General features: G+C 48.1%; 44 protein-coding genes and 1 pseudogene (1 of these 45 cut by a window edge). 6 read left to right on the top strand and 39 right to left on the bottom strand.

Going from position 1 to position 52787, the window contains the following annotated elements; translation table 11 throughout:
* The 3 genes and pseudogenes from JOC37_RS03300 to JOC37_RS03290 form a co-directional block, all read left to right on the top strand.
* A pseudogene (locus tag JOC37_RS03300) lies at positions 1–488 on the top strand (hypothetical protein); the annotation flags it as partial.
* A gap of 60 nt (positions 489–548) precedes the next feature.
* A complete protein-coding gene (locus tag JOC37_RS03295; protein WP_204616029.1) occupies positions 549–2525 on the top strand; it encodes a TPR domain-containing glycosyltransferase in 1977 nt (658 codons plus the stop codon).
* A gap of 1 nt (position 2526) precedes the next feature.
* Positions 2527–3690, top strand: coding sequence for a glycosyltransferase (locus JOC37_RS03290; RefSeq protein ID WP_204616027.1), 1164 nt, complete (start codon positions 2527–2529; stop codon positions 3688–3690).
* 82 nt (positions 3691–3772) lie between these two features.
* Here the strand turns inward: JOC37_RS03290 and JOC37_RS13570 are convergent, their stop codons facing one another.
* Both JOC37_RS13570 and JOC37_RS03280 read right to left on the bottom strand, forming a co-directional pair.
* On the bottom strand, positions 3773–6157 hold the full coding sequence (locus JOC37_RS13570) for a glycosyltransferase (RefSeq protein WP_204616026.1): 2385 nt from the start codon (positions 6155–6157) through the stop codon (positions 3773–3775).
* Entirely contained in the window at positions 6154–8145 is a 1992-nt protein-coding gene (locus tag JOC37_RS03280; protein ID WP_204616024.1) for a glycosyltransferase family 2 protein, read from the bottom strand. Before JOC37_RS03280 ends, JOC37_RS13570 begins: the two co-directional genes overlap by 4 nt.
* A gap of 143 nt (positions 8146–8288) precedes the next feature.
* Here JOC37_RS03280 and JOC37_RS03275 point away from each other — a divergent pair, with 143 nt between their 5' ends.
* Positions 8289–8744, top strand: coding sequence for a hypothetical protein (locus JOC37_RS03275; protein ID WP_204616022.1), 456 nt, complete (start codon positions 8289–8291; stop codon positions 8742–8744).
* A 36-nt stretch (positions 8745–8780) separates the two neighbouring features.
* On the opposite strand, the gene JOC37_RS03270 is transcribed toward JOC37_RS03275, so the two are convergent.
* Positions 8781–10334 (bottom strand): glycosyltransferase, encoded by a 1554-nt coding sequence (locus tag JOC37_RS03270; RefSeq protein ID WP_204616020.1) that lies wholly within the window; start codon positions 10332–10334, stop codon positions 8781–8783.
* A gap of 154 nt (positions 10335–10488) precedes the next feature.
* Here JOC37_RS03270 and JOC37_RS03265 point away from each other — a divergent pair, with 154 nt between their 5' ends.
* On the top strand, positions 10489–11358 hold the full coding sequence (locus JOC37_RS03265) for a glycosyltransferase family protein (protein WP_338017331.1): 870 nt from the start codon (positions 10489–10491) through the stop codon (positions 11356–11358).
* A gap of 8 nt (positions 11359–11366) precedes the next feature.
* Here JOC37_RS03265 and JOC37_RS03260 read toward each other — a convergent pair whose 3' ends face one another.
* From JOC37_RS03260 to JOC37_RS03245, 4 genes are all read right to left on the bottom strand, one after another.
* Entirely contained in the window at positions 11367–12701 is a 1335-nt protein-coding gene (locus JOC37_RS03260) for a glycosyltransferase (RefSeq protein ID WP_204616018.1), read from the bottom strand.
* Between the two features lie 221 nt (positions 12702–12922).
* Complete coding sequence (locus JOC37_RS03255) at positions 12923–13309, bottom strand: glycosyltransferase family protein (RefSeq protein ID WP_204616017.1); 387 nt, start codon at positions 13307–13309, stop codon at positions 12923–12925.
* Between the two features lie 31 nt (positions 13310–13340).
* Positions 13341–15743, bottom strand: coding sequence for a glycosyltransferase (locus tag JOC37_RS03250; RefSeq protein ID WP_204616015.1), 2403 nt, complete (start codon positions 15741–15743; stop codon positions 13341–13343).
* Complete coding sequence (locus JOC37_RS03245; protein ID WP_204616013.1) at positions 15740–17746, bottom strand: TPR domain-containing glycosyltransferase; 2007 nt, start codon at positions 17744–17746, stop codon at positions 15740–15742. Before JOC37_RS03245 ends, JOC37_RS03250 begins: the two co-directional genes overlap by 4 nt.
* Before the next feature lie 173 nt (positions 17747–17919).
* On the opposite strand from JOC37_RS03245, the gene JOC37_RS03240 reads away from it, so the two are divergent.
* Positions 17920–18345, top strand: a complete 426-nt coding sequence (locus JOC37_RS03240; protein ID WP_204616012.1) for a hypothetical protein — start codon at positions 17920–17922, stop codon at positions 18343–18345.
* Positions 18346–18364: 19 nt separating this feature from the next.
* Here the strand turns inward: JOC37_RS03240 and JOC37_RS03235 are convergent, their stop codons facing one another.
* The 32 genes from JOC37_RS03235 to purF all read right to left on the bottom strand — a co-directional run.
* A complete protein-coding gene (locus JOC37_RS03235; protein WP_204616010.1) occupies positions 18365–19024 on the bottom strand; it encodes a DUF6385 domain-containing protein in 660 nt (219 codons plus the stop codon).
* Between the two features lie 155 nt (positions 19025–19179).
* On the bottom strand, positions 19180–20031 hold the full coding sequence (locus tag JOC37_RS03230) for a DNRLRE domain-containing protein (protein WP_204616008.1): 852 nt from the start codon (positions 20029–20031) through the stop codon (positions 19180–19182).
* A 162-nt stretch (positions 20032–20193) separates the two neighbouring features.
* Positions 20194–20913: a hypothetical protein gene (locus JOC37_RS03225; protein WP_204616001.1), complete on the bottom strand. Its 720-nt coding sequence runs from the start codon at positions 20911–20913 to the stop codon at positions 20194–20196.
* Between the two features lie 213 nt (positions 20914–21126).
* Positions 21127–22128, bottom strand: a complete 1002-nt coding sequence (locus tag JOC37_RS03220; RefSeq protein WP_204616043.1) for an isocitrate dehydrogenase (NAD(+)) — start codon at positions 22126–22128, stop codon at positions 21127–21129.
* A gap of 12 nt (positions 22129–22140) precedes the next feature.
* On the bottom strand, positions 22141–22644 hold the full coding sequence (locus JOC37_RS03215) for a 3-isopropylmalate dehydratase small subunit (RefSeq protein WP_204616041.1): 504 nt from the start codon (positions 22642–22644) through the stop codon (positions 22141–22143).
* Between the two features lie 39 nt (positions 22645–22683).
* Entirely contained in the window at positions 22684–23934 is a 1251-nt protein-coding gene (locus JOC37_RS03210) for a 3-isopropylmalate dehydratase large subunit (RefSeq protein WP_204615999.1), read from the bottom strand.
* A 1-nt stretch (position 23935) separates the two neighbouring features.
* A complete protein-coding gene (nifV, locus tag JOC37_RS03205; protein ID WP_204615997.1) occupies positions 23936–25102 on the bottom strand; it encodes a homocitrate synthase in 1167 nt (388 codons plus the stop codon).
* A 427-nt stretch (positions 25103–25529) separates the two neighbouring features.
* Positions 25530–25694 (bottom strand): hypothetical protein, encoded by a 165-nt coding sequence (locus tag JOC37_RS03200; RefSeq protein WP_204615995.1) that lies wholly within the window; start codon positions 25692–25694, stop codon positions 25530–25532.
* Between the two features lie 57 nt (positions 25695–25751).
* The gene (locus JOC37_RS03195) at positions 25752–27725 is read right to left on the bottom strand and encodes a sodium/solute symporter (protein ID WP_338017330.1); all 1974 of its coding nucleotides are present in this window, start codon (positions 27723–27725) and stop codon (positions 25752–25754) included.
* A 607-nt stretch (positions 27726–28332) separates the two neighbouring features.
* A complete protein-coding gene (locus JOC37_RS03185) occupies positions 28333–29190 on the bottom strand; it encodes a hypothetical protein (protein ID WP_204615993.1) in 858 nt (285 codons plus the stop codon).
* A gap of 70 nt (positions 29191–29260) precedes the next feature.
* Positions 29261–30700, bottom strand: a complete 1440-nt coding sequence (gatB, locus tag JOC37_RS03180) for an Asp-tRNA(Asn)/Glu-tRNA(Gln) amidotransferase subunit GatB (RefSeq protein WP_204615991.1) — start codon at positions 30698–30700, stop codon at positions 29261–29263.
* 14 nt (positions 30701–30714) lie between these two features.
* On the bottom strand, positions 30715–32172 hold the full coding sequence (gene gatA / locus JOC37_RS03175) for an Asp-tRNA(Asn)/Glu-tRNA(Gln) amidotransferase subunit GatA (protein WP_204615989.1): 1458 nt from the start codon (positions 32170–32172) through the stop codon (positions 30715–30717).
* Between the two features lie 71 nt (positions 32173–32243).
* The gene (gene gatC, locus JOC37_RS03170) at positions 32244–32525 is read right to left on the bottom strand and encodes an Asp-tRNA(Asn)/Glu-tRNA(Gln) amidotransferase subunit GatC (protein ID WP_204615987.1); all 282 of its coding nucleotides are present in this window, start codon (positions 32523–32525) and stop codon (positions 32244–32246) included.
* Positions 32526–32635: 110 nt separating this feature from the next.
* Positions 32636–32845, bottom strand: coding sequence for a hypothetical protein (locus tag JOC37_RS03165; protein WP_204615985.1), 210 nt, complete (start codon positions 32843–32845; stop codon positions 32636–32638).
* A gap of 177 nt (positions 32846–33022) precedes the next feature.
* A complete protein-coding gene (gene ligA / locus JOC37_RS03160) occupies positions 33023–35026 on the bottom strand; it encodes an NAD-dependent DNA ligase LigA (protein ID WP_204615983.1) in 2004 nt (667 codons plus the stop codon).
* 61 nt (positions 35027–35087) lie between these two features.
* Complete coding sequence (pcrA, locus tag JOC37_RS03155) at positions 35088–37247, bottom strand: DNA helicase PcrA (protein WP_204615981.1); 2160 nt, start codon at positions 37245–37247, stop codon at positions 35088–35090.
* 137 nt (positions 37248–37384) lie between these two features.
* The gene (locus tag JOC37_RS03150) at positions 37385–38800 is read right to left on the bottom strand and encodes a monomeric [FeFe] hydrogenase (protein ID WP_204615980.1); all 1416 of its coding nucleotides are present in this window, start codon (positions 38798–38800) and stop codon (positions 37385–37387) included.
* A 376-nt stretch (positions 38801–39176) separates the two neighbouring features.
* A complete protein-coding gene (gene hisIE, locus JOC37_RS03145; RefSeq protein WP_204615978.1) occupies positions 39177–39848 on the bottom strand; it encodes a bifunctional phosphoribosyl-AMP cyclohydrolase/phosphoribosyl-ATP diphosphatase HisIE in 672 nt (223 codons plus the stop codon).
* Positions 39849–39883: 35 nt separating this feature from the next.
* Complete coding sequence (gene hisF / locus JOC37_RS03140) at positions 39884–40642, bottom strand: imidazole glycerol phosphate synthase subunit HisF (protein ID WP_204615976.1); 759 nt, start codon at positions 40640–40642, stop codon at positions 39884–39886.
* A 3-nt stretch (positions 40643–40645) separates the two neighbouring features.
* Entirely contained in the window at positions 40646–41380 is a 735-nt protein-coding gene (hisA, locus tag JOC37_RS03135) for a 1-(5-phosphoribosyl)-5-[(5-phosphoribosylamino)methylideneamino]imidazole-4-carboxamide isomerase (protein ID WP_204615974.1), read from the bottom strand.
* Positions 41371–41985 (bottom strand): imidazole glycerol phosphate synthase subunit HisH, encoded by a 615-nt coding sequence (hisH, locus tag JOC37_RS03130; protein WP_204615972.1) that lies wholly within the window; start codon positions 41983–41985, stop codon positions 41371–41373. Before hisH ends, hisA begins: the two co-directional genes overlap by 10 nt.
* A 13-nt stretch (positions 41986–41998) precedes the next feature.
* The gene (hisB, locus tag JOC37_RS03125) at positions 41999–42586 is read right to left on the bottom strand and encodes an imidazoleglycerol-phosphate dehydratase HisB (protein ID WP_204615970.1); all 588 of its coding nucleotides are present in this window, start codon (positions 42584–42586) and stop codon (positions 41999–42001) included.
* Positions 42587–43663 carry a histidinol-phosphate transaminase gene (hisC, locus tag JOC37_RS03120; protein WP_204615969.1) on the bottom strand — a complete coding sequence of 359 codons (1077 nt, stop codon included), beginning with the start codon at positions 43661–43663 and terminating at the stop codon, positions 42587–42589.
* Positions 43660–44958 (bottom strand): histidinol dehydrogenase, encoded by a 1299-nt coding sequence (gene hisD / locus JOC37_RS03115; RefSeq protein WP_204615967.1) that lies wholly within the window; start codon positions 44956–44958, stop codon positions 43660–43662. The genes hisC and hisD overlap by 4 nt, the downstream gene beginning before the upstream one ends.
* Positions 44951–45616: an ATP phosphoribosyltransferase gene (hisG, locus tag JOC37_RS03110; RefSeq protein ID WP_204615965.1), complete on the bottom strand. Its 666-nt coding sequence runs from the start codon at positions 45614–45616 to the stop codon at positions 44951–44953. The genes hisD and hisG overlap by 8 nt, the downstream gene beginning before the upstream one ends.
* 80 nt (positions 45617–45696) lie before the next feature.
* Positions 45697–46884, bottom strand: a complete 1188-nt coding sequence (gene hisZ / locus JOC37_RS03105) for an ATP phosphoribosyltransferase regulatory subunit (RefSeq protein ID WP_204615957.1) — start codon at positions 46882–46884, stop codon at positions 45697–45699.
* A gap of 1 nt (position 46885) precedes the next feature.
* Positions 46886–47227, bottom strand: a complete 342-nt coding sequence (locus tag JOC37_RS03100; RefSeq protein ID WP_204615955.1) for a YerC/YecD family TrpR-related protein — start codon at positions 47225–47227, stop codon at positions 46886–46888.
* Between the two features lie 151 nt (positions 47228–47378).
* Positions 47379–48644, bottom strand: a complete 1266-nt coding sequence (gene purD, locus JOC37_RS03095) for a phosphoribosylamine--glycine ligase (RefSeq protein ID WP_204615954.1) — start codon at positions 48642–48644, stop codon at positions 47379–47381.
* A 71-nt stretch (positions 48645–48715) separates the two neighbouring features.
* Positions 48716–50248: a bifunctional phosphoribosylaminoimidazolecarboxamide formyltransferase/IMP cyclohydrolase gene (purH, locus tag JOC37_RS03090; protein ID WP_204615952.1), complete on the bottom strand. Its 1533-nt coding sequence runs from the start codon at positions 50246–50248 to the stop codon at positions 48716–48718.
* Positions 50241–50864, bottom strand: a complete 624-nt coding sequence (gene purN / locus JOC37_RS03085) for a phosphoribosylglycinamide formyltransferase (RefSeq protein ID WP_204615950.1) — start codon at positions 50862–50864, stop codon at positions 50241–50243. Before purN ends, purH begins: the two co-directional genes overlap by 8 nt.
* A 19-nt stretch (positions 50865–50883) precedes the next feature.
* Positions 50884–51930 (bottom strand): phosphoribosylformylglycinamidine cyclo-ligase, encoded by a 1047-nt coding sequence (gene purM, locus JOC37_RS03080; RefSeq protein WP_204615948.1) that lies wholly within the window; start codon positions 51928–51930, stop codon positions 50884–50886.
* A 14-nt stretch (positions 51931–51944) separates the two neighbouring features.
* Positions 51945–52787: the 3' portion of an amidophosphoribosyltransferase gene (gene purF, locus JOC37_RS03075; protein ID WP_204615946.1), read on the bottom strand. 585 nt of this gene lie beyond the right edge of the window; only the last 843 of its 1428 coding nucleotides appear in the window; its start codon lies off the right edge, out of view; its stop codon occupies positions 51945–51947.

Below are 52787 nucleotides of genomic sequence, written 5' to 3'. Positions count from 1 at the left end.
AAACCTTCGGCTTAGAAGAAATCAAATCTGAAGTTTCCGCCATCCAAGGCGCTGTCTTCAATCCTTCCTTCGGTCTGGAAGAAATTAAATCCGAAATTAACCAGCTGCTGGCTTTCCGCGGCCCAAGCGCCAATTTAACCACCGGACCGTTTTTCAAAGATAATAACGAGCAAAACATTACCTTTAAAGCTCTCAATGATACCTTATCACCCCAGAGCGTAACTTTTGCCATCTTTGATTTGGATTCCTGTCCAAAGGAGCTAATTACCGAAGCAGCATTACTTGATATTCCCTCCTGCTGCGCTTCTTCCATTCAGGTGGGAATTGGCTCTGAAGAGAAGGAAATAGAAATCAGAGCTCAATTGAGCACTGTCCTGGGAATTTTAGTTTACGCGGGAATTCAATCGGGTCAGGGATCAATTCAAAGGGAATTTAAATCCGGGGAGTGGCTGCCGGCATCAACATTCTGCGGCAGTACCAGCCCTTGATGCAGCAAGGGCCGGCGATACAGCTGCCGGCCCCAGATAACATTTTTCGGGAGGCCGAATATGATTTCATTGTGCATGATCGTTAAAAACGAAGAACACTGCTTGAAAAGATGCCTGAACAGCGTAAAAGACTGCGTGGATGAAATTATCATTGTGGATACCGGTTCCAATGACAATACCGTAAACATAGCAAAGCAGTTCGGCGCTAAAGTATTTCACTACCGGTGGAATGACGACTTTGCAGCGGCGCGTAATTTCAGCATTTCCAACGCCAGCGGTGACTGGATTTTTTATTTAGATGCCGACGAAGAGCTGGAACCCCACTGCAGCCAGCGTTTTCGGACGCTGGCCAACAATCCCGGTGTGGAAGGTTATTACTTTGTAATCAACAATCTAAATGACGGCAATACTTCATTAAGACATATCAACGTGCGCATGTTTAGAAACAAACCGGAATACCGCTTTGAAGGCAGACTGCACGAGCAAATATTAAATACCATTTTAGCCGCCAACGAAAAAAATGTAGTTACAAATTCGGGTATCAGTATTTTCCACTACGGTTACCTGGCCTCTGAATACGCTGCTAAAAACAAAGGTGAGAGAAATTACCGCATTATTAAAAAAATGCTGGCCGAACATCCCGATGACCCCTTTCATCTTTACAATATGGGCAACTGCTTAATTAACCTTAACGATTTGACAGGGGCCACCCTTCACTACGGTAAAGCCTTAAAAAATATTAATTTAAAAGCAACCTACGCCCCCAGTGTGTTTATAGCCTACATAAGCTGTCTCTTACAGCTGGGTAATTGGTTTGAAGCGGCAAGGCTTATTGAAATATGTAAAACATTATACCCAGATTATGTGGATATTCACTTTTTAGAGGGAGAATTTTATACCCGGTTAGGTCACCTGGAAAGGGGCAAACTTTGTTATCAGCAGTGCCTGCGCCTGGGAGAAAAGTACACCGGTAGGTATACTACCAGAACAGGAAGCGGCAGTTTCTCTCCCTTATTCCAGCTGGCGCAAATATATAAAAAGCAGGGAAAACTGGAAAAGGCAATTGAATATCAAATTCAGGGGCTGAAACTTAAAAATGATGATCTAAGAAATTACATTACGCTGGCTCAATTACTGAAAACACATCTTAAAGACAAAGAGCAGCTGCTCAATACTTTAAGTGAAACGGTAAAACAAGGGGATAAAACAGAGAAAAAACTGCTGTTAGCCCGGCTGCTAAATGCAGTTGAAGAGTACAATTTGTCTCTCAAATTGTTAAACCAGCTCTCCGATAAACTGGAGGATGTATGCTATCTTAAAGGTTTGGCTTTAATAAAATTAGGCCGCTGCAGCGAAGCTATCCAAGTATTAAAGCAAATCAATAATCGTGCCGGCACAAATCAAACTGCCCGGCAGGAATTAATTTTCGCCCACTGGTTTTCTACTCCTGCTGCAGACGCCTCTATGTACATTCAACCAAGCGAATTTCAAGACCGTGATTTATACCAAACCTTTAAATATATCAATAATATTTTATTCAATCGGCCTTCTTCCGGCGGTAAAGTTTCTCTTCACTCACACCATTTCAGGCAGATAATCGATAAAATCCTTTCCTATAAACAACCGGGACTAATCTTAAAGATCCTTAACCTGTGCGGAACAGCCGCACCAATGGATATGATTAAGTATTTAATCACCTGGCCGGTAACAGGTGAAAGAATAGAACTGCTGGCCAAACTGGCCCTGCAGGAAATAAAAAAGGGCTGTCATAAAGCAGATTATTACTATGTTTTAGCATGGTATTTTTCTTACCATCACGAACTAAATACTGCCCACCATATGCTTAACAAAGCCTTAACTGCCCACCCGGAATCAAAACCCTACCGCAAATTATTAAAGGATATTTACCTGCAGCAAACGTTAAAAATTGTTCTTGAGGCATTAAAACTCTACCCCGGCAGTGAAGAGTTAAATAAATATTTAATTGCCATCCAAAAAGAAAGGATCAACAGCATCAGTTTAAAGGGGGTACACTGATTTGCCCTGCTCTATCAGCCTGTGTATCATTGCTAAAGATGAAGAAAAGCAAATTGCCCGCTGTATCAACAGCGCTAAACCATTTGTAGATCAAATTGTGGTGGTGGATACCGGTTCCACCGATAAAACGGTGGACATTGCCAAAGAACTGGGAGCAGAAGTATATAAAATTACCTGGCAGGATGACTTCAGCCAGGCCAGAAATATATCACTGGAATATGCCACCGGTGACTGGATACTCTTTTTGGATTGTGACGAAGAACTGGACTCCGCAACAGCACCGACCCTTAAAAAACTGGTAAACGACGATAACTATGATGCCTACTGGCTGCAGTTTATTAACATTTTTAACAACCGGCCCAGCACCAGCTTTTTAGCCTTTAGATTATTTAGAAATAATCCCCTCTTCCGCTTTGAATGCAGAATTCATGAACAGATACTGCCCTCGGTACTGCGCCATATTTCCCCTGCCAGAATCGGGCTGGCCGATGTTACGGTATACCACTATGGTTATGAAAAAAACACGATTGAATCTAAAAACAAAATAGAACGCAACATAAGGCTTCTGGAAAAAGCACGGCAGGAATACGGTAATTCAGGGTTTATTGCCTTTTATTTAGGGGTTGAACAGCAAAGAATGGGCAATTATCAAAAAGCCCTGGAATATTACACAGAGTCCCTGGACAAAAGTTCATTGGATGCAAACTATGTACCGGCAATGCTCAGGGCCATGGCCTATTGTTTTATAAGCCTCGGCCGGTATCAAGAGGGGTTAAGTTTACTTAACCGCTACCTGCCGGTTTATCCCGACTATACAGATTTGATGTATTTAAAAGGTTTATTATACTTTGAGCTGGGAAAATACCACCGAGCTTTGGACTGTATGAATAAATGCATTGCCATGGGCCCACCACCCCAGCGGTATTTTTCTGTTTGCGGTATAGCAGATGAAAAACCGCAAAAATTTATCCATATTCTTACCCGGAACCTAATTTATTACAGTGCAATCTTAATTAAAAAAGGTTTAACCTCACAGGCCTTTCCGGTATTAGATACCGTCTTTACCCAACTTCAGAAAACACCGGATGAGGATTTATACATCAACCTGGTAGAAGTAATGCTTTTGCTGACTAAACAGGCAGCAGATGGTTTACCATGCCGCTAGAAGCAGCACACCGGGTAATGAAAAGCCCCGGCATTTGCCGGGGCTTTTCATTACCTGTTGGTGCCATTTATGGCATGAATATCTAGCCTTTAAAAAAGGGAGCAATAGCCTGCAGATGAGCATTGTTGGGGTTATGCTCCACTGCCTCAGCGTAAATACCGCCCAAAATTTGGAACATGGTAGAGCTGATCAGCGGGTACTGACTTAAATCATTTAATTTCTTCATTTTGTCAAGGGCTGCCTGCCACAGTTCCAGGCTTTCCATCAGGCAGCCGCTCTTGGCGGTCTCAACGGCGGCAGTGCACAAATGCCGGCAGCTGTCCAGCCCGTTGTCCCTTAAATACGGCAGTACCCTGCCCGGACCGAAATTCATTATTATACACCTGGTCAGAGAAGGAACGGCACGGCAAACTGCCTCTGGATAACCGGCAGCAATTTTATAATTATTTAAACAGCTGGTTATCTGACCCTGTTTTAAATATACCTCGGCCAAACCGCAGCGGGGCAGGTAAGTACCAACACCGGAATGAACGGTATACTTTTCCCAGGCCGCCTCTCCCATTTGAATACACCGGTTGTAACACTGCGCGGCCTGCTGTAAATATCCCAAATTTAAACTGCAGCAGCCCTGCAGGTAGATTATATCGGTATAATCAGGGTATAAATCCCGGGCTCTTTCACAAAGCACCAATGCTTCGTCAAATCTTTTCAGCTTCAGCAGGCAGTAAATGGCATAATACCAGCAATCGGCCGGAGCATCAAAACCGGTAATTTTTATCGCCCGGTTAAAGTGGCCAAAGGCAGCTTTATACCTTTCCACTTTCAAAAATTCATATCCCATGGTTTTATAAAACAGAGCATTTTTGCCAATTTTCGCAAAGTCGGCGGTAATTAACGCCGCATTTCTTTTAAAATCCACCTTTCTAAATTCTGATTTAAAACCGGTGCTGTAATGAAATACTGTCACGGGCAAACAGCCAATACCGGCAGCCCCGTATTTTTTTTGTACCGATTGTTCGATATCCTCCACCAGGGATGAACTGTAAAAAAAATCTTTTTCATTGCTGATAATTCTGCAGTTAGCCCGGTCCTGGTATACCAGTTGATTATTGGGGTTATAAAATGTTCGCAGTCTAACATAATGCGCCTTTGCCCTCGATTGATTCAATCCTCCCACCAGCCCAGGAATATCCTGCCGGTTTAGTTCTTCATTGCCATTAATAAACAGTACCCAGTCACCGGCAGCCTGCTGCAGGGCAAAGTTTCTTAATTTGGCCAGGCTGTTTTCCAATTTCAACCTGTATATTTTAGCCCCCATTTGGTAGGCTGTGGCCAGGGTATGGTCACTACACCCCGGGGTAACAAGAATAACGCTGTCCGCCAGCTCTCCCACACTTTGAATACAGCGGGCAATATTTTTTTCTTCACCCCGGGCCAGAATACAAACGGTAATCTGAAATCTTTTGCTTTTCCAAACCTGGAAAGGCTTTATCCAATCCAGTATTTCTTCCGGTGCCCGGCCAAAAATTTTCCCCTCCACCGGGTATTTAAAATTATCGGCGGAAACCTTTTTTGCTTTCTCTATCCCGCCGGCGGCTAAAGAGTAACGACCGCAGCGAATATGGCAGGCAGCCTCCAAAAGGTACAGGTCGCTGTAACGGGGAAACAGGCTTTGAAAGTAACGCAGTTGTTCCAGGGCATCCCGATATCTTCCCAGTTCAATTAAACAGACCACCGTTTTATTGGCCAGCACCGGTGCATAACCGCAGTTAATGGGGCTTTTCTTTAAAGAGGCCATGAATTTTTCCAGTGCCAACTGAAACTGTCCCTGCCGCACATACTCAATGCCCAGGTTATAAAAGAAAAAGCCGTCCTCCCGGCCGGTTTTGCTCTGTTCTTCCAGCAGCATGATATTTCTTTGTATTTTGGCATTAATGTTCACCTGTTCCGGATTATAACCGTGGTGTATTAAGGTAAAGTTAATACTGCCAATCCTGTTTCTGCCCGAGTGAGCAATAATAGAATATGAAATTTGTTCATGTATTTGGCCTTCAAAGCTAAACCGGGGCAAATTTCTAAACAGCCTGATAGAGTGAAAGGTTACTTCATGGCCCTGCCCGAGGATGTTTTTAACATTGATAAAATATGCATCGTAGTCCTCTGTCTGCACGGCTGCACGTAAAATCCCCCCGCTCCCTGGCTCCACTTCTTCGTCGCAATCCATGTATAAAATCCACTCTCCCGCGGCTTTTTCCAAGGAGTAATTACGGGCAGCGCTGAAATCATTGTTCCAGGCAAAATTCCATACCTCGGCCCCTAATTCCCGGGCAATTTCCGGGGTTTGATCGCTGGAGCCGGTATCTACCACCACCACTTGATCAACATAAGGAAGAGCACTGGTAATGCACCGGGCTATTGAACCGGCCTCATTTTTAGCTATAATGCATAAGCTGATAGTATTTTTCACAGCAGTTCCTCCCTTCCCGGCAGTTTGGCATTAAATGCAGCCATTGATAATAGGTGATGCTTAGCTTGGTGATACCGGGGGTATTTTCCGACCATTTTCCTTAGGCTCCGCTGAAAGTAACTGGTTACGCTTTTTAATAAGCCCAGATAATTGGCAGCATCATTTTTTTGTTTTATGCACCCCTGCCGAATAAAATAAATACCTTCTAAATATTTTTCCTGTTCAATACAGGTTTGGCCATACAAACGGTAACCTTTGGCAGATCGGCAGCCCTGTTTAAGAGCTAAAGCCAGCAGTTTTTCTGCCCATTGATAATTTTGGGCGGCAAGGAATTTTTTACTTAATTCATAACATATACCGGCAAACTGGCTGCTGTTTAAACAATTACTTAAAACGGCAATGGTTTTTTGGCTGTCAAAATGAATTAACCGGTAGATAAAGTCGATACCAGCCGGGCAAAATATATTTTTAACATTAGTTATTCCCCGGCCTGTAAAAATATCTATTACCGGTTTACAGCACTCTACAAAAGAGGGATATTTTTTTCCCGCTTCTCTCATATAGCCATTCAAACCATCCAGATCTTTACTTAAACAGCAGCATAAGCAGCCCAATACCTGGGCCCGGCCATACTCCGGGCTGGTGTTTGGTATGCCGGAAATAAATTCCTGCGCTTCGGCCCACCTTTTAAGATGCACAGCCGATTGGGCGGCTATCAGCAATATCTCCGGCTTGGTCTCCCCGGGTAACAGGTTAATTTTTTTTAAAACCAGTTCATACAGCCCGGCATTAAAAATAAGTTTGATTAATTCCGCTAAGCCCAAACCGGGCAGGTTAACCAGTAGATACCGGTATACTTCTTCCCCGTCATCAAATCGCTGTTTAGCCATATTGGCCAATCTCAATGCCGAGCAGCGGGACAATGCCCCGGCTTTAACGGCCTGTGCTTGATGAGCCAGCGCCTGATCCCATTTCCCCGTTTGATAAAAAATATCCGCCAGCTGTTCGTGGCTGAGAAAACTCTCCACCCCTTTGGTAGTAATATAATGCGGGTTAGTTCTGGTGAATTTTAAGCAGGTTTTAAAGTAATTTTCAGCCTGCTCATACAGCTTTAAAGAAGCATGTATCTGCCCCAGCAGGTAATAAAGGTCGGGGTAATCAGGAAAGAAAGACAAACCTTCATCAATTAACTTAACCGCATTTTCATATTCAGCCAGGTCGTAAAGACAAACGGCAAAATTGCGGTACAGGGCCGGCAAATAGCCGGCGGACCTTTGAACGTACTTTTTGGCTAACAAATAATGGGTTTTTGCTTTCTCCAGCCGGCCGGATACATAATAACTCACTGCCAGGTTGTAATGACTGAAGTGATCCTGCGGATTTTGGGCCAAAACTTTCTCCAGTATCTCAATATTGCGCCGGGTTTTCTGCTGCCGGCGGGGGTTATCGGTACAATACCCATGGTGCAGGATTGACAAACCGGAATGTACAATTTGGGCCGCCGGGTTCTCCCTTAAGATACTTGACTTTATCTGTTCATGCACGGCACCTTCAAACCTGTAGTTTGGTTTGTTCCTAAACATTCTCAAGTTAATGCCGATCTGCTGGGGTGAATTTTTATCACTGGCGGTGTAATTGATGATGCTGAAAGTATATCCTTCTACCCGCTTGTTTTCTGCCAACCGGCGTATTTTTTCACCGGTTTCCGGTGTTATCTCCTCGTCGGCATCCAGGTACAGAATCCATTCCCCCCGGGCATGTTTCTTGCTTTCATTTCTGGCTTTGCTGAAATCATTTTCCCAGCGTCCAAAATAAACTTTGGCTCCCATTTCCCGGGCCAATAGGGGAGTCCAATCAGTGGAACCGGTATCCAAAACCAGTATTTCATTTACATAATCTTTGACACTGCTTAAGCAGCGCACGATATTTTTTTCTTCATTTTTTACTATCATACACAGGCTGATCAGGGGACTGTGAACGGCACCCAAAACAACTCACCCCAAATATTGATTACTATTTATGCTATGCAAAACAAATTTTTTAGTTGCCGCCAAAAAAATAGTATAAAATGTAACACCTGTAATTATGTGGAGTATAATACAATAAGTTTTAATAAAGGAGGTTATTACTAATGGCTATAAGAAAAATCTGTGTGCAGGAAATTACAACCCTCAATCAAACCGATTCCTTTACAGTTACCTGCACCACCCCGGCCCATACGCCGGTAGATTCGGCCCATCCCCCGGAGTGCAACGTGGCACTGTTTAATGTGGCCTTTACGACAAACCCGTTTCCAACCATATCCTTTTCTTACTGTACCCAGTTAAAATACGCTTACATGGAACAGGGTACAACATTCGAATCTTTCTGCAACATTAACAACCAATCCCGGTCCATAACCTTCGATTCTGACGTCAACCTCTGCGGCTGCGACGAAGCCTTTACCATGACCTATTCCGCCACCTGTAACCCAAACGCCATTACCACCACTGCCACCAGTGTTTCCGGGCCGGTAACCTTTAGCTTTACACTAAATAACCTATGCGCCCAAACAATCATCTGTATCGACGATACCACCTGTCCGTAAACATAAGTACGGGCGCGATTTACATCGCGCCTTTAATTACTCTTCCCATTTAATCAACCGGGGGTTGGGATCCAAAATGGATTGGTACTGCTGGATAATACCATGTTTACCCCCGGGATCCAGCCGCATATATCTTTGATACTTATCAACCCGGTCTTTTACATCCGCCCAGCCAAAATGTTTAATCCTTAACCGGCTCAGCGCACCGGGTAATTCAATAATATTGGCCGGCAGGCGCCCGCAGTGCAGGGATGTTTCTTTCCACAGGTAGTTAAAATTGGGCTGGTATCTAATTAAAAAAGGGCGGTAAAACTTGTGAGCCTGCCAATAGGTATCTTCCCGGTAATGGTGGGCATCCCAAAAGTCATACAACCGAAAAGCAAAATAATCATAATAGGGCTGGTTAATCAGCAGCCTTATTTCGTTTTTAACCCTGTCTTCAAAGATTTCATCGGCATCCAAGCACAATATCCAATCGGGCCCGGTACTGACCGTCAGCTCCCACTGCTGTTTGCGCAGCTGTATTTCATTGTCAAAACCCGGTGTTTTATTTGATACCAGTGTCAGGGGAATATCTTTTAATATTTCCCTGCATACCGCCGCTGTATCGTCTTCACTGGCATCGTCTAAAATTACCGCTTCATCAATATATTCCGCCGCGTGTTTCAGTACCTGGGGCAGGTACCTACCGGCCTCATTTCTGACCAGCATGGAAAGAGTGAGCTTATTGTTTTCCGACTTTGTCCTGCTGCGCAGTGATGCGCCGCCGGTATTAAACAGCCTTTTCCGGCACCAGTTTTTATAACCGGCAACCCCTTCCAGTTCCGATTCCCTGTAAATGTGATAGGCAGGGTAGTGGGTATCAACGTATAATTTAAAACCCAGGGCGGATGCCCTGATGCAAAAATGCCTGTCTTCTCCCCAAAAACTGAGGTTTTTGATCTCTTTATAACTAACCCCCGCCTGTAAGGCCTTTTTGCTTATCAGAGTACAGGCCCCCAGGCCTCCCACTTCATACACGCCGGGAATTTTCAAGCAGTTTAAATAACCATTTATCCTGCTGTTTATCTCTTCCTGGGTCAGCTGCTGGTTTCTATGTTTATGGTACAGATTATATTGATCCGTTACCCACACCTGGGGCAGCGGAGGCAGTTCAGGGTTCCATTTGGTCCAAAAAATTTCGGAAATAATATCCCTGCCGGTAGAGATAAGGTGTACAAGGGTGCGGGGATGAAGTACCAGGTCCGAGTCAATTAAAAACAAAAAGTCATAATTTTTTTCCCGGGCATAACTAATAATTCTATCTTTGTAATCCGCCACTTTCCATATGAGGGTTTCTTTCCATTGATGCTTTTTTTCATCGCAGGTGTAGGTGTCTGTTTTATCCCCTTCAATAATGTGCACCCGGGAGCGGGGGGGATTAAAGTTTTTCAGCAGTTCCTCTGATTTTTCCAGTTCATTGTCATTAACAAACATAAAGTCTACGGTTATACCGGCAGTATCAAGCTCAAGCAGCGATTGAAGAAACTCAGACAGTATTCCCGGCTTTTGACGCACGGCACTGCCTGCTAATACCTTATAATCTGCCAAATTATTCCCTCCTTAAAATCCCCAGTTAGAAATTTATTCTTTGGCCTATGTTATGTGTAAAACAACCATATTGTTAATAACGAATTTATTCTGCCGTACATATAATGAGAAAATAAGGAGGCAGCAGGATAACATTTTTCAAAATAGATAGAAGGTGATCCCTATCAATAATGCGGCCCATACCCTACCCTTTTTAATTAGAAATGAAAGCGATATGACCATGGCCGATATGTGTTTTACAAGTTTAGCCAACAGCAGTCCCAAGGCTCTGGTTATTTTATTCAACCAGGGCTGTTTATCCAATGAAGAATTAAAAGGTTATTTAAAAAAATTTAACCTCAATGTGCACATCTTAGGCAGCGGAAATAATATCGGCATTGCACCGGCCAGAACGGCCTGTTTCCACTATATTTGGAACCGGCACCCAGATGTTCAATATATTTCTGAAATCCATGTAGATATGATTTTCCCCAACGGGTGGGTTGAAAAGTTAGTTGATTTTTTACATACCCACCGGGAGGAACCGATGGTCTGCCCGGCCATATTAACCTCCCGGGGAGAACTGCACCCGGAGGCCAGGCAAAAAACTTCGATTTCAAATGTACCGCTGAATGACATTGAAAAAATGAATAAATTGCTGCCCACCCTTACCTTTGATGCGGTAATGGAGGGGTTCGTACACCCGGTTCTGCACAGGTCGGAAATATTAAAGGCGGTGGGCGGGTACGATACGCGTTTTTTAAAAGCAAAGCAGGGATATGAAGACGACAGTCTGCTGCTGGGATACAGGTATTATGTGGGACTGAAACATAATTGGAAGCCCAAATGCTGTATGAAGGTCAGGGTATATCACGCCACGCTGGCCCAAAGGACAGCGCTGCCTGACAGGCATGAATCCTTTGATAAAAATTTACGGGGATTAATATACCAGTACGGTGTGAAAGGCTTAATGGAACTCAGTGCCATATATCAAGACAACATGCATTTCAAGCAGTTAACGGAACAACTGCTAAAACAGCTTTAGCAGGGGCGTTAATAACGCCCTTTATGTATATACACGTCATCGGCCAGTAAAAGTTTATAACCGGCCCGTTTAATACGCCGGCAGTAATCGCTGACCGCATCCTGGACGGCAGGTAAACCCGCATTTAAGACCCCAATAATTTCTTTCACTTTATTCTTCAATAGGATGCACCCTTCCCCCAGTGAATCTGTTTCACTGGCTTTCTGCCAATTACTAATGCGCCTGGTGTGGGCAAAACTCTCCAGTCCGGACAGGGTATTTATTCCCTCCACTTGTTCATCAGCCGGGCCCACCGCCAGTACATCCGGGTTGTTTTCCAAATGGTATATTAAATGGGTGAGCCAGCCCGGAAACACGGTGGCCTCCGGCCTCAGCAAACATATATACCTGCCCCTGGCCACAGAGATACCTAAATTACAAGCAGCGGCATAATTAAAATCACTGCTGTCAACGCGAAAAACCCGGGTGTTCTTTTTACCGGCCAAAGTTTTGATGGTATCATTTCCGGAACCGTTATCTATAATAATTATTTCATGGTCCTCCGGGGTACAGCGCTGGATACTTTCCAGGCAGCCGGCCGGCCCCGGTTGGCAGGACACAACAATAATGGAGGTCAGTTCTTTGGATGGAGAAAGGGGTATGCAGGGCATCGCTCTAATTACAAATCCTTTCGCCTGCAGTTCATTTATATCATCCGCAGTAAGGTTTTGAGGCAGTATTTTATTTTCCGGAACCGGTTCCGGTATGTGGGAGTCTTTTATATAATCTATGGTTTCCGGGGTCATATTAACCGAAACAAGCATCCTTTTAATATCACCGGCGCTGAAAAACCTTATTTGTTCCGGCCGGTAAAGCCAGCTGCCCTTTGTGACCAGTTGATTGATAATATTAATATTTCTTACGTTGCTGACATTTAAAACCAGGCATCCCCCGGAACGGATAAATTTTTTCATATGTAATAATGTATCCCGGGGGGTTAACAGTTTTTCCAGTACATTATTGAGGATGATACAATCAAAGTATCCGGTGGGAAATTTTAGTTCCATGTTTTCAATATTACCCACCAGCAGGTAATCAAATTTATTTAATGACCGTGCGGCAAACATGGGATCCAGCTCAATACCCACCACTTCTCTCCGCTTATCCTGCTCCTTTAATATCCCGGCCAAATCTCCCTGGCTGCAGCCGGCAGTTAATATTTTTTTTGCTTTTTCCGGTACTAGGCGCGTTATTTCTAAATAATGCCGCTGGGAACAGCTTACCGCTTTGGTAAAATAAAAATTCTTTTTTTCTCGCCGGCTGTCATTCCATTTAACCAGCTGAATACCATTTTCATTAAACAAGTCTTTGTGTACCGGTTCATTTAAATTTAATTTATACTTCTGCCTGCCGCCGGCATACAGGTAGCGGTAATTTTTTATACAAACATCTATTTTCCGCCCTTTGCCCCGCAGGTTAACCGGAAGATTATAAGCATAGATGCTTTTATCACCGGCAGCGGCCGGCAGATGCTCTCCCCTGGATGTAAGCAGCCGGGGAACCCATATGTCCCCGAGGGTTTTGTCTATCCGGTAGTATTCCGGGTCATTCCAAAAAATAGCACCCGCAGGTAAAAAAAAGAGTACACCGGGTCCCTGGGGTCCAGTTTGGACAGCCCCTCCCTAAGGGTTTCCGCCCCGCCTTCTTCCAGCACCTCATCACCATTTAAAAACAAAAACCAATCTGCTTTCTCTTCCGCCATCCAGTGCTCCGGTTCCTTATCATTTTCTCCCCCATATACACAGTAACGCGCTGTATTAAATTGCTTACAAATTTCTGCCGTATGGTGGTGGTACCTGGGGTCAATAACTAAAATCCGCCGGCATAGTTTAGATGTTTCTCTCAAACATTTGGCAATCCATCGCCGCTCAGAGTTTATTTTTATAAAACCCAGGATTTTCACTTCATCCATTAATTTTCATCCCTCCCATGCGCTGCCGAAATTATGCTGAAAAAATTTTTTGCTTTAATGCGGATAAAACCGGGGATAAACCGGCGGTTTCTATTCCCCGGCTGCAGTGCCTGCCGGCCAGCCCCAGCTGTAAACCGGCCAGCTGAAGAAACTGCTGCGGCTGCGGCCGCTGTTTTAAAAATTCCAGGCATTTAATTATAAAAACCTGCGCCGCATCATATTGTTCCAGCCTGACAAAGGCGTCGGCCAGCAAAAAACTTTCCCTGAAACAGGTGGGCATGTTTTTAGCTTTAATTTTTTCCAAGCACCCGGCGGCACCGTACTTATTAACTAAAACTCTGCAGTAAGGTAGAATTACCGAACCCAGTCCCTCTTTTTTATCAATATAGCCGGCCAGCAGTGTTTCTGCCTGCTCCGGTAAATTCATTTTTTCCAGGCAGCCGGCCAGGGCGGCGGCAGTGCGAAATGTCCCGATGCCGTGGGGAAAAGTATAACGATACCAGGGAGGATCCCCCATGGCCAGGGCGGTTTCCCATGTTTTCCGGGCCTGCTGCAGCAGGTTTTGCTGAAACTCCATCACGCCCTGCAGATACCAAAGACCGGTAAAATCGGGGAAAAGCCGCTGTCCCCTCTGCAGCACTTCCAATCCCTGCCGGTACTGTTTTAATTCCAAATGACACACCGCAGCTTTAAAGTACAGATCAGATAAAGCCTCACCATCCTTTAACCGGTCCAGCGCTTTATTATACTGCTCCAGGGCACCCCTGTAATCGCCCTGCTGGAAAAGCTCCGTTCCCAGGGCATAAAGGGTATAGGCACCGGGGTGTTCCTGCAGTTGGAAATTAAGTATCGTTATATTCCTGCGGTTTTTCCTGGCCACCACCGGCTTCTGCAAATATCCCCGGTGATCAATATGAATTTCTGCCGGTAAAATGCTGTCCGCTCCGCAGTGAGTGATTATTGATTGAGCAATTTCCTCGTGCAGGCGGCCCTGAAATTTAAATTCCGGTTTATTTCTAAATAACCGGCACACGGCATCAATAACATAGTCATCGTCATCAGCGGGGCTAAAATAATTTACCACTTTCAAATAAAACCCCTGGCAGTTTTGTGCCCCGGCAACGGTTTCACGCAGCAGAGAGTGCTCTTCAATCCTCAATTCTTCATCGGCATCCAGCACCAAAATCCAGCGGCCGGTGGCCAGGCTTAAAGAAAAGTTTCTGGCGGCAGAAAAATTACCATCCCAGGGAAAGTCATACACCAGAGCCCCGTATGACCGGGCCACCCGGGCGGTATTATCCACCGAACCGGTATCCACAATGATAATTTCATCAACCAGGTTATGTACACTGTTTAAGCACCGGGCCAAATTTTTCTCTTCGTTGCACACAATCATACACAGGCTGATACCGGAAGGGGCAGTCTTCTTTTTACTGTCAGCGGCAATTAAAGCCTTGATCTGCCTAATGGCATTTTGAGCCTTATAAGAACCGACACCATTCTCCGATACATAGCATGACGGCGGTTCTCCCAATTCCAAGCACTTCTGGTACAGCTGCAGCGCTTCCGGGTACATGGCTTTACGGTAATAAAGTACAGCCTTCAAAAACCACAAATCAGTATAATCGGGGTATAAATCCAGATATTTATCTATAGACTCCAATGCCGCCCGGTATTCATTTAACAAAATCAAGGTTTGAATTTTTTTCTTGCCCAGCAGGTGGTTGTAACTGATTTCAGGGGGAGTAAGGGATTCCGCCTGCCGGAAGTAATGAAGCGCTTTTTCCAATTCACCTATTCTAATGTACTCGCTGCCCAGGTTGTATAAGAGGAAACCGTCAATCTCTCCTTTATCATACTGCTTTTGTAAAATGGTGAGGTTCCTTTTAATTTTATCCTGCCGGTTAACAAGTTTACCCTGGTAGCCGTAATGTTTTATTTTTATGTCCAGATTAGCCATCCGGGCACCGGGATTGTTTGCAAATATCGATTGTATAATCTGCTCATGAATGGCCCCTTTAAACCGATGCCGGGGGTGATTTCTAAACAGCCGCAGAGCCGGCTGCCTGACAATGCTGCCATCGTCATTGACATTTATAATCTGCAGAAAGTAACCGTCAAACCGGCTGTCCCCGAGGTTTCTCAAATACTGCCGGTTACCCGGCAGCACTTCCTCGTCGGCATCCAAAAATAATATCCAATCGCCGCCGGCATGTTCCAAGCCGGTATTGCGGGCCCGGCTAAAATTATCCCGCCATGGTTCCTCAATTACCCTGGCTCCAAAGCCTTTAGCAATTTCCACCGTACTGTCGGTGGAACCGGTATCAACAATGACTATTTCATCAACGTAATCCCTGATACTGTTCAAACACCTGGCCAGGTTGTGCTGTTCATTTTTTACTATCATGCATAAACTTACTGCTCCTTTTTTCAATGCTCTCCCCTCGCACTGTCAAATTCCAATTGACATTCCTTTACTTTATTAAACGCCTCCTTTAATGCCCGGTTATCCGGGAAACAGGCCAGTGCCCGGAGCAGTGTTTCACAGCTCTGCTGCAGCGAAATTTGTACCAGCTTTTCATAATACTGCAGCCTGTGGGGCTCCAATTTAACAGCCTGGTGCAAAAATTGCTCCGCTTCCCACAAAACTTGACGCTCATAGCAGATACACCCCAGCATATAGTACATATCCGGATGGCTGATGCCCTTTTCCAGTGCCTGAAGCAGATATTCAAAGGCCTCCATGGGGTGACCACCGTTAAACAAAGCCCTGCCCAGGCGGCAGCATATTTCCCCCTCGCTTTGCTCACCCAGCAGAGCGGCCGCAGACCTGGCCAGGGATATATTGTTAGATTTTAATAATTTTACCAGCAGCATTTCCAATGCTGCGGCGTCCAGATCACCGGCCGGCCGCTCATCATCATCATAAACAACCTTTTGGTTAAAGGTCCTTAACACTTTATACAGCGGGTAATCCACATCTTTTATCCGCTCTATTAACCAGGCAGCATTCTTCGCCGGAGTTACGGCCCAACTGCAAACACAGCTTTCCAGTACCGCTTCCTTAAAAAGCGGGCTGCCAGGGGCAATTTCCAAAAACTGCGCTTTGGCCTCTTCCCACCGCCCCAGCTGTACCAGGCATTTGGCCTTTAAAACGGTAACCTGGTCAGTTTTTACTTCTCCCCGGGCAATAAATTCATTCAGATAAATCAAACACCCCTGGTAATCGGCCACCGAATACAACAAATCCGCCAATCGTATTAACTGCACCGAGCTGTTTACTTTAATGTGTTTCTGAATATAAGCTCTCACCTGCAGCGGGTCTTTAAGCACCTTCTTCAGCGCACTCCCCAATTCTATTAACGTATCCTGCTGCCCCGGGCAGGCCTGGTAGGCCTTTTGATAATAACTCACCGCCAGCCGGTACTGCCCGCATTTTTCCATTAACTGTCCCAATTTACGCAGCGGTAAGTAACTGCCAACTCCCGCGGTGGATACATATGCCGCCGGTGCTTCACCCAGTTCCAGGCACTTTAAATAAGCATCCTGGGCTCTGGTGAGCTGGGTTGTTTTTTCCAATGACTGGCCCTTCAGGTAGTAAAGGTCCGTATAGGCCGGGAAGTGCTGGATGCCCTCTTCCGCAATATCCAGCGCCTGCCGGGGCTGATTATTTCTTAACAGGCAAATGGCATAGTTCCGGTATACGGTGGGGGCGTAGCCGGCCTTTAAATCCAGGCTTTCCAGCACCTTTTGAAACTCAGCCAGTGATGCTTCCAGGTCATCTCTTTCAAATAGGGCAACAGCCAGGTTGTAGCGTAAAAAATTATCCTGCGGGTTTTCAGCCACCTGTTTTTGCAGAATATCCAAATTCCGGCCGGTTTTGTTCTTTTCTTTAATAGCGTTGGGCCTGTAACCATGGTGAAAAATTTGAATACCGGCGCTGAGCAGCTTGGCTGACGGTTTGCTGGCTAAAATGGAAGGAATTATTTGCTCGTGAACGGCTCCCTGAAAACGATAAGCGGGATTATTCCTGAACAGCCGCAGGTTAGAATGCCTCAGCAGCTGGCCGCCGGGCTGATCGGAAGTGGAATTGATAATATTGAAGTAATATCCCTCCACCCCCGATCGGCTTAATAAACTGTAAAAATGCTCCCTGTCATCTACCATCAATTCTTCATCCGCATCCAGGTATATAATCCAATCGCCGGTGGCCTGTTCAAGGGAATAGTTCCTGGCAGCACTGAAATCGTTAACCCACCGGAAATTAAATACCCGGGCCTTAAATCGCCTGGCTATTTCCGGGGTGCCGTCGGTTGAACCGGTATCCACCACAATAATTTCATCTACTAAATTCTCTACACTGCTTAAACAGCGGGCTAAATTTTCTGCCTCATTTTTTACAATCATACAAAGACTGACGGTATAATTTGCACTCATATTCATCCTCCCCGTAACATCCCTGCGGTTATCATATGCTGCAGCAAAATTACATGTTATTAATTAACCGGCGGGAAAAGCCAAAACAGGTTGTTGTTTTAGTAACAACACATTTATGGTGGGAATAAAATAAAGTCAAAATAATTACCGGGATCACCGGGGGATGATAAGCCTTGAAATATACCAAAATTGTTGCCGAGGTTGTATCAGAAATAAAAAGACAATTAAATATGCAGATAAGCTGCTATCCCTGCTGCCGGCCGGCTGCTGCCGGGGAAAAATGCCATGTAATACTGGATAACTTCAAGCTGGTACGGCACAGAAAGAGGGCCAAAATTTATTTCAATTACTATATATCTGTGGAATACCGGTTTAAAAAAGGCTATGACTACTGCCATACCTCCGGCTGCCAAGAAATAGAAGTGCCCCCTGACATCCGGTTGTGCCCCTGCAGCCACACATTAACCTACACCACAGCCTGTAAAGATTTGATGGTGATAAATCAAAGAAAAATTCAATTATCAATAACCATTAATTTTACAATTTTGACCTGCCGGCCCCAAATTATTACTGTCAGGCAGCAGATAACAAGGGAGTAAAGCATACTCCCTTGTTTAATTAGCTGGTTTGTGTTTGAAAAAATATATCCAAGGTGGTTTGCTGCCCGGCAGTGGTAGCCTTGTAAGCAAGGCGGGTATAACGCATAAAGGTTTTAGCCACAAAAGTATCGGTGGCCCCGGCACTAATGGTTCTGGCAGTTACATCTGTAAAGAAGGTGTTTTGATCAGCGCTGACGTCCAGCCTTACATCGGCAGAATTAGTACCCTTATTATAAACAAAGAAGGTATATACCTGCTGGGTAGCTGTATCTACATAACTGAGGGGGGTAAAAGAGTCACCGGTTTGTACATTGGTGAAATTAGCTTCGCTAAAATCCGGGGTGGTAATTGCGGTAATCGGTTCAGAAATACTGGCTATTTCCAGACGCCCGTCAGCATCGGTTTTAATTACCACGTTGTTGCTGCCGTCATTACCGTAAATGAGGATCGAGTCTGAAGCTTCGCTCAAGTCACGAATATCCAGGTCAGTGGCAGTAACGGTTACGGAGTCCGAAATGCTGCGGATTTCCAACCGTCCCTCATTATCCGCCCTCACTGCAACGTTGTCGGTTCCGTCATTGGCAAAAATTTGAATAGAATCAGAGACTTCGGTCAAACTGCGAATATCCAGATCGGTGGCCGTAACAGTTATAGAATCTGAAATGCTGCGAATTTCCAATCTGCCATCGGAGTCTGTAGCAACAGCCTTTTTTCAGAACCAAAAACCTTCGCCCTTAAACTATCGGGATCAAAATTAAAAACCGCGTTGTTGGGCATCTTAAAATCACTCCTTAATTTTTTAAATTAACATATGTTGCCAACTGAAAAAATGTGCTAAACTTTCCTCCCCTGCAGCCAAATCTTTATTTTTCCCATACCGGTTTCTCCCGCTGCCAGGTAAAATTTAACCCTGCTGAAACGGGTAAAATAGCGGTTTACAAAAATACCGGCCTGGTCGGGGGACAATTCATATTCCGGTTCTTCATCTATAAAAACACTGCCGTCCGGACTGTTCTGCAGCTTAATTAACACCTTTTCCGTGCCCACATTTTTTATCACCAAACTAAAAGCGGAGTAACACCACACCTCATGCACAGCACTGAATTTTTCATCCCTGCTCACTGTATATTCCTGAACAATGTTATTGGTTTGACAGGCTGAACAATGTGCTTTTCCGACTTTAACTGTTAAAACGGGGTGCAAAGAACTGTCTATACCGTCGGCACTGCAGAACACCGCTGCCCCCATTGTGCAGTGCCCCGGCAGCAGCGCCAGGCCGTTGTTCTTTATTTTCTCTGTATGCCAGTATTTCACTATTTTTGTAACATCTGCAGTAACAGGATGCCGGTATGAGCTGATTTTAACCCCCTGCCCCACTCCCGGTATAAGTTCCGGTTTATTGTTATAAGCTGTTTCACAATCATTAAAAGGCTCGGCCAGCATTTTAATTAACAATGACTTTAGCGGGGTACTTATAAAGGGCGGCTCATCAAAGTGAAGTTTAAGCCGGGCAGATACAACTTTCATCTCCCGGGGCAGGGGGGAAAGATCAAAGTAAATATAAGATATCAATTTACAATATCTACCTGTTCCCACAACCAGTTTGGGTGCGCGGCACAGTGCCAAGCGGGGGGCGGCACTGGCTACAAAGGTATCTTTTTGCGCTTTGATGATAAATTTTTTCATAAAACGTACCCCTCTGTATTTTTATTTAACGGTTTATCAATTAACCAGCTGATATATTTTATGCCCCGCTGCCCCACCGCGTACCATCTTTGGCAAAAAATGGCAAAAATAAATGAATCCTAAATATAAGAACCCCGCTTCTTTCTGCAGGGTTCTTTATCATTATCCAACATTACGATGATAAATCCTCGGCCTTAAAACGGGCCGCTGTAGAGGTCTTACCGGTTCCGGAACCGGCGGTTGGCTTCCCGGTGCCGGTGCCGTTTCCAGCGGCAGTGTTTTTACCGGCTTTGCTTCTGTCTCCGCTTCTTCCTGCCTGGCGGCCTTTTTAGCCCGGTGCTCCTTGACTAAACTGGCTACCCCCACCGAAGCCAAGCCAAGCATTAAAGCACCCCCGCCGGCCAGTAAAACAGCGGACAGAGTACCCATGGACTTTGTTTTCAATACCGTTTCCGGGCGCTGTTCCCATTTTTCATCTTCCAAGCCATCAAAAACTGTTTCCAATTCCTGTTCCCGTTCTTTTTCTTCGTTAAACTGATCAATAACTAAATCCCATTCCCTTTTACCATGGTTTATATACCAGTCCTTATGATCCTTCTGCACGGGCAGGTCTATATCTTCTACCATATGGTCCCCAGGGCAGTTATCTGCAGCTGCCAGGTCATCCAGTACCTTTGATATCTGCCCCAGCATTTTGTAATGGTCGCGGTCTTTTCCTGCCGTACTTCTCATTTCCATACAGCTTTTTTGCCCAGCGGCGGTACTCTTTTCATCGATAACAAGATCATCACCGGCACCGTCAAAATCTAATTCTTCAACATCCAGCTCGCTAAAATCCAGCTCTTCTAAGCCCTCTTGGGCAAATTTCTTGTATTCTTTCACTGCCATCTCCTCCAAACCATTAGCGATTATCACCTCAAAAATCATTAACTTACAACTATATAAAATACCTGTTCTTACAGAATATTTTCCAGGGTGGTTAATAGTGACAAAAACACGTTAAAACAGCATTATAAAATTTATGGAAAAAAAAGAAGAAGCAGTTACCTCTAAGGCAGCTGCTTCTTCTTTAATCTATATTGGGGGAGGTTGTGACTATTTAATATTATTAATAATGGCTTCCGCCATTTCACCGGTTGAGGCTGTACCTCCCAGGTCACCGGTTAAATACTTCCCTTCTTTTAACACCCTTTCCACCGCTGCAGATATTCGTTCTGCTGCCCGGTGTTCTCCCAGGTACTGCAGCATCATTACCCCGGACAGTACAGCAGCCAGGGGGTTGGCCTTATTCTGCCCGGCCAAATCCGGCGCGCTGCCATGAACAGGCTCAAACAGCGCACAACCGTCACCGATATTGGCACCGGGAGCCACACCCAGGCCGCCTATTAAACCGGCACATAAATCAGAAATAATGTCACCGTACAGGTTGGGCATTACCATGACGTCGTAACGGTTAGGATCCTGCACCAGTTTCATGCTCAGGGCATCAACTATTACATCTTCAAATTCTATGCCCGGGTATTCCTCAGCCACCTGCCGGGCAGTTTCTAAAAATAACCCGTCACTTAATTTCATTATGTTGGCTTTGTGCACCACCGTAACTTTTTTCCTGTTATTTTTTACGGCATATTGAAAGGCAAAACGAACAATCCGCTCTGACGCTTCCCGGGTAATGATTTTAATGCTTTCGGCAGCATCCCTGCCCACCATGTGCTCTACCCCGGCATACAAATCTTCGGTATTTTCTCTTACCACCACCAGGTCCACATGGGAATAACGGGTTATTATGCCGGGCAGCGACCGGGCCGGTCTCAGGTTGGCATATAAATTTAGTTCTTTCCGCAGCGTTACATTGACACTGCGAAACCCCTTACCCACCGGGGTTGTTAAAGGACCCTTTAACGCCACTTTATTTTTTTTAATCGATTCTATTACATACCGCGGCAGGGGCGTGCCGTATCGCTCAATCATCGCCGCCCCCGCTTCCACCACTTCCCAGTTTATGTTAACCCCCGAGGCATCTATTACCCTGCGGGCAGCCGTTGTTATTTCCGGGCCAATGCCGTCACCGGGAATCAACGTCACATTATGCAAAATATTACCTCCCAGCTACCCAATATTAAAATCCCCGTACTTTCTAAAATGTGCTGCCAGGCCGCCATCGTTTAATATTTTTATCATTACCGGCGGCAGCGGTTTGGCCTTTATTTCAATACCCCTGGTAATATTTTTAACAATACCCGCCCTTAAATCTATCTCCAGCCGGTCACCGGGGTTTATTTGGTCTGTATCGCACTCCACCACCGGCAGACCGGTGTTAATGGCATTGCGGTAAAAAATCCGGGCAAAGGATTTTGCCAGCACCGCAGATATACCGGCATTTTTTATGGCCAGCGGAGCCTGTTCCCGGGAAGAACCGCAGCCAAAGTTTCTGCCCGCCACTATAAAGTCACCGGAAGTGATTTTAGAGTAAAAATCCGGGTCTAAATCTTCCATTACATGTTTGGCCAGTTCCTTCATATCCAGGGTTTTAAATTTATATTTGCCCGATATAATGTAATCGGTATTGATGTCATCTTGAGTAAATTTATGAGCTTTACCTGAAAGGTTCATCATTTCACCCGCCCTGAAAAATGTTGTTTTACGATTAAATTATACCTCCCTGGGGTCGGCAATCTCCCCGGCCAGGGCGGAAGCCGCCACTGTGGCCGGAGAAGCCAGGTAAATTTGGGCGCTGCTGTTGCCCATGCGGCCCTTGAAGTTCCTGTTGGCGGTGGATATTACATTTTCCCCGTCGGAGGGAATGCCGTTGTGGGTGCCCACGCAGGGGCCGCAGCCCGGGGTAACCACCGCAGCACCGGATTCCACCAGTGTTTGAATAATGCCCTGATTCATGGCTTCAATGTAGATTCTCTTTGACGCAGGAGCTACAATGAGCCTTACTTTAGGATTAATTTTCTTACCCTTAAGGATAGAAGCAGCAATTTTTAAATCTTCCAATCTGCCGTTGGTACAGGTTCCAATCACCGCCTGCTGGATTGGAGTTCCCGCCACGCTGCCAACACTGGTTACATTATCCACCCGGTGGGGCATGGCCACCTGGGGTTCTAAGTTAGAAACATCATATTCCTTGATGTCAGCGTATACCGCATCGGAATCCGGTGCCACCGGGGTAAATTTTTCGTTGGTAAAATTAGCCAGCCACTGCAGTGTTTTTTCATCCGCTTCCATCAGCCCCGCCTTGGCCCCCATTTCAATGGCCATGTTGGCCATGGTCATCCTGCCTTCCACCGACAGTGCCTTTACCGCTTCACCGGTATATTCAGCCGCCTTATAAGTGGCCCCGTCGGCAGTTACATTCCCTATCAGGTAAAGAATCAAGTCTTTGGCATACACCCGGTAAGGCAGTTCACCATGACAAACAAATTTAATCGTTTCCGGCACTTTAAACCACATTTTACCGGAAATCATCGCCCCGGCCAGGTCGGTGGAACCCACCCCGGTGGAAAAGGCGTTTAACGCCCCGTAGGTACAGGTGTGGGAATCCGCTCCCACTACTAATTTTCCCGGTCCCACTTTACCGCTTTCCGGCATCAGCTGGTGACAAACACCTTCACCGATGTCGTATAACTTAATATTTTTTTCCCAGGCAAATTCCCTCATTAGTTTATGCAGTGCCGAAACCCCTTCGTTGGGACTGGGGGCACTGTGATCAATCACCATGGCCACCTTTTCCGGGTTGAAGACCCTTTCACCGCCCATGTCGTTAAAAGCCCGGATGGCCAGCGGAGATGTGCCATCCTGCCCCATTACCAAGTCCACTTCGGCCACCACAATATCCCCGGCCCTGGCAGTTTGACCGCTGTGGCTGGAAAGTATCTTTTCAATGATTGTCTGACCCAATTTAATCCCTCTTTCCGTGATGAATGTAATGCTGACCGTGAGGATAGCCGTAGTAATCTTCGTAAATATACATTAATTCTTTATCGAACAGCACACGTTTTAAAGCCACTGCCGCCGCCCGCACCTTGGGCAGCAGCTCCTCTGCCTGGTGCCGGCTGAGGGTAATTCCGTATTCTGCAAACTTGGCCCGCAGTGCCGCCGTACCGGAATGCTTACCGATCACAATCTGCCGTTCCAAGCCCACTTCTTCCGGCTGGAAGGCCTCATATGTTTTGGGGTTCTTCAGTGCCCCGTCGGCATGAATACCCGATTCGTGAGCAAACATGTTGCTGCCCACAATAGCCTTCCAGGCCGGCAGTTCTCTTCCTGAAGCCCGGGAAACATATTCGGCCACCTCCACAAACATGTCGGTCTTAAAGCCCAAATCAATTTTATAAAGGTGTTTTAACGCCATTACCACTTCCTCCAGGGCAGCGTTACCGGCCCGCTCACCCAAACCCAGCACGGTAACTCCCACGTAATTGGCGCCGGCCTTCACCCCGGCCAAAGCGTTGGCGGTGGCCATACCAAAATCATTGTGGGTGTGCATTTCAATCTCAATATCCACCGCCTCGCGGATCCTGGATATATACTCATAAGTGGTAAAGGGATCCAGTACCCCCACCGTATCGCAGTAACGCAGCCGGTCCGCCCCGGCTTCCTTGGCCGCCTTGGCATACTCTATCAAAAAATTAATATCGCTGCGGGAGGCATCCTCAGCATTTGTGGAAACGTAAAGCCCGTTCTTCTTAGCAAATTCCACCGCCCGAACCATATTCTCAATTACCCATTCCCTGGATTTGCCCAGTTTATATTTTATATGTATGTCAGAGGTGGATATGGAAATGGCCACTGCATCCACCCCGCACTCCAGGGAAGCTTCAATATCCCTAATAACCGGGCGATTCCAGCCCATAATACTGGCCTTTAATCCCGCTGAACAGATAGCTTTAATAGCATCCTGCTCGTCTCCTTCCATTATCGGGATGCCCGCTTCAATTTGATCCACCCCTAGCTCATCCAGCAGCTTAGCAATACGTACCTTTTCCCGGTTGGCAAAAACAACACCGGCGGTCTGCTCACCATCCCGCAGGGTAGTATCCACTATGTAAATTTTCCTTTTTTCCATAAAAAAGCACCTCCCAGTTTAAAATATATTATCACAACCAGCTAATTAATAAAAGTAAACTAGCATTTTTATACTGTATACATTGATATTTTATTATATTCACTTGTTTTGATTAATTAAATGTTAATTATTTGACATGTCTTTTTATTTTACTTTATTACACCTGTACAAATTTTTGTAGTAAAAAAAGTGTACAACTGTCCAATTGTTTAACCATAAACATGTCAAAAAACTGATTCATTAGGTTAATCTCTCCGTTGATACGGTGAAAATAATCTAGTGTTTAACCTGCAAATTAAACCAGTTCACAATCTGTAAAATAGATTTTGCATACTATTTCGGGTTTTAATCAGCAACTTCTGCCAATTAACACAATCTTTTGGCTGCAAAAACAAAGTTCGGCTGCGTTATGCAGCCCTGTGCAGGGTTACCAGCGGGGCCAAAAAACAGCAAATAAAGCAGCGATGCCCAGGGCGGTCCACAAACCCGCTTGAGAACTTACCCCCATCCATTTAACACCCGCTGCCACAACTGCAATTAAACTTAAATACGCCAAATAAATAAATAATTGTTTTTTGAAACCTTTTAACATTATTAATACCCCCAACAACAAAATTGGGACAGAGCAATCTGTCCCCTGTAAACTAATTTAATGCACGCCGGCCGCACGAACATCTTCCTTAATATAATCATCAGTGAATCCCAATTCTTCCGGAGCATGCAGCGCCAGCATTTTATCGTTTATGTTAAACGGAACTTTATTATCTATTAAAGACACCACAACTATTACCGCCAAGGCAAAGGGAACCGCCCATATTGCCGGCTGTTCAGCCAATGTACGGGCAACCGGGTGCAGGGCATACCATTCGGCTAAAAAAGGCAGTACCTTCCGGTCGGCCAGCATGGTAGAAACTATTGCCAATAAAGCCACCGAACCGCCTAAAAACATACCCATACCGGCCCCCAAGGCAGTGGTGCGCCGCCACCACACACTGACAATAAGCATCGGGAAATAAGAAGCAGCAGCTATGGCAAAGGCCCAGCCCACCATCATATTGATGTCAAAACTCTCTACCATTGTTCCTAACAGAACCGCTGTACCACCGGCACCGATTGCCGCATATCTAAACGATTTTACCTTCTGGCTTGAATTGGCCCTTGGGTTAATCATTTTACCGTAGACATCGTGGGCTAAAGCACCACTTAAAGATACCAGCAATCCTGAAAATGTGGTCATAAAACCGGCGAAGGCTCCGGCAGCAGTGAATCCAGCTAACACCGAACCCAAGTAAGGCACCATATCATTTAATAAATTGGGAAGCACCAGCACAACTGAATCGGTGGAATAAGAACCATTTGCCACTGCATAAAGCTGTGGCGAAAGCAGCCTTCCCAACGCCCCAAATATGGGCGGGAAGAAATAAAATGCACCTAACAAAACTATCACCCAAAAAGCAGTCTTTTTAGCACTCTTACCATCAGGGTTTGTGTAGAACCTTACCAGCACATGGGGCAAACCGGCTGTTCCGCATAAAATGGCAATAATTAAAGAATAGGTATACAGCAATGGATAACCATACTTGGCTGTAAAGGGGCCAAAGGGCTTAATCCAGCTTTCATCTGCCGGGGCATTGGGAACCACCTGGCCCTTGGAATATAACACCGTCACATTTTCAGAACCACGCAGTGGATAAACGGTTAACTTTACCGGTAATTTTTGTACCGGCATAACTGTAAATTTTGTCCCGGCCGGAAACTGCAGCATTTGCACCTCTTTACCGGCCACTTCCCGGATTATCATTTTCCCGGGCCGATCCGTTTTTAAACTCTTTGCTGCATGTTCAACAATAACAGCCGCTCCATTAGTAAAGGTTGCAGTGGTTTTCTGAAAAAATTTAATTTCACCGGCCCCGTTATAAGTTATCATTTGGTCCTGTTGAAATCTGGGCCTTTGCTGGCTGTTCTCACCTTCGGAATGGAACTGGGACATGGCGCTGCCGTATCCACCCACAAAATACAACAAAAATACTACCGGTAGAGATATGGCTACAAGCTTAACCCAATACTGAAAGGCCTGCACAAAGGTAATACCTTTCATCCCACCCATGAACACATTAAGTGTAACCACTGCTCCCACCAGTACAACCCCCACCCAGTATGGAGTGTGCAGAATGTTCACCAGCGCCACACCCGCCCCCTTCATCTGGGGCATGGTGTAAAAGAAACCGATGGCCAGAACAAATAGTACCGCTATTTTACGAAACAGCGGGCTGTTAAAGCGCCCTTCAGCAAAATCAGGAATGGTATAGGCACCAAATCTCCTCAAAGGGCTGGCAATAAAGAAAAGTAAGAACAAGTAGCCCGTGGCGTACAGTACAGGATACCACAACACATCATAACCATATTTCATTACCATACCGGCAATACCCATAAAGGAAGCTGCACTGAGATATTCGCCGGATATTGCTGCAGAATTTAAAGGAACATTAACAGAACGGGAAGCCACATAAACATCAGACGCGCTTTTGACGCTCTTCTGAACGTAAACACCCAGTATAACTGTAACCGCAGTGAGAGCTGTTACAAATAACAGCGGAATCCAGGCAATAGTCAATATTAACACCACCCTTTTTAAATTCTTCAGTTAACCGTTTTTCCACAGCAATGGATTTTGTAACATAGATCCAGGCGATTAACCATGTTAAGGGATAAAACAACACTGCCAAGAAAAGCCAGTGAAGAGGAAAACCAAGTAACCGTACATTTACAATTTGCGGGTATAAGTAACAAAGCAGCGGTATACCGAACAAAATTACCACAAAGGCCGCAAACAATTTAATACTTAGTCTTAATTGTGCAGACATCAATTTGTTTAATAGTTGTTCTTTGGGTGTACTTGCACTCAACGACACGATAAACCCTCCCCTATTATTTTGGTAATCTAATTTTATTGTTTAGCCTGATTATAGTCAGCAAAATTGCTGGGAAATGAAAAAAAACGCCGTTTATACATTGAATTTTTAAATTAAATGGTATTATATGTGTAATATATAAACAGCCTTAACGGTTATAAATGATGTTTAAAAAGTTATGTACATAAGCCACTGCTGAAATTGATAAAAAAACGCGCTTAAACGGTCGAAAAATAAGCTTAAACGGTAAAAAGGGCATAATTGATTAAAAAACCTTAAAAAAATAGAGCAGCCTTCCTTACAAAGGCTGCTCTATTTTTACTCTAAAATCGCCTTAACCGCCACGGGAGTGTTATTCCATACTTCCGGGCCGAAATCCTTCAACAACCGCTGCTTAATTATTTCTTTTTGGGTGCTCGTTAGCTCCGGTTCTTTATCCCTTCTGCCTATCTCCACCACTTTTTCCCCGCTGTGGTGTTTGGGCTGATCCCCCAGCCGCCGCCGGGGAAAGGTCAGCTCTTCATTTACCCGGCCGTCCAGGTCGAAGTAAACGTAAAACAGGCGTAAAGAACGTATATACAGCGGGGTTTTATCCTGCCGTATAAAGGTCAGCTCCAGCGCCACCGCTTTTTTACCCGCCAGTTCATGAAATAAACGCCCGTCCTGCAGGGCATTAACCGCCAACCTTTTTATTTTATTCCCTGAAACCAGGTACATACGCAGGTTAACTTTTTCGTCCTTACCCCCGACTCGGCCGGTGAAACTGCCGGGCACCAGATCCCCGATACCGGCATTGTCACCTTGAAGCAGCTCTTTTCCCACCCGGCTGATGACAATTACATCGGTATCGGTGAGTATGGACACGTGCCCTTCCCGCAGATCAAACAGCACATCCCCCAAAAGGGGCACCACCAGGCCATCTTCCACCTTTCTCCTGTTCACCCGGGTACTGCCCACCAGGGCCAAAATCTCCACCACCCCGTCACAATCAACACAGTATGATGACGGGGCCCGGCAGTTTTCGCAGGCATCTATTTCATCAAATATAAAGTCTTCCAGTTTAAATACCTTGGAATAAACATCGCCGTCACTGGATACCTGAATTACTCTGATATTGCGTTCTCTCCATTCTCCCGCCAAAACATTAAACAAAATATCCCTAGAAGCTGTAATCATGCTTTCCTCCAGCAATTAAAAACCTGCCACCGGTTGACAAAGATATGCTGCTTTTTTAAAACCGGCACCATTACTGCAGTTTCTCACTGAGCAGTTTATTTACCAGGGCCGGGTTCGCTTTCCCTTTGGTGGCTTTCATTGTTTGTCCCACTAAAAAGCCCATAGCCTTTTTCTTACCGCTGCGGTAATCTTCCACTGATTTGGGGTTGTTGGCAATAACCTCATCGATAATGCGGGAAAGCTCGCCCTCATCGGATATTTGTACCAGCCCTTTTTCTTCCACTATTTCCGCCGGGGCTTTACCGGTTTCCACCATATCCTCCAGTACCGATTTGGCAATCTTACCGCTAATGGTACCTTTATCTATCAGCTTTAACAGTTCCGCCAGCTGGGCAGGGGATACTTTGCAGCTTGTTATTTCCACCTGGTTGGCATTGAGCAGGCGGGAGAAATCCCCCATCATCCAGTTGCTCACTGTTTTGGGTTGGGGGTATCCTTCCAGCACTTCTTCGAAATAATCAGCCATTTCTTTGGTCAGTGTGAGCACCATGGCGTCATACTCCGGCAGGCCGTACTGCTCAACATAGCGCCTCTTGCGGGCATCCGGCAGTTCCGGCAGGCTTTCTCTAATTTCTTCCACCCATTCCGGGTCCATTACCACCGGCACCAGGTCTGGATCCGGGAAGTAGCGGTAATCGTGAGCCTCTTCCTTGCTGCGCATGGAAACGGTAACTCCTTTGGCTTCATCCCAGGTGCGGGTTTCCTGGATAATCCTGCCGCCGTCTTCCAGCACCTCTATTTGACGCTGCATCTCGTATTCCAGGGCCTTCTGCAGTGCTTTGAAGGAATTCATATTTTTAATTTCTGTTTTAGTACCAAATTCAGTGCTGCCCACCGGCCGCACTGAAATGTTGGCATCACAGCGCAGTGATCCCTCCTGCATTTTGCAGTCAGATACGCCGGTGTACTGGATAATGGCTTTTAACTTTTCCAGGTAGGCCTTAGCCTCTTCCGGGGAACGCATATCCGGTTCCGATACAATTTCAATCAGCGGCACGCCGGTACGGTTGTAATCCACCAGGGAGTACGGCGTGGTCATAATGGTTCCCTGGTGCACCAGTTTACCGGCATCCTCTTCCATATGCAGGCGGGTAATGCCAATACGCTTAGTTCTGCCATCTACCTCAATATCTAAATAACCATGCTCGGCAATGGGCAGGTCGTATTGAGAAATCTGGTAGTTTTTAGGCAGATCGGGGTAATAATAATTTTTACGGTCAAATTTTGAGAAGGGAGCAATTTTGCAGTTCAGCGCCAACCCCGCTTTAACCGCGTACTCCAGCACTTTCTTATTTAATACCGGCAGTACACCGGGTAATCCCAAACACACCGGGCAGACATGGGTGTTGGGGTCACCACCGAATTCAGTGGATGAATGGCAAAAGATTTTTGTATTTGTTTTCAGCTCCACGTGCACTTCTAAACCAATAACCGCTTCCCACTGGGCCACGTTAAGAACCTCCTTTAAAAAGCCGGGCACTGCCGGTTAAATTCTGTATTTTGCTCAAAGGTATATGCTGCACGCAGCAGTGTACCTTCGCTGAAAGGTTTACCCATCAGCTGCAATCCTGCCGGCAGGCCGTCAACAAAACCACAGGGAATGCTGATACCGGGAATGCCGGCCAGGTTTACTGACAGTGTAAAGATGTCCTGCAGGTACATCTGTACAGGGTCAGCTGTGTTTTCACCAACCTTAAAGGCCGGACCGGGTGTGGTGGGTGACAGCAGCAGGTCGTACTTCTCAAAGGCTTTATCAAAGTCCTGTTTAATCAATGTACGCACCTTTAATGCTTTATTATAGTAGGCATCGTAATATCCCGCAGACAGGGCGTATGTACCGAGCATTATTCTGCGCTTCACCTCGTCCCCAAAGCCCTCACTGCGGCTCTTCATGAACATTTCTAATACGTTATCGGCTTCCACATTGCGGTACCCGTAGCGAACGCCGTCATAACGGGCCAGGTTTGAGCTGGCTTCAGCCGGTGCAATCAGGTAATAGGCCGCTAATGCATACTCCGTGTGGGGCAGGCTGGTTTCTTCCACCACTGCACCCAAATTGGAAAAGGTAACAATGGCCTCTTCAATTACCCTGCGCATTTTGGGATCCAGTCCTTCGGCCATATATTCCTTGGGCACCCCTATTTTTAAACCCCGAACATCATTCTGCAGGTATTGGGTATAATCGGGATGCTGGTATTTAACCGAAGTTGAATCCAGCGGGTCATGGCCGCAGATGGCGTCCAGCACCAGGGCGCAGTCGGTAACATCTTTGGTAAAGGGACCGATTTGATCCAGTGATGAAGCAAAGGCCACCAAACCATAACGGGATACCGCACCGTAGGTGGGTTTCATACCCACCACTCCGCAAAAAGCCGCCGGCTGCCTGATGGAACCACCGGTGTCAGATCCCAGGGCCACTATACACTCACCCGCTGCCACCGCCGCCGCCGAACCGCCGCTGGAACCGCCGGGCACTCTTTCTGTATCCCAGGGATTCCTGGTGGTATGAAAAGCGGAGTTTTCGGTGGAAGACCCCATGGCAAATTCATCCATGTTGGTTTTACCAACCATAACAGCATGCCGGGCATTTAGTTTATTCATCACAGTGGCATCATAGGGTGGTACAAAATTGTACAGTATCTTTGAAGCACAGGTTGTCTTAACACCGTTTGTACAAATATTATCTTTAATGGCTATTGGAATACCGGCCAGCGGAGATACCTGCTCACCGGCAGCAATTTTTTCGTCAACCCTGCGCGCGGTTTCCAAAGCCTGTTCCTTGGTTATTGTAATATAAGCTTTAACCTTTTCTTCTACCTCATCAATACGGCTGTACACCGCATTGGTGATTTCCACTGCACTGACTTCTTTTTTCAGCATCAGTTCATGCAGTTCATGGGCTGTCATCCGGTTCAGAGACATTTTAAGTATTCCCTCCTAAAAAACGCCGGTTTGACCGGGTGTACCACTCCCCAGTGTCATTTCCGGCTGCGTTACATAATTTTAGGTACTTTTATGTAGTTTCCTTCCTTATCGGGAGCATTGGCTAAGGCCTTTTCGTTGGGCAGGTGATCACCCACCTGGTCTTCTCTGAATACGTTCTTAATGGGCAGTACGTGAGCGGTGGGAGTGACATCTTCAGTATTCAACTGCTGCAATTTATGGGCATATTTTAAAATATCGTTCAACTGCCGGGTATACATTTCTTTTTCTTCTTCCTTCAATTCCAACCTGGCCAACAGGGCCACATGTTCAACGTCCTTTTTGCTGATCAATGCCGAGCACCTTCCTTCTATATCAAAACTGTCAACATTATACAAATTTTTTGAGGTCTATGCAAGTTATGGAAATGGCAACCCCCCCGGCTAAAGCGGGGGGGATTTTGCTAGTGTTCCTTTTGGTTCCTTATTTCATCCACCGCCTCTGAAATCATTTCCACCGACAGGCCGCCGTGAAAGCGTGGTTCATCGTTAATAACCACCAGCGGGGGATTAAATCTGCCTACCAGTTTTTTTACTTCCGGGTAAGGACTGAGGTCGTCCTGCATCAAATCCACAAATCCTATTGATACTGCGTCACCATATTTAGCTTTCATTTCTGCAGCAAATTCCTCAAATTCTTCCCGCGCGCTTTTACCGGAACCGCAGCCGGCTCCAGGACTGGGGCCTCAGCCGCCGGTAAAGAACGGCAGTTCCCCGCCAAATACCATTATTGATACCTTTGCACTCATTTCGCGCCCTCCCCGTGTATAAATCAAAGATCCGTTATCCTTCTAAACTTCTAATAGTTCCTTAAACTTTTCTTCATCAATAACTTCTACACCCAACTGCTGTGCTTTTTCCAGTTTAGAGCCGGGGTTTTCCCCCGCCAGCACGTAATCTGTTTTTTTGCTTACGCTGGAAACAACTCTGCCCCCCCGTTCTTCAATGACCTCCTTTGCTTCCTTCCGGGTGTAATTCTTCAATGTTCCGGTAAGAACAAAGGATTTTCCTGCCAGGCTGTTATTTACCGCCTTTTTGGTTTCTACATTTTTAGTATTAACTCCTGCTGATATTAACTTTTTCAGCAGTTTTATGTTATTTTCTCGGTTAAACCAGCGGACGATGCTTTCTGCCATTTTAGGGCCCACTTCCGGAACGGCCACCAGTTCTTCCTCGGTGGCCAGGGCCAGTTTTTCCAGCGAACCAAAATGTTTGGCTAATTTTTTAGCCGCAGTTTGTCCCACATGACGGATGCCCAGGGCAAATATCAGCTGCCCCAGCGGCCGCTGTTTGCTGTCCGCTATGGCGTTTAACAGGTTGCGGGCTGATTTTTCACCAATGCGCTCTAACTTAATTAAGTCATCAAACTTTAAACTGTATAAATCCCCGGCGTCATGAATTAATCCCGCCCGCAGCAGCTGCGTAATCACTGCCGGGCCCAGGCCGTCAATATCCATGGCCGCCCGGGAAACAAAGTGAAATATTCCTTCCCTGGTGCGGGCGGGGCAGTACGGGTTGGGACAGCGAACGGCCGCTTCCCCTTCTTCGCGCACTACCTTAGTACCGCATTCGGGACATTTTTCAGGGTAGATAAAATCCCGCTCCCGGCCGGTGCGTTTTTCTGTCAGCACTTCCACCACTTCCGGGATAACATCTCCCGCCTTGTGTATCACCACTGTGTCACCGATTTTAATGTTTTTCTTCTTTATAATGTCTTCGTTATGCAGCACAGCCCTGCTCACAGTACTGCCGGCCACTTCCACCGGGGTGAGATAAGCGGTGGGAGTTAACACGCCGGTACGCCCCACGCTGATTTTAATATCTTCCACTTTGGTTTTTGCCTTTTCGGCGGGAAATTTGAAGGCAGTGGCCCAGCGGGGGCTTTTAGCGGTAAACCCAAGCCGGCGCTGTTGGGCCAGTGAATTTACCTTAATTACCATGCCATCTATGACATAGGGCAGTTGAAAACGCTTTTCCAGCCAGGTATTCAAATAATCAATGACACCGGAGATAGTTTTAAAAACTTTAATATGGGGATTAATGCGAAAACCCAGTTCCTTTAACCACTGCAGGGCTTCGGCGTGGCTGTCCATTTCCGGGCCTTCCAGGTGGCCAATGCCGTATATGAATGTACTCAAATGACGGCCGGCAGTTACTTTGGGATCCAGCTGGCGCAGGCTGCCCGCCGCCGCGTTGCGGGGGTTGGCAAATAATGGCTCGCCCCTTTCTTCCCTCTGGGCATTGAGTTTGGCAAAGGCCTCTTTAGGCATATAGGCTTCCCCGCGCACCTCTAACCTGGGCACAGGTTGACGCAGTTTCAGGGGTATGCTGCCCACCGTCTTTAAGTTTTCCGTTATATCTTCCCCGGTTTCACCGTCGCCCCGGGTAGCCCCACGCACCAGGCGGCCGTTTTCATACAGCAGTGAAATAGCCAGGCCGTCTATTTTCAATTCCACCACATATTCCACCGGCTGGTCATTTAACGCCGAACGTACCCGGCGGTGGAAATCCTTGAGCTCGTCCTCGTTAAAGGTATTGCCCAGGCTGAGCATCGGTACCAGGTGTTTCACCGGCTTAAAGCCTTCCTGCACCCGGCCCCCCACCCGCCGGGAGGGGGAATCAGGGGTGGCCAGTTGGGGATATTGTTCTTCCAATTGTATCAACCGGCGCATCATCCAATCATACTGCTCGTCGGGAATAGTGGGGCTGTCCAGTACATAGTAATTGTAGTTGTGTTCTTCAATTTCCCGGCGCAGTTCTTCCACTTCTTTACGAACATCGTTGGGTACTGACACGTGTTGTGTACCTCCTGTACATATCAATCACATTATTTAGTATACCCACATCAGCCGGCAGCTAAATTTTCTGCAGCGGGGCATATCGGGCTATCAATTTTTTCATCCCCTGTCCCGGGAAGGTTACCGTTATTTCCGCCTCTGCACCTTCACCCTTTATGGCTACAATAACACCGGGGCCCCATTTTTTGTGCATCACTTTATCACCCAGTTGAAATTCCTCTGCTTCCCCGGGGGAAATGCTTTTTCTGCCCCATGTCCCCGTTCCGGAAGTGCTTTGTTTAACCACCGGCTGGGGTTTATCTTCTTTGATCAATTTTTCCGGTATCTCACCGATAAAACGTGACGGCATGTTGTTTTCCCTGCGGCCAAACAGCGTACGGGTCCAGCAGTGACTCAAATAAAGTTCTTCCTTAGCCCTGGTGATACCTACATAACACAACCGCCGCTCTTCTTCCATTTCCTTCTCCTCATCCAGGGAACGGGAAATGGGAAATACTCCTTCTTCCATACCGGCCAGAAATACCACCGGGAATTCCAACCCCTTGGCGGTATGCAGTGTCATTAAGGATACTGCGTTGGATTCCCCTTCATATTTATCTTGATCGGTAACCAGTGAAATGCCGGCCAGAAAATCTTCCAAACTGCCGGCTTCGTTATTGCGGTCGTATTCCTGGGTTACAGTAATAAATTCCTGCAGGTTTTCCAACCTGGTGCGGGATTCCACGGTATCCTCCGCTTCCAGCTCATCCCAGTAACCGCTTTCGCTCAGTACTTGTTTCACCAGTTCAGTAACATTTAAATACTGCTGCTGCCGTTGAAAGTTTTTAAACATGTGGGCCAGCGCAGCAGCTGCACTGCGCACCTTACTGTTAAGCCCTTTAATTTCACCGGCATGGGCTAAGGCATCCACCAGGCTGGCTTCCATATCCCTGGCCTTAGTGATGATCTTTTCCACCGAAGCGGGGCCGATGCCCCGCTTGGGAACATTGATTACCCGTCGAAAGCTCACGGTATCGTAGGGGTTCACCACCAGGCGCAGGTAAGCAAGCAAATCTTTTATTTCCCTGCGGTCATAAAACTTTAACCCGCCTATAATGGTGTAGGGTATGTTGGCGGCTAATAAACTTTCTTCAATGGCTCGGGATTGGGCATGGGTACGGTAAAGAACCGCAAAGTGGTTGTAACTGCGGCCCGCTTCCACTCCCCTGCGCACCACACTGGAAATGAAGAACCCCTCCATCCGCTCATCTTCACATTTCTTCAGCACAATGGGAGATCCCTTACCCAGGGCCGTCCATAAATTCATCTCTTGGGAACTAAAATTACGGCTGATCACTGCATTGGCAGCGTCCAAAATGGTTTGTGTGCTGCGGTAGTTCTGCTCCAATTTTACCACTTTAGCTTCCGGGTAATCCCGCTCAAAGCTGAGAATATTGGAAATGTCAGCACCACGCCAGCCGTAAATAGACTGGTTTGGATCACCCACCACGCACAGGTTCCTGTGCCGGCTGGCCAGCATGTTTACCAGCACGTACTGCACATGGTTGGTATCCTGGTACTCATCCACCAGTATGTATTGAAATTTATCTTGATAATATCTAAGCAGGTGCTCAAAACGTTGAAACAGTCTTACGGTAAGCACCAGCAGGTCATCAAAGTCCAAAGCGTTGTTGTGCACCAGTTTTTGCTGGTACAGCTTGTACACCCTGGAAACAGTTTGCGTATAATAGTCAAAGGCCTGGGCATCGTATTCTTCCACCCCCACCAGCCGGTTTTTGGCGGAAGATATGGAACCCAGTAAGCTCTTGGGGTTAAAACGCTTACTATCAATATCCAGTTCTTTTAAACATTCTTTAATTACCGTCTGCTGGTCTGAAGTGTCGTAAATAACAAAGTTTTTATCATAACCCAGGTTTTCAATTTCCCGGCGCAAAATGCGCAGGCAGGCCGAGTGAAAGGTACTGACCCACAAATCCCGGGCCTGCTGGGCCGGCACCATGTTGGCCACCCGTTCCTGCATTTCCCTGGCTGCTTTATTAGTAAAGGTAATGGCCAGGATGTTCCAAGGTAGTATACCCTGCTGCAGTAAATAAGCAATGCGATGGGTTAACACCCTGGTTTTACCGCTTCCGGCACCGGCCAGCACCAGCAGGGGGCCCTCCGTATGCCGCACAGCCTCCTGCTGGGCCGGGTTTAAGTTTTCCAATATGTTTTGCATAATACCCTCCTACCGACTTTAGCATCGCGTGTATTATAACATAATTCAGCAGGTGATTTGCGTTATTTAGCTTGGAAAATAAAAACCAGCCCGAAGGCTGGTTAAAAAACCGGTATATTTTTCTGATGGTCATACCCTTACGCACTGTTAGTCTTTTTATCCTTTGACCCGGCAGCTGCTTTACCGGCAAATCTCTCCACCGCCCTGGTGGCCACGGCAGCCTTAACCAGCGTACCCGGCCCGCCCACGCAGCCGCTGTCGCAGGCCATGCATTCAACGAAAGTAAACTTATCATCACTGGGCTTCATGGCCGCTTTTTTCAGGGTGGATAAACAGTTCTTCAACCCCTGAACTTTTATTACTTCCAAAGCCATATCTTCCGGCAGGTGACTGGTAACCGCCTCTGTTACACCGCCGGCCCTGGCAAACAGGCGGCCGTATGGTGAAACCCCTTCCATTTCTGCCGGAATGTGTTCCAGCGGGTTAATGCCTGCTGCTTCAAATATGGCCACCAGTTCTTCAAAGGTTAACACCATGTCAATTTCATCACCCCAGGCTGCCTCAGCCTTTTTAGCTATGCAGGGGCCAATAAACACAGTGGTTACTTTATTTTGGTACTTATCCTTAATTACCTGGCCGGCAACCCGCATGGGAGACAAACTGGTGGAAAGTTTATCTGCCAGTTCCGGCAGGTTCTGCTTCACTGCACTGGCATATGCCGGGCAGCAGGAGTTTGTCATCAGTTTGTGATCATAGTGTTCCTTAATTTCCTCGGCCTCTTGTTCAGCCACTATATCTGCCCCGTAAGCTGCTTCCACCACATCATCAAAACCTAATTTCAGCAGTGCCGATTTAATGTGCCCAGGTGTAACCTTAGGCCCAAACTGACCGGCAATGGCCGGGGCGATAATGGCCACCAGGGGCTGCTCTTTCTTCCTCAGGTTTTTGATAACATCACACATTTGAGAAGTATCGGTAATGGCACCAAAGGGGCAAACCGACACACACATGCCGCAGGAAACGCATTTTTCCATGTCTATAACCACACTGCGGTTTTCATCCACCGTAACAGCACCTACGCCGCATGAACGTTCACAAGGACGGGTAATTTCAACAATAGCATGATACGGGCAGCTTCTGGCACATATTCCGCATTCCACACAGGAAGAGTTATCTATAAAAGCACGGTTTTGGATTACTGAAATGGCCTTTTTAGGACAACTGTTGCGGCAGGGATGGGCAACGCAGTTTTGACAAGCATCGGTGACAACGTACTTGTTTAATGAACACCCGTTGCAGGCTTCGGGAATAACGGTAACAATTTGACCCTTCGGCCCTTCTCCCATGGCTATTTTCACCCGATGCTCGGCAATGGCCCTTTCTTTATATATACAGCAGCGATAACGGGGCGGCCCATCGGGGACAATTTCCTCAACTATATTTTTGATATCTTTTTCACTGATCTTTTGATCCAGCGGTTTTTCAAATGCCCAATGAGCTACCTTGGAAAGAACTTCCCGGCGCAGTTTGGTAATCTCTGACGCAGGATTCATGTTATTCGCCTCCCCCCTATGCTTGTTATATTATCCGGTAAAACATTTATATAGTCAACCGAAATACAAGTAGTGCCAATTGGATAAAATATTCATTGATTTTGAAAAAACATAATTTTGCACTTTTAAAAACTTCAATCATTGTTTTTAAAATTGGACAGTTGTTTGCTTGAACGGTTGTGATAATTATCTCATGCTGAGAACAAAAATGTCAATTAGCCGACAATAAGTTTTAATTTCGTAAAATATATGCATTTTTTGAATGTAGTCAATTGATTATTAAATTCTAAAAATTGAAAACACTATAAAAGAGGCCTGGTAAAAAATCAGGCCTCTTTTGAAAAGGTTATCTTATTAGTTAGTTTAACATGGGAGTCTACTTTCTTCTTTTAGCCAGTTCAGCGTAGATATCTCCCGGCGCAATCCCCTGCTCGGCCAGCAGTACCAGCAGGTGGTAAATCAAATCCGCCGCTTCATAGGTTACTTCATCCCGGTTCCTGTTTTTAGCCCCAATGATAACTTCTGCCGCCTCTTCGCCGATTTTTTTGCAGATTTTATCTACACCCTGGTTAAAAAGATAAGTGGTGTATGAACCCTCCGGCCGTTCTTCTTTACGCTGCAGTATCACATTATACAGCTGGTTTATCACACCGGCAGCAGCATCACGGTACACTTCCTGGGGGTTAAACTGCTGTTCACCTTCCACCGTCACTTTACCTTCCCGGTGTACCAGATAGTGAAAACAGCTTTTGTATCCTTCATGGCAGGCCCCGCCCCCCGTCTGCTCGGCCAGTACCAGCAGTGTATCCCCGTCGCAGTCATGGTACACCGCTTTAACCTTTTGTACATGGCCGCTGGTTTCACCCTTGTGCCACATTTTTTGCCTGCTGCGGCTGTAAAACCAGGTTTCCCCGGTGGACAGGGTTTTCTCCACCGCTTCTTTATTCATCCAAGCCATCATCAAAACTTCCCTGGTTTCACTGTCCTGCACGATGGCCGGAATTAAACCCTGCTGATTAAACTTTAAATTATCAATGCTAAATTTCACCTCAAGACCTCCATCTTCCGGTCTTCATTTTGCCCTCATACTCTCACCGGTATACCTCTTTCTGCCAGGTATTCCTTGGCCTGGCCGATGGAATACTGCCGAAAGTGGAAAATAGATGCCGCCAGTGCCGCATCAGCCCTGCCTTTGGTAAATCCCTCCGCTATGTGCTGCAGGTTACCCACCCCGCCGGAGGCTATTACCGGAATATTTACCGCTTCCACCACCGCGCGGGTCAGTTCTAAATCAAAACCTTCCTTGGTGCCGTCACGATCCATGCTGGTAAGCAGTATTTCCCCGGCCCCCAGTTTTTCCACCCTCTGGGCCCATTCCACCGCATCAATGCCGGTGGGGGTGCGGCCGCCGTGGGTGTATATTTCCCATTTCTTTTCCCCCACCTGCCGGGCATCAATGGCCACCACAATGCACTGGCTGCCGAACCTGGCCGCCCCTTCCTTTACCACCCGGGGGTTTTTAATGGCCGCTGTGTTTACCGCCACTTTATCCGCCCCGGCCTTTAACATTTCCCTTATATCTTCCACCGTCCGGATGCCGCCGCCCACGGTAAAGGGAATGAACACCTCTTCGGCGGTGCGCCGCACCACATCCAGCATAATGCTGCGCCCGTCGCTGGAGGCGGTAATATCTAAAAACACCAGCTCGTCGGCACCCTCGCGGTCATAAAGGGCTGCCAGTTCCACCGGGTCCCCGGCGTCTCGCAGGTTGACAAAATTTGTACCTTTTACCACTCTGCCCCCGGTAACATCCAGGCAGGGTATAATACGTTTTAACAGCACGTTCTACACCTCCCGGCCTGCAGCCACTGCCAGGGCATCTTTCAAGTCTATCCTACCGGTGTACAGCGCCTTACCTATGATGGCTCCTTCTACACCGGCACTCTCCATCTGTTTAATCCTGCGTAAATCATCCAGTGTAGAAACCCCGCCGGAAGCTATTACTTTTAACCCGGAACCCCTGGCCAGCTCCCCGGTGGCCTCCAGGTTGGGTCCTTTCATAGTCCCGTCCCGGCGGATGTCGGTAAATACCACTCTTTTTACCCCTATTTCCTTCATCTGCCCGGCCAGCTCAAGGGCTGAAATACCGGACTCCACCGCCCATCCCTGCACTGCCACCCGGCCTTCCCGGGCGTCAATGCCCAGCACAATTTGTTCATCAAACCGTTCCACCGCCCGGCGCACCATTTCCGGTTGGGCAATGGCGGCGGTACCCAGTATTACCCTGTGCACGCCTAAATTCAAAAGGCTTTCAACGGTGCTTAAATCCCTGATACCACCGCCCACCTGCACCGGGATATCCAGCACCGATACTATTTCTTTAATCACTGCCAGGTTCCTGGGTTCCCCGGCAAAGGCCCCATCCAGGTCCACCACATGCAGGTATTGACAGCCCAACCGCTGCCAGTGTTTGGCCGTTTCCACCGGGTTATCGCTGTAAACCGTTTCCCGGTCCAGGCGGCCTTCCACCAACCGCACGCATTTGCCGTTTCTCAAGTCAATGGCCGGTATCACCAGCATCTTTCCACCAACTTTCCGAAGTTCTGCAGTATCTGCAGGCCCAGCCGGCTGCTCTTTTCCGGATGAAACTGAATACCAAATACATTATTTTCTCCCACTATAGAAGCAAAGCGCACCCCGTAATGGGTGGTGGTTAAAATAACATCACCATCCGCCGGATCAACGTGGTAGGAGTGTACAAAATAAAAGGCGGAACCATCGGGCACTCCCTCCAGCAGCGGGCTTTGGCGTTTAATTTCAATTTGGTTCCAACCCATGTGCGGCACTTTTAAACCGGGAGGCAGCCGGCGCACTCTGCCGGCAAAAATACCCAAGCCCGGGGTTTTCCCCCATTCCTCGCTGTATTCAAACAGCAGCTGCTGGCCCAAACAGATACCCAGCAGCGGTTTGCCGGAAGCGGCAATCTCCTTAATGGCTTTCACTAGGCCTGTTTGATGTAAATTTTCCATGGCATCGGCAAAGGCCCCCACACCGGGCAGCACCACCCCGGAATAATTTACCAGCTTTTCCGGCGCGTTCACTATTTCCGCCCGGTAACCAACCTTTTCAAACCCCTTTTGTACACTGCGCAGGTTTCCCATACCGTAATCTATAATGGCAATCATTTCTTAACTCCCCTTAAAGTACCCCTTTGGTGGAAGGTATCCCGGTTATTTTGGGGTCCTGTTCTGCCGCCTGGCGCATGGCCCGTCCCAAAGCTTTAAATATGGCCTCAATGATGTGGTGAGTATTTTTACCGCTGAGCAGTCTTACATGCAGCGTAAATTCACCGTTTACCGCCAGCGCCCGCAAAAATTCTTCCACCAGTTCGGTATCAAATTCTCCCACCTGTTTAGACGGGAAGTGGGCATCCATTTCTAAAAATCCCCGGCCGCTGAAGTCCACCACCGCCAGCGCCAGCGCTTCATCCATGGGAACAAAGGCCTGGCCGTAGCGGGTTATACCGGCTTTGTCCCCCAAGGCTTGCTTTACCGCTTTTCCCAGGCAGATGCCCACATCTTCCACCGTGTGATGACAGTCCACGCAGAGGTCTCCCTGGGCGTACAATTCCAAGTCAAACCCCCCGTGTTTGCACCACAGGTTTAACATGTGGTCAAAAAAACCAATCTCGGTGCTCACCTTTCCCTTCCCGGTGCCGTCAATATTCAAATAAACGGAAATATTGGTTTCTGCCGTCTGCCGTTTCACTTCCGATTCCCGTACCATTTATTTCACCCCGTTGGTAATGGCTGACATAGCCTGAATAAAAGCTTCACTTTCTTCCCTTGTGCCCGCATTTACCCGCAGGTATCCCGGCATATCTTTACCCAGGTTTCTGATTAATATCCTTTTCTCCAGCAGCTTGTTGTGCAGTACACCGGCCCCCATCTCGGTGTGAAAAAGAATGTAGTTGGCATCGCTGGGATAAACCCTTATGCCCGGCATTTGAGACAATTCTTCTTTTATATAATCCCGCTGGGAGATAATCTGCTTCCACTGTTCTTTAAAGACCGGCAGGTACTTTAATGCCACCCAGGCAGCCCTCTGGGAAAAGCTGTTCAGGTTGTAGGGCTGTTTAATGCGCAGCAGTTCATTTATCAGCGGTTCTCCCGCCAGCATGTAGCCAACCCGCAAACCGGCCAGTCCAAAGGCTTTGGAAAAGGTGCGCAAAATAACCAGGTGGGGATACTTTTCCAGCAGCGGCACGCAGTCTGCACCGCCAAACTCCAGGTAAGCTTGATCCACCACCACTAACCCGCTGGTACCGGCCAGTATTTCTTCTACTGTCTCCAGCGGGATGGCATTGCCGGTGGGATTATTGGGACTGCACAGCACCAGCATCCTGGCCCCGGCTGCCTGTACCGCTTTTACCATCGCCCGGGGGTTGATGCTGAAATCCCGTTCCCGGGGTATTTCCACCGGATCCGCCCCGGCTATCCGGCTGTGAATGCGGTACATGGAAAAGGTGGGGCTGGCAATGGCTACTTTCCCACCGCTGCCAAAGGCCAGGGCCAGGTAAAAAATCAGTTCGTCGGAACCGTTGCCCACCATCACCTGCCCCGGCCGTACCCCGGCGTAGCCGGCAATACTCCGGCGCAGTTCCACCGCCGCGGGGTCCGGGTAGCGGGGAAAATTGACATCGCTTAACAGGTCGTTAAGTTCCTTCAAAGCCCGGGGGGGGAAGGGGTATGGGTTTTCATTGGCATCCAGTTTGATGGTGTTGGGATAATCATGGGGCTGGTAGGGCTTTAAGTCCCGCAAATCTTCCCGCATCAGCAGGGCAGGGTTAAAATCCTCCCTCATTTGTTTTCCTCCCACTTCTTCACCCGCATCCTTACCGCATTGGCATGAGCCTCTAATCCCTCTATCTCCGCCAGCCTTATTACATGTTCGCCCAGGCGCTGCAGAGTGGCTTGGGAAAAGAATATCACCGTTGATTTCTTGATAAAGGTATCTACATTTAAACCGGAATAAAACTTTGCGGTGCCCCCAGTGGGCAGTATATGGTTCGGGCCGGCCAGGTAATCGCCCACCGGTTCAGGGGCATAGGGACCCAGGAATATTGAACCGGCATTCTGCACTTTACCCAGCCAGGTAAAGGGATCATCCACCAGCAGTTCCAAATGCTCCGGTGCAAAACGGTTGGCTATTTTAAAGGCTTCATCCAGATCCCTGGTAATTACAATGGTGCCGTAGTCCCCCAACGACCGTTTGGCCACGTTCTGGCGGGGAAGTTTTTTAACCTGCTTTATCAGCTCATCCTGTACCTGCCGGGCCAGTTTTTCATCCGGTGTCAGCAGCACCGCCGCCGCCAGGGGGTCGTGTTCGGCCTGGGATAATAAATCCGCCGCCGCGTAGGCGGGATTGGCGTTGCTGTCGGCAATTACCAGCACCTCACTGGGACCGGCCAGCATGTCGATATCCACTTTACCGTAAACCTGCTGTTTGGCCAGTGTAACGTAAATATTGCCCGGACCGGTTATTTTATCCACCGGGCTGATGGTTTGAGTGCCATAGGCCAGGGCAGCAACAGCCTGGGCTCCACCCACTTTATATATCTCGGTAACCCCTGCTTCCCGGGCCGCCACCAGGGTATAGGGATTAATCTTTCCATCTTTACCCGGCGGTGTAACCATCACCACTTCTTTAACCCCGGCCACTTTAGCCGGAACAGCATTCATTAAAACAGACGACGGATAAGAAGCGGTGCCGCCGGGTACATAAATGCCCACCCGAAACAGCGGGCGAACCATTTGTCCCATCACGGTACCCTCGGCATCCGGTTCAAACCACGAGTCGGCCCTCTGCCGGCGGTGGAAAGCTTCAATACGGTCCCTGGCCAGCTTTAGCGACTCCAGCACCGGGCCGTCAACTAAATTATAGGCTTCATTAATTTCTTCAGCGGTTACTTTTAACTGGCCGGGGGTTAACTTTACTTTATCAAACTGCTCGGTAAAATGAATTAAAGCCCGGTCTCCTTCCCGCACCACCGTGTCGATAATTTGAGCCACGCTTTGGGCAATTTCTTTTTTGTCGGTTTCCCGACGGTATAAAAAACCGCTTAAAGCCAGGTCCCCGGACTTTAGTATTTTAATCATCAAACAACCCCCCGTTAACTGCATTTCTAAATTTTTCTACCAATGCGTTTACCCGCTCCGCTTTGTAGCGGTGACTTACCCTGTTGGCAATCAGCCGCGCGGTGGAGTTCATTACCTCCGCCACCGGCACTAAATTGTTTTCCCTCAACGTGCGCCCGGTGGAAACAATATCCACAATCATTTCAGCCAGTCCCACAATGGGTGCCAGTTCAATATTGCCGTGCAGTTTAATTATTTCCATCTGCAGGCCGATGCTGCGAAAATATTCCTCCGCCACCCTGGGGAATTTGGTGGCCACCCGGGCGCGGCCCCACTGCTCCAGTTTTATGTCCTTCAGCCGCTCAGGCACTGCCACCACAAAGCGGCACCCGCCGTATCTTAAATCCAGCAGTTCGCAGACATCTTTTTGCTGCTCAACAATGGTATCTTTGCCCACCAAACCAAAGTCCGCCGAACCGTATTCTACAAAGGTGGGAATGTCGGTGGGCCGGCAAATTATGTATTGAACCCCCCGGGATTGATCGCTAAACACCAGCTGCCGCGATTCCCTTTTCAAAGGTTCACAGTTAAACCCTACCGCTTCTAAGAGTTTTATGCTTGGTTTAAATAAAGTTCCCTTGGGTATGGCAAAAGTTATACGGTTAGCAGCCGCAGTCAAAACGCCGCCTCCTTTAGTTAGTTAAATTAATGATATGATAAAATGATAAACTACTGCGGTAGAGCTGTCAAGCTTTTCTGCTAAATTACTTCTTCCGCACCCTGGGCGTTAATGTATATAACTTTATTCACTTTCCTACCGCGCCGCTGCTCTGAAATACCCGGCTCCAACTCCAGCTGCACTTTCAGGCCCTGGGATCTCAGCTCTCTCACTTTCTTCACCGCTGCCGGTAAGCTGTTTTCTGCCCAGGCCACCAGCACGTCCACCGGCGGCTCCTCCGCCGGGCCCTGCTGCTTTTCTATGGCCACCATTATCTGGTCTACATTTAATGCAAAACCGGTGGCCGGCAGATGGTAGCCAAAGTGCCCCACCAGGCGGTCGTACCGCCCGCCGCCGCAGACCGGGAAGCCCAGGGATAAAGTGTAACCTTCAAAAATCACCCCGGTGTAATAATCCAACCCCAGCAGCAAACCCAAATCCAGCGTCACATGCTGCTGCAGCCCGTAACTTTCCAGGGTTTGGTACACCTGCTTTAAGTTATCCAGGGCTTTCAGCGCCTCTTCACTGTCCAGTATTTCCTCCGCCTGGGCCAGTACCCCGGGGCCGCCGCGCAGTGATAACAACCGGGCCACCCGCTGCTGTTTTTCCACCGCAATATCCCCGGCAGCCAGGTGTTCACCCAATCGTACAAAATCTTTGTTTTCCACCGCCTTTTTAATGGCCTGCACCTGCTCCGGCGGAAGGTTTAATTCTTCCATTAAACTGTGGAATATGCCCACGTTGCCTAAACTGAAGCGAAAGTCCTTCAGCCCGCAGGTCTGCAGTGCTTCCACCGCCAGCGCCACCGCTTCGGCATCCGCCGCCGGGCCGGCGGCACCCAGTATTTCCACCCCCGCCTGGTAAAACTCCCTCTGCCGCCTCACCAGCGGTTCTTCATAGTTAAAGGCGTGGGATAAATAGTACAAACGCAGGGGCAGGGGGGCATGACGCATCCTGGTGGCCACCAGCCTGGCAATGGGCCTGGTGAGGTCCGGCCGCAGGGCCATTAAATGACCTTTACGATCTAAAAATTTATACAGCTTATCATCGTCATCTTCTCCCGAGCATAAGTTTTCAAAGTATTCAAAGGTGGGAGTGGCCACTTCCTGGTAGCCCCAGTTCTCCGCCAGTTCTGCAAAACCCTGTTCCAGCTGCCGCTTGCGCCTGGCTTCGGCAGGCAGCAGGTCTCTTACTCCTTCGGGTAAACGCCCGAATCTCGGTGATACCATATTAATCTCTCCCTTGTTCATCCAATGGTTTTTCCAATCCCTTTTCTTTCTTAGCCAAACGCTCCAGCACCGTTTTATAGCCATCGGCACCGTAATTTAAACAGCGCTTCACCCGGCTGATGGTGGCTGTGCTGGCTCCTGTTTTTTCCGCTATTTCACTGTAAGTACGGTTAGCCTGCAGCATTTTGGCCACCTCCAATCGCTGGGCCAACGCCCGCAGTTCAGCTACGGTGCAAATATCTTCAAAGAAACGATAGCAATCATCTATTGTTTCTAGGGTAAGAACCGCTTCAAACAACCGGTCATTCAACGGATCCTTTAGTTTACCCTCGTATTGATTCATAAACGTATCCCTCCCATTTGGTGATATTATTCCCGCAATTCGACGCTGACGATTATAAATCCTTTAATGCGTTAAAAAAAGAAAGAAAAACCGGCCGCTCCACATCAGTGGTTGACCGGTTTTATTATGGCCTAATTTTTAACCCGTACAGCTAGCTCTTTATCGCCTTTGCTCCAATGTCCTTCCGGTAATGGGCACCGTTGAAGTTTATCTGCTCCACCCCATGATAGGCTTTCTCTACAGCATCGCTGATGTCACTACCCACTGCGGTTACTCCCAGCACCCGGCCGCCGCTGGTGACAATTTCTCCCTCTTTCACAGCGGTGCCGGCGTGGAATACCACCACCTCCCGGGGTACTTTATCCAACCCGGTAATAACATCGCCCTTGGGGTAACTGCCGGGATAGCCCGGAGCAGACATTACCACACAGACGGATGCACCCTTTTTCCACTTCACTTCTATTTGATCCAGGCGCTCATCTATCACCGCCTCCATTATCTCCACCAGGTCGGTGTCCAGCAGTGACAGCACCGGTTGGGTTTCCGGGTCACCAAAGCGCACGTTATATTCCAGCACTTTAGGACCGTCTTTAGTTACCATCAGCCCGGCGTAAATTACCCCTTTATAGGACCAACCCTGTTCGGCCATTCCTTTAATGGTGGGCTCCAATATTTCCTTTACCACCCTTTGATGCAGTTCCGGCGTGTACAGCGGTGCCGGTGCATATGCTCCCATGCCGCCGGTGTTTGGACCCCGGTCGTTGTCAAATACCCGCTTGTGGTCCTGGGATGGCACCATGGGTACAATGGTCTTCCCGTCGGTAAAGGCCAGTACGCTTACTTCTTCCCCTTCCAGCCGTTCTTCAATGACCACCTGCGTTCCCGCTGCACCAAATTCCTTATCCACCATCACCCTTCTTACAGCATCCAGGGCGTCCGCCACGTATTCACAAACAATAACCCCCTTGCCGGCGGCCAGGCCGGATGCTTTAACCACCAGGGGACAGTTCTTTTCCCGCACATGGTCCATGGCTTCTTTGGCGTCGTGAAAAGCAGCATACCTGGCGGTGGGAATGCCGTACTCAGCCATGAAATGTTTGGCCAGCGCCTTACTGCCCTCCAGCTGGGCGGCATCTCTGCCGGGCCCGAAAATGCGCAGCCCGGCCCGGTTGAATTTGTCAACTATTCCTTCAATGAGCGGTGCCTCGGGCCCCACCACCGTCAGGTGGATATTTTCTTTGACCGCAAATTTAAGCAGGGCATCCACATCACCGGCCTTAATATCTACACAGGCAGCCAGTTGAGCGATACCGGCATTGCCCGGGGCACAGTATATTTTATCCACTTTGGGGCTTTGAGCTATTTTCCAAACCAGCGCGTGTTCACGGCCGCCGCCCCCCACCACAAGAACCTTCATTAATCGAAAAACCTCCGTATAGTTTTAATTTACAGCCCGGTTGGCGAGCCTTTGGACATTATTTAAGGTGATTAATGCTTAAAGTGCCTCATTCCGGTAAATACCATGGATAAACCGTGCTCGTTGCACGCTTCTATTGACTCGCTGTCCCGCTTGGAGCCGCCCGGTTGAATAATAGACTTAATACCGGCCTTAGCCGCGGCATCCACCGTATCCCGGAAGGGGAAGAAAGCGTCCGATGCCAGCACTGCACCCCTGGCTTTCTCCCCGGCCTGGTTTAAGGCAATGTTGGCTGATCCCACCCGGTTCATTTGACCGGCACCTACACCAATCAACTGCTTGTCCCTGGTTACCACGATGGCATTTGATTTCACATGTTTTACAATGGTCATGGCAAAGATCAATTCCTCCAGTTCCTGCCCGGTGGGCTGCTTTTCCGTTACCACTTTTAATTGTTCCGGGTCCAGCAGCTGACGGTCGGTTTGCTGCAGCAGCAGGCCGCCGTTTACCTTGCGTATTTCCATGGTGTCGTTGGTCTGGATGGTCAGGTCCCCTGTCTTTAAAAGCCGCAGGTTGGGTTTTTTAGTCAGCACCTCCAGGGCTTCCCCGGTAAAGTCCGGAGCTATAACTGCCTCCAGGAAAATTTCGCTCATTTTTTTCGCAGTGGCCCCGTCCACCGGGCGATTGCAGGCCACTATGCCGCCAAAGGCAGATACCGGGTCACCTTCCAGTGCCCTTTCATAGGCCGCTGCCAGTTCACCGGCGCTGGCACAGCCGCAGGGATTGTTGTGCTTGATGATGGCCGCTGTGGGCTCAGAAAATTCCCTGGCCAGTTCCAGGGCCGCGTTGGCATCCAGGATGTTATTGTATGAAAGTTCCTTACCGTGCAGCTGTTCCGCATTGGCTATACAAGCCCCCTGTACTGACCGGTGACGGTAAAAGGCCGCCTTTTGGTGCGGGTTCTCACCGTAGCGCAGGGTTTGAACCAATTGGGCAGTTACACTTAGTTCCACCGGGAAGGTTTCTCCGGCCACCCCGGTAAGATAGCTGGAAATGGCACTGTCATAGGCGGCGGTGTGGGCAAAGGCTTCCCTGGCCAGTGCCAGCCGCAGCTCAGCGGAAACGGCATTCTTCTGCAGCGCCTCCAGCACTTCACGGTAACGCCGGGGATTCACCACTACCAGTACATTCTGGTAGTTTTTAGCTGCCGCCCGTACCATGGTGGGACCGCCGATGTCGATATTTTCAATGGCTTCGGCCAAAGTTACACCGGGCTTGGCCACCGTTTCCCTAAAGGGATACAGATTTACCACCACCAAATCTATGGGGGTGATGTCCAGTTCTTTCAGCTGTTTTAAATGTTCTTCGGTACGCATGGCCAGTATGCCGCCGTGTACCTTGGGGTGCAGCGTTTTCACCCTGCCGTCTAAAATCTCCGGGAAACCGGTCACATGGGATATATAGGTCACCGGTACTCCCGCCTCTTTCAGTGTCCTGGCAGTACCCCCGGTGGAAACAATTTCCACCCCCAACTGGGCCAGGCCGCGCCCAAATTCTACCAAACCATCCTTGTTGGATACACTAATCAGTGCCCGCTTAATCATTGCCAGCCTCCCTTATAAATACTTTTTTCCCCCGCACAATTAACTTACCTTCCGCAAACAGCCCAACAGCTCGGGGATAAATTTTGTGCTCCTGTTCCAAAATCCGTTCTGCCAGGCTGTCTTCGGTATCATCATCATATACCGGCACACAGGCCTGTAATATAATGGGCCCGCTATCCATCCCTTCGTCCACAAAATGAACGGTGCAGCCGGATACTTTTACCCCGCAGTCCAGCGCCTGCTTTTGAGCGTGCAGGCCGGGAAAAGAGGGCAGCAGCGAAGGGTGGATATTCATAATCCGCCAGGGAAAAGCATTTAGTACCGTAGGCCCCACCAAACGCATGTATCCTGCCAGGCACACCAGCTGCACGTTATACCGCCTGAGCAGTTCCACTATCTTTGTTTCGTAAGCTGCCTTATCCTGGTAGTCTTTAATATTTATATAGTAGGCGTCAATGCCGTGTTTTTCCGCCCGCTTCAGGGCATAAGCATCCTGCCGGTCACTAATTACTACCTTAACCTCTGCCTTGATATCGCCCCGCCGGCAGGCATCAATGATAGATTGTAAATTAGAACCCCGCCCGGAGGCCAGTACACCCAGGGAAACCGGTGCCATAGTTTCACTTCCCCATATTTTATTTATACCGCACCGCCTTCTCGCCCGCGGTAACTTCCCCAATAATGCAAGCCTTCTCGCCCCGTTCTTTCAAATCCGCTAACACCGCATCCACCTCCTGGGGTGATACCACCAGCACCATGCCGATGCCCATGTTGAAGGTGCGCAGCATTTCTTCCTCAGATAGATGACCAATTTCTTTAATTACCCGGAACACCGCCGGCACTTCCCAGGCACTGCAGTCCACCACCGCCATTTGGCCCTGCTTAAGCACCCGGGGCAGGTTTTCCGTAATTCCCCCGCCGGTGATGTGAGCCATCCCCTTCAGGTGGAACTTCTCCAGCAGCGGCCGTACCGCCGGCACGTAAATGCGGGTTGGTTTTAACAGTTCTTCCCCCACTGTGCAGTCCAGCTCCGGCAGCCGGGTGTCTATATCATAACCGGCCGCTTCAAACAGCGCTTTCCGTACCAGCGAATAACCGTTGGAGTGCAGCCCTGAAGATGGCAGCCCCACCAGCACATCCCCCCGGGCAATCTTTGTACCGTCTATAATCTTTGATTTTTCAACCACACCAACCACAAAGCCGGCAATGTCATACTCATTGGGGCGGTAAAAACCGGGCATTTCTGCCGTTTCTCCGCCAATTAAGGCACAGCCGGACCGGCGGCATCCCTCGGCAATACCGGCTACAATTTCGGCCACCAGCTCCGGCACCAGTTTGCCCAGCGCCAGGTAGTCCAGGTAAAAGAGGGGTTCGGCACCCTGCACCAGTATATCGTTAACACACATGGCCACCGCATCAATGCCAATGGTGTCGTGCTTGTTCATCATTTGAGCCACCCTCAGCTTGGTACCCACCCCGTCGGTGCCGGATACCAGCACCGGTTCTTTGTACTTGGTCATGTCCGGTGCGAACAGGCCGCCGAAACCGCCGATACCCCCCAGCACACCGGGGCGGTAGGTGCTCTGCACAGATTTTTTGATCAGTTCCACCGCCCTGTTCCCGGCATCTATATCCACCCCGGCACCGGCATAGGTCAGTGGTTGTTTGTCTTGTTTATCCATAATAACCTCCCGGTCTATTCCAAACTAAACTTACCCGCATCCTTTGGCACCTGTACCGGGTATTTCTTATCAAAACAGGCACAGCAGAAGTTTTGACCCCGTTCACCGAATATGTCCAGCAGGCCCTCCTGGCTGAGGTAATACAAACCGTCGGCCCCCACCGCCTGGCGTATCTCTTCCACCGACTTGGCAGCGGCAATCAGTTCCTTTCTGTCGCTGGTGTCAATGCCGTAATGGCAGCCGGCCACCACCGGCGGTGAACTCAAGCACAGGTGCACCTCCACCACCCCCGCGTCCCGCAGCATTTTAACTATTTTTCTACTGGTGGTGCCCCGGACCAGCGAGTCGTCCACCATAATTACCCGTTTACCGGCCAGCACCTCACGCATGGGGTTGATCTTCAGGCGCACTCCCAAATCCCGCATCTGCTGGGTGGGTTGGATAAAGGTACGGCCGATGTAGCGGTTTTTCATCAATCCCTCTTCAAAGGGTATTCCCGCCTCCTGGGCATACCCCCTGGCCGCCGCGGTGCCGCTGTCCGGCACCGGAATTACTATATCCGCTTCCACCTGGTACTCCCTGGCCAACCGGCGGCCCATCTCCCGGCGCACCTTATTGACGTGAAAACCGTCTATGGTGCTGTCCGGCCGGGCAAAATAAATGTATTCAAAAATACAGTGGGCCGGTTTGGAAGCGGCCATGGTCTGCAGTGAAGTTAAACCGTCTTTGTCCAGGCGCACAATTTCCCCGGGCATTACATCACGTATAAACTCCGCCCCAATGGTGTCCAGGGCACAGCTTTCCGAAGCCACCACCCATCCCCTGCCCACGCGTCCCAAACAGAGCGGGCGAAAACC

Source organism: Desulforadius tongensis (assembly GCF_016907915.1).
Taxonomy (GTDB): domain Bacteria; phylum Bacillota; class Desulfotomaculia; order Desulfotomaculales; family Desulfohalotomaculaceae; genus Desulforadius; species Desulforadius tongensis.
This window is presented reverse-complemented; position numbering and strand designations above follow the sequence as displayed.

Coding starts and splice junctions, on each gene's coding strand:
- JOC37_RS03185 (WP_204615993.1), bottom strand. CDS start 29,190: ATGATTACAGCTTCTAGGGATATTTTGTTTAATGTTTTGGCGGGAGAA.
- hisC (WP_204615969.1), bottom strand. CDS start 43,663: ATGAGGGAGGATTTTAACCCTGCCCTGCTGATGCGGGAAGATTTGCGG.
- hisB (WP_204615970.1), bottom strand. CDS start 42,586: ATGGTACGGGAATCGGAAGTGAAACGGCAGACGGCAGAAACCAATATT.
- JOC37_RS03165 (WP_204615985.1), bottom strand. CDS start 32,845: ATGAAAGCTAAATATGGTGACGCAGTATCAATAGGATTTGTGGATTTG.
- pcrA (WP_204615981.1), bottom strand. CDS start 37,247: ATGCAAAACATATTGGAAAACTTAAACCCGGCCCAGCAGGAGGCTGTG.
- nifV (WP_204615997.1), bottom strand. CDS start 25,102: ATGGAAAAAAGGAAAATTTACATAGTGGATACTACCCTGCGGGATGGT.
- JOC37_RS03200 (WP_204615995.1), bottom strand. CDS start 25,694: ATGTTAAAAGGTTTCAAAAAACAATTATTTATTTATTTGGCGTATTTA.
- purH (WP_204615952.1), bottom strand. CDS start 50,248: ATGATTAAGCGGGCACTGATTAGTGTATCCAACAAGGATGGTTTGGTA.
- JOC37_RS03255 (WP_204616017.1), bottom strand. CDS start 13,309: ATGGATGAAGTGAAAATCCTGGGTTTTATAAAAATAAACTCTGAGCGG.
- hisA (WP_204615974.1), bottom strand. CDS start 41,380: ATGCTGGTGATACCGGCCATTGACTTGAGAAACGGCAAATGCGTGCGG.
- JOC37_RS03245 (WP_204616013.1), bottom strand. CDS start 17,746: ATGAGTGCAAATTATACCGTCAGTCTTTGTATGATTGTAAAAAATGAG.
- JOC37_RS03275 (WP_204616022.1), top strand. CDS start 8,289: ATGGCTATAAGAAAAATCTGTGTGCAGGAAATTACAACCCTCAATCAA.
- hisD (WP_204615967.1), bottom strand. CDS start 44,958: ATGATTAAAATACTAAAGTCCGGGGACCTGGCTTTAAGCGGTTTTTTA.
- purM (WP_204615948.1), bottom strand. CDS start 51,930: ATGGATAAACAAGACAAACAACCACTGACCTATGCCGGTGCCGGGGTG.
- JOC37_RS03150 (WP_204615980.1), bottom strand. CDS start 38,800: ATGAATCCTGCGTCAGAGATTACCAAACTGCGCCGGGAAGTTCTTTCC.
- purN (WP_204615950.1), bottom strand. CDS start 50,864: ATGGCACCGGTTTCCCTGGGTGTACTGGCCTCCGGGCGGGGTTCTAAT.
- purD (WP_204615954.1), bottom strand. CDS start 48,644: ATGAAGGTTCTTGTGGTGGGGGGCGGCGGCCGTGAACACGCGCTGGTT.
- gatA (WP_204615989.1), bottom strand. CDS start 32,172: ATGTCTCTGAACCGGATGACAGCCCATGAACTGCATGAACTGATGCTG.
- hisH (WP_204615972.1), bottom strand. CDS start 41,985: ATGATTGCCATTATAGATTACGGTATGGGAAACCTGCGCAGTGTACAA.
- JOC37_RS03295 (WP_204616029.1), top strand. CDS start 549: ATGATTTCATTGTGCATGATCGTTAAAAACGAAGAACACTGCTTGAAA.
- hisZ (WP_204615957.1), bottom strand. CDS start 46,884: ATGGTATCACCGAGATTCGGGCGTTTACCCGAAGGAGTAAGAGACCTG.
- JOC37_RS03100 (WP_204615955.1), bottom strand. CDS start 47,227: ATGAATCAATACGAGGGTAAACTAAAGGATCCGTTGAATGACCGGTTG.
- JOC37_RS03215 (WP_204616041.1), bottom strand. CDS start 22,644: ATGAACCTTTCAGGTAAAGCTCATAAATTTACTCAAGATGACATCAAT.
- JOC37_RS03230 (WP_204616008.1), bottom strand. CDS start 20,031: ATGAAAAAATTTATCATCAAAGCGCAAAAAGATACCTTTGTAGCCAGT.